Annotated in this window: 25 protein-coding genes; 18 read left to right on the top strand and 7 right to left on the bottom strand. The window is 57.9% G+C overall.

Annotated elements, in window-relative coordinates; all coding sequences use genetic code 11:
* The 8 genes from ACE039_RS18175 to ACE039_RS18140 form a co-directional block, all read left to right on the top strand.
* The coding region (locus tag ACE039_RS18175; protein WP_485822967.1) for an SDR family NAD(P)-dependent oxidoreductase at positions 1–5,252 on the top strand (5,252 nt) is incomplete at its 5' end.
* A gap of 20 nt (positions 5,253–5,272) precedes the next feature.
* Positions 5,273–6,604, top strand: coding sequence for an aminotransferase class I/II-fold pyridoxal phosphate-dependent enzyme (locus ACE039_RS18170; protein WP_105558208.1), 1,332 nt, complete (start codon positions 5,273–5,275; stop codon positions 6,602–6,604).
* 372 nt (positions 6,605–6,976) lie between these two features.
* Positions 6,977–8,119: a non-hydrolyzing UDP-N-acetylglucosamine 2-epimerase gene (gene wecB / locus ACE039_RS18165; RefSeq protein WP_105558209.1), complete on the top strand. Its 1,143-nt coding sequence runs from the start codon at positions 6,977–6,979 to the stop codon at positions 8,117–8,119.
* Positions 8,116–9,390: a UDP-N-acetyl-D-mannosamine dehydrogenase gene (gene wecC, locus ACE039_RS18160; protein WP_310028375.1), complete on the top strand. Its 1,275-nt coding sequence runs from the start codon at positions 8,116–8,118 to the stop codon at positions 9,388–9,390. The genes wecB and wecC overlap by 4 nt, the downstream gene beginning before the upstream one ends.
* Positions 9,391–9,521: 131 nt before the next feature.
* The gene (locus ACE039_RS18155) at positions 9,522–14,834 is read left to right on the top strand and encodes a glycosyltransferase family protein (protein WP_485822966.1); all 5,313 of its coding nucleotides are present in this window, start codon (positions 9,522–9,524) and stop codon (positions 14,832–14,834) included.
* 234 nt (positions 14,835–15,068) lie between these two features.
* Positions 15,069–16,169 (top strand): hypothetical protein, encoded by a 1,101-nt coding sequence (locus tag ACE039_RS18150; RefSeq protein WP_485822965.1) that lies wholly within the window; start codon positions 15,069–15,071, stop codon positions 16,167–16,169.
* Positions 16,170–16,380: 211 nt separating this feature from the next.
* Positions 16,381–17,649, top strand: coding sequence for a hypothetical protein (locus tag ACE039_RS18145; RefSeq protein ID WP_310028368.1), 1,269 nt, complete (start codon positions 16,381–16,383; stop codon positions 17,647–17,649).
* Positions 17,650–17,703: 54 nt separating this feature from the next.
* Complete coding sequence (locus ACE039_RS18140) at positions 17,704–19,440, top strand: hypothetical protein (protein WP_485811890.1); 1,737 nt, start codon at positions 17,704–17,706, stop codon at positions 19,438–19,440.
* 64 nt (positions 19,441–19,504) lie between these two features.
* Here the strand turns inward: ACE039_RS18140 and ACE039_RS18135 are convergent, their stop codons facing one another.
* The gene (locus ACE039_RS18135) at positions 19,505–20,551 is read right to left on the bottom strand and encodes a CgeB family protein (protein WP_485811889.1); all 1,047 of its coding nucleotides are present in this window, start codon (positions 20,549–20,551) and stop codon (positions 19,505–19,507) included.
* A 242-nt stretch (positions 20,552–20,793) separates the two neighbouring features.
* Here ACE039_RS18135 and ACE039_RS18130 point away from each other — a divergent pair, with 242 nt between their 5' ends.
* The 6 genes from ACE039_RS18130 to ACE039_RS18105 are packed head-to-tail and all read left to right on the top strand — an operon-like array spanning position 20,794 to position 27,752.
* Positions 20,794–21,573 (top strand): ABC transporter permease, encoded by a 780-nt coding sequence (locus ACE039_RS18130; protein ID WP_310028361.1) that lies wholly within the window; start codon positions 20,794–20,796, stop codon positions 21,571–21,573.
* A 7-nt stretch (positions 21,574–21,580) separates the two neighbouring features.
* A complete protein-coding gene (locus tag ACE039_RS18125; protein ID WP_310028358.1) occupies positions 21,581–22,234 on the top strand; it encodes an ABC transporter ATP-binding protein in 654 nt (217 codons plus the stop codon).
* A gap of 22 nt (positions 22,235–22,256) precedes the next feature.
* Positions 22,257–23,363 (top strand): KpsE/RkpR family capsule polysaccharide export protein, encoded by a 1,107-nt coding sequence (locus ACE039_RS18120; RefSeq protein ID WP_310028356.1) that lies wholly within the window; start codon positions 22,257–22,259, stop codon positions 23,361–23,363.
* A gap of 12 nt (positions 23,364–23,375) precedes the next feature.
* A complete protein-coding gene (locus ACE039_RS18115) occupies positions 23,376–24,512 on the top strand; it encodes a polysaccharide biosynthesis/export family protein (RefSeq protein WP_485811888.1) in 1,137 nt (378 codons plus the stop codon).
* Positions 24,496–26,526 (top strand): capsular polysaccharide biosynthesis protein, encoded by a 2,031-nt coding sequence (locus tag ACE039_RS18110; RefSeq protein ID WP_310028351.1) that lies wholly within the window; start codon positions 24,496–24,498, stop codon positions 26,524–26,526. The genes ACE039_RS18115 and ACE039_RS18110 overlap by 17 nt, the downstream gene beginning before the upstream one ends.
* The gene (locus ACE039_RS18105; protein WP_310028348.1) at positions 26,523–27,752 is read left to right on the top strand and encodes a capsule biosynthesis protein; all 1,230 of its coding nucleotides are present in this window, start codon (positions 26,523–26,525) and stop codon (positions 27,750–27,752) included. Before ACE039_RS18110 ends, ACE039_RS18105 begins: the two co-directional genes overlap by 4 nt.
* 21 nt (positions 27,753–27,773) lie before the next feature.
* Here the strand turns inward: ACE039_RS18105 and ACE039_RS18100 are convergent, their stop codons facing one another.
* Complete coding sequence (locus ACE039_RS18100) at positions 27,774–28,667, bottom strand: right-handed parallel beta-helix repeat-containing protein (RefSeq protein ID WP_485811887.1); 894 nt, start codon at positions 28,665–28,667, stop codon at positions 27,774–27,776.
* A gap of 987 nt (positions 28,668–29,654) precedes the next feature.
* Here ACE039_RS18100 and ACE039_RS18095 point away from each other — a divergent pair.
* The 4 genes from ACE039_RS18095 to ACE039_RS18080 all read left to right on the top strand — a co-directional run bounded on the left by ACE039_RS18095 (position 29,655) and on the right by ACE039_RS18080 (position 35,718).
* Complete coding sequence (locus ACE039_RS18095) at positions 29,655–31,178, top strand: Hint domain-containing protein (RefSeq protein WP_310028342.1); 1,524 nt, start codon at positions 29,655–29,657, stop codon at positions 31,176–31,178.
* The gene (locus ACE039_RS18090) at positions 31,175–32,347 is read left to right on the top strand and encodes a glycosyltransferase (RefSeq protein WP_310028340.1); all 1,173 of its coding nucleotides are present in this window, start codon (positions 31,175–31,177) and stop codon (positions 32,345–32,347) included. The genes ACE039_RS18095 and ACE039_RS18090 overlap by 4 nt, the downstream gene beginning before the upstream one ends.
* Positions 32,341–34,221: a glycosyltransferase gene (locus ACE039_RS18085; protein ID WP_310028337.1), complete on the top strand. Its 1,881-nt coding sequence runs from the start codon at positions 32,341–32,343 to the stop codon at positions 34,219–34,221. Before ACE039_RS18090 ends, ACE039_RS18085 begins: the two co-directional genes overlap by 7 nt.
* A gap of 66 nt (positions 34,222–34,287) precedes the next feature.
* Positions 34,288–35,718, top strand: coding sequence for a mannose-1-phosphate guanylyltransferase/mannose-6-phosphate isomerase (locus ACE039_RS18080; protein ID WP_310028333.1), 1,431 nt, complete (start codon positions 34,288–34,290; stop codon positions 35,716–35,718).
* Here ACE039_RS18080 and ACE039_RS18075 read toward each other — a convergent pair.
* The 5 genes from ACE039_RS18075 to recG all read right to left on the bottom strand — a co-directional run bounded on the left by ACE039_RS18075 (position 35,643) and on the right by recG (position 41,776).
* Positions 35,643–37,154 (bottom strand): LTA synthase family protein, encoded by a 1,512-nt coding sequence (locus ACE039_RS18075; RefSeq protein WP_485811884.1) that lies wholly within the window; start codon positions 37,152–37,154, stop codon positions 35,643–35,645. The two genes, ACE039_RS18080 and ACE039_RS18075, sit on opposite strands and share 76 nt — an antisense overlap.
* Positions 37,155–37,194: 40 nt before the next feature.
* Positions 37,195–37,992, bottom strand: coding sequence for an SDR family NAD(P)-dependent oxidoreductase (locus tag ACE039_RS18070; RefSeq protein ID WP_485811883.1), 798 nt, complete (start codon positions 37,990–37,992; stop codon positions 37,195–37,197).
* 107 nt (positions 37,993–38,099) lie between these two features.
* Positions 38,100–38,600: a Dps family protein gene (locus ACE039_RS18065; RefSeq protein WP_105558225.1), complete on the bottom strand. Its 501-nt coding sequence runs from the start codon at positions 38,598–38,600 to the stop codon at positions 38,100–38,102.
* Between the two features lie 151 nt (positions 38,601–38,751).
* The gene (locus tag ACE039_RS18060) at positions 38,752–39,702 is read right to left on the bottom strand and encodes a LysR substrate-binding domain-containing protein (protein ID WP_105558226.1); all 951 of its coding nucleotides are present in this window, start codon (positions 39,700–39,702) and stop codon (positions 38,752–38,754) included.
* A gap of 82 nt (positions 39,703–39,784) precedes the next feature.
* Positions 39,785–41,776, bottom strand: coding sequence for an ATP-dependent DNA helicase RecG (gene recG, locus ACE039_RS18055; protein WP_485823166.1), 1,992 nt, complete (start codon positions 41,774–41,776; stop codon positions 39,785–39,787).
* Positions 41,777–41,846 lie beyond the last annotated feature (70 nt).

The following is a 41,846-nucleotide window of genomic DNA, read 5'->3' as shown; positions in this document are numbered from 1 at the left end:
CCCCCGAAGGCAACAACATTTTTGTCGAGGTCGGCCCGCATCCGCTATTGCGCTCGTACCTGAACGACACGCTGAAAACGGCCGACATGCAGGGCCGCGTGCTCAGCACCGCCACACGCGGTGGCGACGATCCCGAGAAAATCTGGACCGCTGCCGGACAAGTCATTGCCAGCGGCGGCCAACTGGATCTGCAATCGCTCTTCCCGTGGGTCGGGTCGGCCGTCGAGCTACCGGCCTACCCGTGGCAGCGCGAGCGCCATTGGCATCCCACCACCGCCGAATCGCTTGGCCTGCTGTCTCGCCGTCATGTGCATCCGCTGTTGGGGTACCCCTTGCAGCAGCATGAGCACACCTGGCAGAACCAGCTTGATACGCAGTCCCATCCCGCGCTGGCCGACCACGTCGTCGGCGATGCCGTGGTCTTTCCGGGCACCGGTTTCGCCGAAATCGCGCTGGCAGCCGCGCTGCAGTGGCAGGAGGGCGACTACGCCGAACTGGAAGAACTGGAAATCCACGCCCCGTTACTGCTGAACGCGTCGCCCAGCAAATTGACGCGCTTCTTGCTGGATGACGCCGATGGCCGCTTCCGCATCAACGCCAAGGACAGCAACAGCACGGAACCGTGGGTCAAACACGCCAGCGGCCGCCTGCTGCGAGAAGCCGGTTCGGCCCGCCTCACGCAAGCCAAACTGGTCTTGCCGAATCGCACGCCCGACTTTACCGGCGACACCCATGAAGTCCTGACACGCGCCGTCGGCCTGGATTACGGGACCGCCTTCCGCGCCGTGTCGCACGGCTGGATGGAATCGGACAGCAGTGTCGTGGCCGTCCTTCAAGCTGATCCCGTCATCCAAAGCGAGCTGGCCGCCACGCACCTGCACCCCGCGCTGCTGGATTGCGCTTTCCAATTGATCATCCAATTGCTGCGCAATGATCGGGCCATGGGACAAGGCATTGCTTTCGTGCCCGCCAAGATCGGGCGCCTGACCCTGCGCGCGAAGGCGGGCCAGCCTGCCGCCGCGCGTGTGCGACTGGAACGCCGGGCGCCGCACTCGCTGACCGCCAGTTTCGAACTCTACAACGCCGCCGGCGAACAGATTGCCGTCGTCGAACAGGCGCGATTCCGCAGCATCCGGCTGCGCAAGCCGGCCGCGGACCATCTCAACTTCCTGGACATCGTCGCCACACCGCGCCCCTACGCGCCGTTTGGCCGCACTGCGTTGGACCACGAAGCGCTGCGCGCCGCAGTGGCCAGCGCGGTAGCCGAGTGCGTTGAAGACGGCGCGCACGCGCGCTACGCCGAAGAAGTCGACCCCCTCCTGGAAAGCCTGTGCTATGGCTTTTCGGTGGACGCGCTGCGCCAGCTTGCGCCCGACGGCCAGCTCGTGCCCTACGCATTGATCACCGAGCTGAGCCGCTATGCGCCGGACTCCGCGCTATTGCTGCAACACACCATTGCCCGCGTGACCGCCGCGGGCTACGCGGAAGCCACCCCTGCGGGCGTCCGCCTGCCCGCCTCCGACGACAACGACAGCGGCACCGCGGACATCTGGAACACACTGCTGCGCGAGTACCCGGACTATGCGCAGATCGTCCACGCAGTCGGCCGCGTCGGGCTGCATCTGGCCGCCCTGCTGCGAGGCGAAGCCACGCTGGACGCCGTCTGCCCGCGCGCGAGCACACCCGCCTCCATCGGCCGTAGCGCCCTGGGCGCCGCCAGCGGCCAGCGCCTGGGCACCGCATTGCGCGCCGTCCTGGCGCAGGCACAGTCCAATCGCCTTCCGGGCCAGCGCCTGGCCGTGATCGAAGTCGGCCAGGCCGCTCCCCTCTTTGCCTTCAGCTGCTGCGATGCGCTCGATTTCAACGTGGCGGACTACTGCTACGCGTCGAATAGTCCGGATGTGCTGGACCACGTCATCCACCAGCAAGCCGAGCGCTACCCCAACGCCCGAACCGAGCTTATCGGCGAAGGCGGCGTCGCCCCGACGGCCCAGTGCGACCTGGCGATCTTTCACTGCGAATTCGACACGCTGGAAGCCGCGCGCGCCGCATTGCGACATGCGCGCGCCAGCCTGCGGGCGGATGGCGTGCTGCTGGTTTGCGGCGCCCACCCCGCCGCCTGGGGGGACTTCGTTTTCGGCGGACGCCGTAACTGGTGGCAGACAAGCGAGGAAGGCGCGCAGTTGTCCACGCAACAACCCGCCGATTTCTGGCTGGACGAACTCCGTACGCTCGGCTTCCTGTGCGACAGTCCGCTTGAATTCTCCGCGTCGTTCACCAGCGGCGCCTATCTGCTGACGGCCCGGCTTGAAGGCGTTCAAGCGCCGACGGCCCTGGTCGACGCCGAAGCCGCGAACACGCCCGCAAACTGGCTGATCCTGGGGGATCGCAACCCCGAGCATGGCGCCGGCTTGGCGCAGTCGCTGGAAACCAGGCTCAAGGCCGCCGGCCACCACGTTCGCGTGGCCATTCAAGCCGCGCCTGAAGAACTGGACGACCTGTTGCGCAACGGCGCGACCGGCCCGGTCAACCACGTCATCCATCTGGACGGACTGGCCTGGACGGACGTCCATCAGTCGCCAGAAGAGCTGCTCGCCCTGCAGACTCGCCGCTGCGCGACCGCAGCCGCCGTCATTCAAGCTTGCGAACGCACGCAAACGGCCGCCACCGTGTGGCTGGTCACCGCGGATGCCGTGCAGTATCTGCGCCATGCGCCGCAAGCGCCCGCAGCCATGCACGCGTTGAATGACGCGGCGCTGTGGGGCTACGGCCGCACGCTGGCCAACGAAGCTTCCAATTACCGCATCCGCATGGTGGACCTGCCGTTGGCGCATGCCGGCGACCTGACCGACGCCCTGATTCGCGAATTGACCTGCGTGGACAGCGAAGACGAAGTCATCTTCGACGAAAGCGGCGCGCGCTACGCCCCGCGCCTGCGCCATACGCCACGTCCCGCGCAAGCCGCCGCCGACGATGCCGCATCGCACGCCGTGCGCCTGGACTTTGAATTTCCCGGCCAACTGCGCAACCTGCGATGGGAATCCTGCCCGGCGCCGGCACCGGCCGATGACGAACTTGAAGTTCGCATCGAAGCTACCGGCCTGAACTTCCGCGACGTCATGTACGCCTTGGGCCTGCTGTCCGACGAAGCCATCGAAAACGGCTTTGCCGGTCCGACGCTCGGCCTGGAGTTCTCGGGCACGGTCACTCGCGTCGGTTCGGACGTGGACGGCTACGCCGTGGGCGACGCCGTCGTCGGTTTCGGCCCGGCCAGCTTCGGCGACCGCGTGTTGACCAAGCCCAGCGCCATCTCTCACATTCCCGAAGGCTTCTCGTTCGAAGCCGCGGCAACCATCCCCAGCACGTTCTTCACGGTCTACTACGCCCTGCATCACCTGGCGCGCCTGGAAGAAGGCGAGAAGATCCTGATCCACGGCGCAGCCGGCGGCGTCGGCATCGCCGCCATTCAGTTCGCCCAATGGCTTGGCGCAGACATCTACGCGACTGCGGGCTCCGACGAAAAACGCGATCTGCTGCGCCTGCTGGGCGTGCGCCATATCTATGATTCGCGCTCGCTGTCGTACGCCGACGAAATCCTGGCCGACACCGGCGGGCGCGGCGTGGACGTCGTGCTGAACTCGCTGGCTGGCGAAGCCATCAACCGCAACCTGCGAGTGCTGAAGCCGTTTGGCCGGTTCCTGGAACTGGGCAAGCGCGACTTCTACGAGAACACCCGCATCGGCCTGCGCCCGTTCCGCAACAACATCAGCTACTTCGGCATCGACGCCGATCAGCTGATGAACGAGCGCCCGGACCTTACCCAACGTCTGTTCGGTCAGATGATGGCGCTGTTCCGCGAAGGCGCGCTGCACCCCTTGCCGTATTCCGTCTTTGACGCGAACGATATCGTCGACGCCTTCCGTTATATGCAGCAGGCGCGCCAGATCGGCAAAATCGTGGTCACGTACCGCAATGGCATCAGCGGCATCCATACCGCTACGCGGGACGCCACAGCCGGCCTGACGCTGCCGGCCGACGCCACCTATCTGGTCACCGGCGGACTGGGCGGATTCGGCCTGCGCACCGCGCAATGGCTGGCCGACAAGGGCGCCCGCAATCTGATTTTGATCAGCCGCAGCGGCCCCGTCAGCGAAGCCGCAAAAACCGCCCTGGCGGCGTTCGAAGCGCAAGGCGTGCGCGTCCACGCAGCCGCCTGCGACGTGACGGACCGCGACGCGCTGGCTCGCCTGCTCGACGAGACGGCCGGCACCATGCCTGCCCTCCGAGGCATCGTCCACGCGGCGGTCGTCATCGACGACGGCTTGGCGCGCAGCGCAACACCCGCGCAGATCGAGCGCACGCTCGCTGCCAAGGTACTGGGCGCCCAGCACCTGCATGAGCTGACCCGCGCCCTGCCCCTGGACCTGTTCATCTTCTATTCGTCGGCCACGACCCTGTTCGGCAACCCCGGACAGAGCAATTACGTCGCCGCCAACGGCTGGCTGGAACGCCTGGCCGCGCAACGCCGCGCGGAAGGCCTGCCGGCCACCTGCGTACGCTGGGGCGCCATCGACGACGTCGGTTTCCTGGCACGCAACCAGAAGATCAAGGACGCGCTGCAAGGCCGCATGGGCGGAGGCGCCCTGGCTTCGCAAGTTGCCCTGGATGCTCTGGAAGACATGCTGGTGGCCGGTGTGTCGGGCCTGGGCGTGCTGGAACTGGATTGGCGCGCGTTAAGCCGCTTCCTGCCCACCGCCAACCTGCCGAAGTTCTCGGAAATCGCCCGCCAGGCCGGTGACAACGGCGATGACGACAGCGGTGCGGACGACATCGCCCACCTGATCGCCACGCTGGACGATGCCGCGCTGCACGAGCGCTTCACCGACATGCTCAAAGCCGAGATCGGCGAAATCCTGCGCGTCTCTCCCGACAAGATCGAAGCCACGCGTTCGGTCTACGACATGGGCCTGGACTCGTTAATGGGCGTGGAACTGGTGGTGGCGCTGGAAAACCGTTTCGGCATCCGCTTGCCGGTGATGGCGCTGAATGAAAGCCCCACCCCTGCCAAGCTTGCCGAAAGACTGGTGCTGCTATTGCGCGACGAACACGACGATCAAGGCGACGCAGTGACCGCCAGCGTCCAGCACGTTGTCGCAAGCCACGCCGCCGAGGTCGGTTCCAGCTCCGTCTCGGATTTCGTCGACGAGATCAAGATGAACGGCAGCCTCCCCATGCAACGCATGATCCAGTAGGTCGGAATTAATTGAGCACCATGAAGAAACTGCCTGGCCTTACTGCAGGCATTAAAGACAAGTTGATCCAGCAGGCCCTGGAGCGCAAGCTGCGCCAAGCCGCCGCACCAGGCGGCCAGGCACCCGCGCGCCCGGCCGAGAAGAAGGCCGAAATCCCCGAGGAACACTACCGGTTCCACCTGCATCCCGGCTATCAGCAATTGCGCATCATCAACGATGGCGCAAAGCGTCTGGGCGTGAAGAACCCCTTCTTCAAGCTGCACGAAAGCACCGCCGGCGCCGACACGCGGATCGGCGGGCGCGAGTTCATCAACTACGCCAGCTACAACTACCTGAGCATGTCGGGCGATCCCGTGGTGATCGCGGCGGCAAAAGCCGCGATCGACCGATACGGGACCTCGGTGTCGGCCAGCCGAGTGGTTTCGGGCGAACGCCCGGTGCATCGCCAGCTAGAACAGGAAATCGCGGCGCTGTACGGCGTGGACGACGCGGTCACCTTCGTCAGCGGTCACGCGACGAACGTCTCGACCATCGGCTATCTGTTCGGCCCCCGCGACCTGGTCCTGCACGACGAACTGATCCACAACAGCGTCCTGCAAGGCATCCAACTGTCAGGCGCCCGCCGCTTGCCCTTTCCTCACAACGACTGGGAAGCGCTGGATACCATCCTGAACGAGCAACGCCACCAGTTCGAGCGCGTGCTGATCGTGCTGGAAGGCATCTACAGCATGGACGGCGACTATCCGGACCTGCCCCGGTTCATCGAGATCAAGCAACGCCATCGCGCTTTCCTGATGGTCGACGAAGCCCATTCCCTGGGCGTCATGGGCGCGCGCGGGTTTGGCATCCGCGAGCATTTCGGGGTGGCGGGCAGCGACGTCGACATCTGGATGGGAACCTTGAGCAAGACCCTGGCGGGCTGCGGCGGATACATCGCAGGTGAAACCGCCCTGATCGAACACCTCAAATTCCTGGCGCCAGGCTTTCTCTACAGCGTCGGCATGCCACCAGGCGTTGCCGCGGCCTCGTTGGCGGCGTTGCAGCGCATGAAGGAATTGCCGGAACGCGTTGCCGCGCTGCAAGCGCGAGGGCGGTATTTTCTGGAACAGGCAAAGATGGCCGGTATCGATACCGGGATGAGCGCGGGCTTGGCCGTGGTGCCCGCCATCGTCGGCAGCTCCCTGAAGGCCACGCGCCTTTCGGCCCGGCTGTTCGAGCTCGGCATCAGCGTCCAGCCCATTCTGTATCCGGCCGTCCCCGAGAAGTCGGCGCGCTTGCGCTTCTTTATTTCCTGTGAGCATACCGAGGAGCAGCTTCGGCATACGGCAACACTCTTGCGCGCCGAAATGTGATTCAACGCCTCTGGCGGCTAATAGGAGAGCCTTAAAAATTAACATGGAACACATATACTTTCATTTTCCACCGAATGGCGCTCCGTCGTCATATCAACTGCGCAATTGTCTAGATAGACTGGCCGGAATTCTGAAAGGTCGATGTATTCAGACGTTAGTTTTATTCGGAACTTTACGCATTAAGAAATAAATGTAGCGATTTGAAATATGTTGCCGTGCAGCAGCCCCGGCAATTGATTCATACTGCAGAGCTTTCTAGGGACTGAATAGCTTCGCCGTATCAGGATCGAAATATATACCCGCACGCCAGCTGTCCAGTCTTCAAGACGCTTAAAAGAAGCGTCTTCTATTTTTTCGGAGCCTCCGTCGTTCATGAAAGTTCTAACGGTATTCGGGACGCGGCCGGAAGCCATCAAGATGGCCCCCGTCGTCGCAGCGCTTAACGCCCATGCCACTATCGATTCGCGCGTATGCGTAACGGGCCAGCACCGGCACATGCTTGATCAGGTGCTGCAGCTGTTCAGCATCAAGCCCGACTACGACCTCGACATCATGCGTCCTGGCCAGGATCTGTATTCGATCACTGCCCGAGTCCTCGAGGGTATGCGCGACGTACTCCAGGATTTCCGTCCCGATTACGTGCTGGTACATGGCGACACCACCACCACCCTGTCGGCTTCGATGGCGGCGTTCTACGCCCGCATCCCGGTCGGCCACGTCGAGGCGGGGCTTCGTACGCACAATATCTATTCCCCCTGGCCCGAAGAGGCCAATCGCCAGATCACCGGCGTGCTCGCATCGCTGCACTTCGCGCCCACCGAGCAGTCTCGCCAAAATCTGCTGGACGAAAGCAAGCCCGAGGACGCCATCCTGGTGACGGGCAATACCGTCATCGATGCGCTCCTCACCGTGCAGTCCAAAGTCAAAGAGAACGAACAGCTGCGCAACGCGTTGCACGAGCAATACCCGTTCCTTATTGGCGACAAGCGTATGGTGCTGATTACCGGCCATCGCCGCGAGAACTTCGGCGGCGGCTTCGAAGCAATCTGCCAAGCCATCCAGCAGTTGTCGCTGCGCTACCCGGCAATGCAGTTCGTCTATCCGGTGCACCTGAATCCTAATGTCCGCGAACCGGTCAACCGCCTGCTGCGCGACTTGGACAATGTGCACTTGATCGAACCCCTGGAGTACGAGCCCTTCGTCTACTTCATGGGAAAGAGCTTCATCATCCTGACCGATTCCGGCGGCATCCAGGAAGAAGCGCCCTCCTTGGGCAAACCCGTGCTGGTCATGCGCGACAACACGGAACGGCCGGAAGCCGTAGCCGCCGGCACCGTCCGGATGGTGGGCACGGATCCGGCACGCATCGTCCAGGCCGTGAGTGAACTCGCCGACAACGATGCGGAATACCAAAAGATGGCCTACGCCCATAACCCCTATGGGGACGGGCAAGCCTCGCCTCGGATCGTCCAGGCGCTCCTGAACCACTTTCAAACCCAGCAAACCTCGAAATGACGCAGAACACCACTACCTCAACCGTTTCGGTCATCGGCCTCGGCTACATCGGATTGCCCACCGCGGCAATGCTCGCCTCCCGCCAGGTCAAGGTCGTCGGTGTCGACATCAACCAGCACGCGGTCGACACGATCAACCGCGGCGCCATCCACATTGTCGAACCCGGCCTCGAGAACATCGTGCAATCGGTGGTCAAGGAAGGTTGGCTGCGCGCGACCACCAAGCCGGAACCCGCTGATGCGTTCCTGATCGCCGTGCCCACCCCGTTCAAAGGCGACTACGAACCCGATCTGTCCTACATCCAGGCCGCCGTCGAAGCGATCGCACCAGTGCTGCGTCCGGGCAACGTGGTCATCCTGGAATCCACCTCGCCGGTGGGCACCACCGAGCAAATGGTGCAATGGCTGTCCGAACTGCGTCATGACCTGAAGCTGCCCTTGCAGGGCAGCGTCGACAGCGACATCTACGTGGCCTACTGCCCAGAGCGCGTGCTGCCCGGCCAGGTCGTGCGAGAGCTCGTGGAAAACGATCGAATCGTCGGCGGTATCAACCCAATCTCCGCGGAAAAAGCCAAGAGCGTCTACAAGCTGTTCGTCGAAGGTCAGTTGCTTGAAACCAATGCCCGCACCGCGGAGATGTCCAAGCTTACGGAAAACGCGTTCCGCGACGTGAATATCGCATTCGCGAACGAACTCTCGCTGATCTGCGACAAGCTCCAGATCAATGTGTGGGAACTGATTGGCCTGGCCAACCACCACCCGCGAGTCAATATCCTGCAGCCCGGCGCCGGCGTAGGCGGCCACTGCATCGCGGTGGACCCCTGGTTCATCGTGAACAAGACGCCCGAGCAGGCGCGCCTGACTCGTACTGCCCGCGAAGTCAACGACTCCAAGCCGCACTGGGTTTTCGGACAAATTGAAGCGGCCATCCACAAGGTCGAAGCTCACGGTACGCCGCAGGGCAAGGTCAAGGTCGCGCTGTTGGGCTTGGCATTCAAGCCCAATATCGATGACCTGCGTGAAAGCCCTGCCCTGCACATCGCCCAGGAAATCAGCGAGAAAATCGATTGCGAACTCTATTATGTAGAGCCGTATATCGAGGAGCTGCCCAAATCGTTCAAGCGCGGCACGCTTTCCTCGCTGGATCAAGTGCTGCGCGAAGCCGACGTGGTTGCGGTGCTGGTCAAGCACAGCCAGTTCACGGAAGCGCCTCTGACCGTCAAGCAAGGCGCGTTGATCGTGGACGCCGTGGGCCTACCTCGCACCCGTTAACACTGATAGCAATGCCTTAAAGGGGCGGCCAACATCGGTCTGGCCTGCCCCAAAAATAAGCATATAGGCGCTTGTTCTGGCGTTCGGGCCGGACCAAGTGTCCTTTTTTTTAAGAGAAGACGACAAGAGCTATGTCAGCCATGCTTACGATGCAGCAACGAGGATGGGAAGCTTACGCCGGGCAGTTGGGCGTTGACTTAATGCAGAAGACGCAAAAATGCTTGGACTGGGTGTCAAGCAAGATCGAAGGCGAGCAGGTGCTGGACGTCGACTGCGGTCAGGGCGCGATACTCATCCTGCTCGCTCGGGCTGGCAAGACAGTCATCGGTTTGACATCGGATTCGGTAACTATCGGCCAGGCCAGATCCTTCATTTCCCAAGAACCTGCGCAAGTCCAACGCGCCATCACGCTCAAGGAAGGCACGCTACTCGACATCGCGTCTCTGGTCGATCGTAGCTTCGACACCATCCTGCTGCCGCAAAGCGTGGCGCTATCGGAAAGGCCGGAAGATTTCATTGAGGTGGTGTACCGCAAACTCAAAGCAGGCGGAAGACTGATTTCCCTCTGGCCGTTCGGCCTACAAACGAATACCGACCCGAGCTATTTCTTGCGTGAACCCGCAAGGATCCAGGCTTGCCATTTCGAAACAGAAGAGATGCGTTTGTTCGGTGAGACCCTGGCGCTCGTAGGCAAGGCTCGTCCCAAAGTTCTGGAACGGCCGCCCGCCGCCAACCCATGGCCGGACGCGCTTGTCAAAGAAGCCGAAATCGCACTGAAACAGATGGAGCGATCGGTCAAGGGGGAACTCCGCGCGGCACACAATCAGTTGCAAGCGCTACGCAAGGAACTCGACACCGCGTCCGAACAACTTGCGGGGTTGGGCGTATTACGGGCAGAACACGAATCGCACGCCGCGACGCTCAAAGCGCAGTTGGAAGCCGTGCAGGGTGCCGAGCGCGACGCCATTTCAGCGGCACAGAGTGAGGCTTCCCGCCTTGCCGAAGCGCTCAAGGCGAGCCAGACGGCCGAAGCAAACGCAGCGCAAACCGTCGCGCACGTCCAAGCCCAGTCGCGTATTCTTGAACTGGAACAAGCGCAACAGATCGCAGTTCTGCGCCATGAAAAACTGCAGCGCGACATCGCTATGCAGGATCTCGAGCGCAGTGCTGCTGACGCCCAACGGGACGCCGAACTTCGAGTCGCTCAAGCGCGTGCCGATGTACTGGCAATCGAAAAAAGCCTAGAGGCTATGCAGGCAGCGAGAGACGCCGCCGTTCAACAACTGCAAGCCGACGGAGCTGCAGCACAAGCACATCGTGATCTGCTTGACCAACGTCTTGAAGAGACCCAAGCCGCATTGCACGAAAAGCAAGCAGAGGTGATCGCTGCCAAGCAGAAGCTTGAACAAATCGAGGTAGAAGCTGCTGGGAAAATCCAGCAACTGCAACAGGCGCAGCAGCAAACGTCCATGGAGCTGGAGAGCACAAGGGCGCAACTTGAACAAGCGCGGCGCGATGCCGCCCAGGAATTGGAATCGCTCCGCAGGCAAGAAGCGCAAACGGAACAGTTGATTGCCGGGCGTGAAGAGCATGTCCTTGCGTTGCAAGCTCAGATCGCTGAAAACCTGGCGGTCCAGGAAACACTGCGCAATGCAGCCTCCGCGCAAGGCGGGCAATTGAAAGCCCTCCGTGCCGAGATCGCGCAACATGAAACGCGCGTTCGGCAATTGAGTGGCGCCCAGAGCATCGCGGTGATGCAAGCCCGGGAGAGCCAGGCGCGCTTATCCAAAATGGAAACCGAGCTTGCCTCCACAACTGCCGAACTGAAAGAAGCGCGAATGAAAGGCCGCGAATTCCTGGCTCAATTTAGAGGCTCTCAAGCTCAGGAAAAGGAAGCCATCGAGAAAATCCGACATCTTGAGCGCCGTATCAGGAATCTGGAGCAAGCAAAGACGCAGGCGTTGCTACAAGTGGAGCAAACGCGCAAGACCCTGTCCTTCCAGCTAGGCTACGCGTTGCTGCACGCCTTCAAGTCCTGGTCATCATTCATCGGTCTGCCGGGTGAATTGATCCGTATACATAGAGACGGCAAAGAACGACGCAAGCGTAAGCTCATGAAGCAACAGTCGACCTCACGAACGTCGACTACAGCCAACTTCAGAACACGCGAGGAACCGAATGTCGCACCACGGGTCTCCTTTGTCCCTTCGACCTCTGCAATCCATTCCCAGAACCCGCAGCAGAAGCTGAAGATCGCCGGGATCATGGACGAATTCACCTTCCATTCCTATGCCCCGGAATGCGAAATGTTGCAATTGCGTCCCGAAGACTGGCGCACACAGGTCGATGAGTTTCAACCTGACTTGATATTCGTCGAATCCGCCTGGAAAGGTGTGGACGACAAATGGAAGGGAATCATCAGTAACTGCGCGGACGAGATCACCGCACTGCTTGCCCATTGCAGGGCCAAGGGAATTCCGTCGATCTTCTGGAACAAGGAAGACCCGGTTCACTTCAGTACGTTTATCGCTGTAGCGGCGCTCGTCGACCACGTATTCACGACCGACGTCGACTGCCTTCCAAAGTACAAAGCTGCTCTCGGCCATGATCGGGTCGCGCTACTGCCGTTCGCAGCGCAACCAAAAACGCACAATCCCATCGAGAAGTTCGACCGTAAGGACGCCTTTAACTTCGCTGGTTCCTACTATCTCCGTTACCCCGAACGGCAACGCGATTTTGCAGCTTTGATCGATACGGTTTCTTCATTGAAGCCTGTGGAGATCTACGACCGGAACCACGAAAAACCCCATCCTCACTACGAGTTTCCGGAAAAATACTCGTCCATGATTCTCGGGAGCCTGCCCTTTTCCGAAATTGACCGCGCCTACAAGGGATACCGCTATGGCGTGAACATGAATACCATCAAGCAATCTCAGACCATGTATGCGCGACGAGTTTTCGAGCTGCTGGCTTCCAACACGGTGGTGGTTAGCAATTTCTCGCGCGGCGTCCGGGTTATGTTCGGGGATCTGGTGGTCTGCTCCGACGATGCCAGCCAAATCAAAAAGAAACTGGAGCCGATATGCTCCAACGAGCTGGCCTATCGCAAGTTCCGACTTCAGGGTTTGCGCAAGGTGATGTCCCAACATACATATCGCCAGCGGCTACAGTACATCAGGGCCAAGCTGGCCAATGAACCGGTTCAGGAACAATTGCGCTCCGTGCTCGTGGTCGCACATGCCAAAGATGACCAGCAGCGTGCTCGAACGGTTGAATCATTTTTGCGGCAGGCTCATGCCGCCAAGACTCTATATCTGGTCGTGCCCTCCAACACGGCAGCCGACCTCGCTCAAACTGGCGTACGGGTATTTCGCAGCATGGACGAGATGATCGCTGCGGTCGAGATGACCAAAACGAGTTTCGACCTGATCGGAGGCATGACGTCCCAGGCTTATTATGGCGCGCACTACCTGACCGACCTCGCACTCGCCTACGAGTATTCAGATGCAATGGCCTATACAAAAATGGCGTATTACTCGCTGGAATCTTCAGGCGCGCTGCTTCTGAATGACGACGGAAAGCAATATAAAGTCAGCACCGGCGCCGCAATCGGCCGGTCATTATTCAAGACGGCAGATCTAGATTCCACGCAGCTTGCAAGCATTTGCGACTTGGGCTCCCCCCCCTTGCCGGTCGAGGCATTGGCTATCGACGAGTTCAATTATTGCGACATGCAGCTGCATACCGTCCTGCCAGCCGATGCACAGCAACAATGTTCGGATTCCGTCATTCAAGATAGCGGTGCGTCGTTCCACGCAGATCTAATCCCCATTGCCGAGAAGATCAAGAAGACGCTTAGCGCCGACCGTCCCACTGCGGACACCTTGCCCAAACTCTCGGGGAAGGAATTGCACGCGGTCCTTCCGGCTCCAGCGTCCAAGCAGATCCAGATAGGCTTAAAGGACAACAAGCTGACCATCCGCAGCACCATGCCTCCGGACAAATTCGCTTATATCTATGCGACGAAGATCTTCAGCCGCGAAGAGCTTAACCTAGTGTTAAACAGTCATTTCGAAGTAATGGCATCCAATCCCCAGGAGATTAAGTCGGTATTCGAATTCCAAGACGAATCTGGCAAGAAAATCGCACATCAGATGAATCCGATAGGCGGTGGCCATACGCTTGCCATTCCTACGAATTGCGCCAAGATCAGATTTGGACTTCGCATCCAAGGTAGCGGTAGTGCCACTATCGAAGCGATTGTGTTTGGCTCACACGGTGAACCACCAGCCACGCTAGTAAGCCGCTCACCCTATCTTGTGCTAACCAAGCAGTATCCTGCATATGACGATTTGTATCGCTATGGCTTTCTGCACAGTCGAGTTCGCTCGTATCGCGATGCCGGCCTTGACGTCGACGTATTCCGCTTAACCAACGTACAAGAGACACCTTATCGTGAATTCGAAGGCATCGACGTAGCAAGCGGGGATTTGCAACTGCTTGACCAGACGCTGGCAAGCGGGCAATACAAAAAGGTACTGGTGCATCTGCTTGACGAAAAAATGTGGTCAGTGCTCGAGAAGCATCTGGATAAGGTGAAAGTCGACATCTGGATTCACGGAGCAGAGATTCAAGTCTGGCAACGGCGCGAGTTCGAATTCGAAAGAATGTCGAAGGAGGAGATCGTCCGTCAAAAGAGGCTGAGCGACAAGCGAGTCAAATTCTGGAAAAAGGTGTTGCAGCCCAGACCGCATCCGAATGTACATCTAGTTTTTGTTTCCAAGTACTTTGCCGACGAAGTGGTGCACGACCTTGGAGCTACTCTCCATACCGGAACCTATTCCATCGTCCATAACTATATCGATTCGAATATTTTCCAGTACGAAGAAAAGGACAATAACCAGCGATTGAAGCTGTTGTCGATCCGGCCATATGCAAGCAGGAAATATGCCAATGATTTGACGATCGGCTGCATCCTGAAATTGTCAAACCGACCGTTTTTCAAGGATCTGGAGTTCAACCTATACGGGGATGGCGATCTGTTTGACAGCACTACTGCGCCTGTACGGGAATTCTTGAACGTTTCTTGCCATAAACGGTTCTTGAGCCAGCATGAAATCGCTGCCATCCATCGCGATCACGGCATATTCCTCACGCCAACGCGGATGGACGCCCAAGGAGTATCTCGCGACGAAGCCATGTCTTCAGGGCTTGTTCCCATTACCAATGCCGTCGCCGCCATTCCGGAATTCGTGGATGACGATTGCGGGTATGCCGTTCCAGCAGAGGACATTGATGCCATGGCGGCTGCTGTGGAGGCGATGTATATGAACCCCTCCGAATTTCAACGAAAATCCCGCAATGCTGCCAGCCGTGTGCGGGGTCAATGTGGATTTAATGAAACGATCGAAAAGGAACTGGTCCGCATAAAAGAGATAAATTAGGACAGGTATAGGTCGCTCTAACGTGTGCAATCGAACTCGTTTCGAGTTGCACCGTTATAGGGTGCAAGCTATTGCAGCAACTGGCGGTATCCCGTCACGTGCCTCTGTGGCAATTACTTAGGAGCACCTTCCTTGCATAGCAAGAGAGTTCGTGCCAGCGCTGGCATGATTCCGAAAAGCTGGCAGCCTAGGGCGTATCGACTACGTACACTGATTGCTGCGGGTTCGGAGTGCGTGAACATTCGTGCGCCTACCGCCTCTTTCAAAGCTGTGCTGGCCATCGTCATGATGCTCCTGATGGGGGCAGGCGCGATCGCCGCCGGAACAGACAAGCCGCGACACGGGATTTCTCCGACCGTCAATAGCGGCCGCACTCCGATTGCGCCAATGTTTCTTGACTACACCAATTGGCATTACCCACGCTATCAATACAAAATTGTTCCCAAAGATCCTCAGGTGTTGACGCGTGATGGTCTGCATACCATCCCGCTCGCCGCGGGCGCCCTCCCCCTCGATATGCTGACGCTCGGGTTCGAATCGCGGCATCAGCAAACGCGAGTCTTCCTCGTTTCCTTTGGTGGAGCAGTAAGCAATCGTGCCATCAGCGGTTCCATGCCCCCATATTTTTCCGGTACGGCTTTAGCGAAGTCTCTCAACCTCCCTATTCTCTCCTTTTCGGACCCTACACTGGCGTTGGACAGTGCACTGGCATTAGGGTGGTATGCCGGGAATCATCTGGCGCCAGATCTTTATTCGACGATTGCCGAACTTATCGACCAAATTTCAAGGAAAGAGAATTTAGAGCCAATTCTCGTCGGAGGCAGTGGAGGCGGATTTGCCGCGATGCAAGTTCTGACGCGACTTGACGCAAAAGCGGTAGCGGTCGTGTGGAACCCTCAGACTTCCATCGGATCCTATTATATAGGTCCAGCACTTAAATATATGCGAATCGCCTTTCCCGATATCGTCATAAGCGATGATGTCACGCGCGACACAATCGCATTTCAACGGTTCGTCGACGCGAATTTCGATATAAACACCTTCCGCATCCCAGATGCCGACCGCATAAGAAAAGATCATCAGCTTGTATATCTACAGAATAACAGCGACGTTCATCATTTAACGCGACACGCTGATCCGTGGGTGACGCGAAGCAGGCTCATGCAAGCGGTCAAGAATATATACGAAAACAAGACTCAGAACATACTGTACTACAGAGGGAACTGGGGGCAAGGCCACGTCGCGCCTGCCATCGCCATGCAAAAGGGTCTCATTGAAAGCTGGATTAAAGCCGGAATTCCAGCCGTCCAGGCGTATCTCCGGGACCAGCAATAGGAAAGATAGGCGCATCATCCCGCGCAGTTGCCACCCCTCCCAATGCTCGCCTCCCTACACCGCGCCAGCCGCTAGACTTCGCGCCAAGACAAAATGCCGACGTTTTAGTATGATGCCGGTATTGACGCGGACTCCGATCGAATCGTCGAGTATGCAACTGCCGAACGATTACTGATAGTGCCATATCACACCATATAAATACCAATAGACAATGACATTAGATTTGGACTATGACCGCTGGAATATGGAGCGTTTTGAATACTCCGACAAGTGTTTCAGTGTGAACTCTTCAGCGCCGGCGGACGGCGTTCATTCGTTCCGTATTTCTGCAGAAGGGCCGACGCTAGATTTCCTGGCAAAAGGATTCCGAGATGAGGACCGAAAATCCCGGGCCTTTCTCGTAGTATTCAGCGGTGCGGTGTCCGAGCAGGCTCGGGACACGGCAAGCGCACCTTTCTTTTCAGGAATTGGCTTGGCCGGCACAACCCGCCTCCCCCTCCTATCGGTATCCGATCCCACGCTTGCCCTCAATCGGGATCTGACGTTGGCTTGGTACGCCGGGAATTCCAGCACGCCAGACTTACTCGATATTGTCGCTAGGAACATAGATCAGGTGGCGACGGCCACAGGCTTGCTGCCAGTACTCGTCGGCGGGAGCGGCGGGGGATTCGCCGCACTGAATATTATCGCTCGCCTGCAAAGTCAGGCGACGGCGGTAGTATGGAATCCGCAAACGTCCATCGGCGCATACTACGCAGCTGCCGGCCATAAATACCTTGAAACAGCATATCCGGAACTTTCTATCCCCGCTGATGCCGCCAATTCCCAAGCGCAGCTACAGGATTTTCTCGATCAAAACATCGAGACAGGCCTGCATCGCCTCCCTCAGATCAACACCATTGATCCTCGGCATAGTATTATTTTTCTGCAAAACAGAAGCGATGTGTTTCACATGTCGAAACATGCGGGTCCGTGGCTGAATAATATCAAGTTTCGGGCGATCGGCCCCAATACATTCCAAAGCCCACAGGGTAATATTCAACTTTTCATCGGCGATTGGGGAAAAGGCCACGCGGTTCCTCCTTCGGTATTTTTGCGAAAATTGGTTTCCCGCATTAACGCCGATACGCCCCTTACCTACATTGGTCGCCGCTATTTATCGCAATCAGAGTATTCGTCTGCAGCGGCATTCCGATGGCTTGCGATCCGCCCACCGACGCAAAATGATATTGCCATAGACTCTCGAATAGAAGGCGATAATATTCACCTCGCGCTGAATATCTCTGCGGAATTAGGCGCGGTTTCTGACTTTGAGTATGCGTGCTATCTTTATAGCGGCGCTCAGCGTGTTGCTCAGCAATGGTATCGACCGAATCCGCATGCCACATTCAAGGCGGTGCAGACAAAAGAAGCCTTAACTGCAAAACTGTATTTGAGGGACCAACTGGGAACGGTCAAGGCCATTACGAAAGCTCTATGAAACGATGGCGGGACCGCAAAACAAAACGAAATCGAATCCTTATGAAAGTCTCTGATGAATAATAGAACGGACGCGTATGTGCTCGAATTGGCGTGGAAGGAGCCGGAACTGGCTAGCGACAACGTCATTTTTTTCGACGGAATCGGTTTCGGGAGTTCAACGACTCTGCGTGATAAAAGGGAAAGCTCGATACCAGTCCATGATTTCGACATGGACATGCAAGGGGAATGGTTAGCGGTAAGCCGGGATAGAAAATCTATTGCGGTCCGCACCGACCATTTCGGATTCTTTCACCTGTTCTATACGACCCCTGAACTAAACGGTGCAGGAATCGCCGCGGCTAGCCCATCGTTCGAAGCACTGTTGACTTATTTGCGCGACCGCAACTGCAAGCCATGTCCCGATATTTCCTATGCCCTTCCGTTGATGGCATCAACCAGCGCGTTCTTCAATCAAGGATATAGCACTCGCACATCGTGCATCCAAGTGAAGCGTTTGTTACCAGGCGAGGTTATTCGCATCACCGCACAGGGCATCTCGGTAACCTCAAGTGAAATATGGGACCAAACGCCCGCTGCCGATTATCATGACCTAATTGACATTGGCATTTCAAAACTGAGAACGCAGCTCGAGAGCCTCAACACCAATGGAATCGAGAAAAAAGAGCTTTACTTGTCTGGTGGCAAAGACTCCCGAGCATGCCTCGCGCTTCTTCTCGCGAGACGGAATCGAGACTTCACATGCACGACCCACGGGCCGGAGGGAAAATTAGGTCTCGTCTCGGATGTGCTCAGGCGCGACTTCGCAATAGCCACCGAGCTTGTCTCGCACTACAACCTCCGTTGGACTGAACCCATGGAAAGGCATGTGGAACCGAAGACGTTCTCTGAATGCCTTTTTGATTATCGTCGATATCGGTCCAATAAGTATTATTCATTCAAACCGCAAAATTTCGAAACTCGCAACAATAGTGGCATGTATATGGAGATACATGGTGGCGGCGGCGAGGCACTTCGAGGTTATTGGGCCAAGCACTTCCGCAGCCTTCCTGTAAGCGGTAAATTCAAGGTCACCCGAGGAAATGTATGGCACGATGCATCGCACATCTTTCGATCGCTGGTGCAACGGCAATCGATACCGGAAGAACTCTATTCACAGTCCCTTCAAGATTTTGTGAATGATATTCGTGCGATACCCGGAAAAAACATTTACGAAGTTCTGGATAATCACTATATCCTACATCGCAATAGGTACCATTTTGGCAATTTACGGCACGCGTATTCCGTTGGCAAATTGCTATATTATCCCCTTGCGCAAAAGGAATTTTTGCTCGCAGCTCAGCAATTGCCTCATGCCGTGCGCTCGCAGGGCAAGCTGCTTCATGACATCATTCAACAGAGCACGCCCAGCGCCCATTTATTTGCATATGAATCGGGTTTCTTCGACTGCGCCCCTCCCCCATTGACCCATATGCCAGTTACGGCATTGGCACAACAGGATGTCATCAAAGAGTTTCGGGAGATCCAAGAGGCCAACGCACTAAGGGCAGGCAAACTGTATGCCTCCGGCAGGAATTACGACATTCAAGCCGCGATGCGAAATCTGGCAAGCAAGAACATCGAGAAAATCATGGATGGCTCTAAGGAGTTGCGCGGCATTTACGAAGGCCAACAGGTCGGCCGCGAGTCGAAGACTTTGGCAAATACCGCGAGAAATCACTATGCTGCTCGGCTTGACGGCATCGCGCAAGTCTTCGAGCCTCAGCAATCCTATACGTTAGTATCCATTTGATCTAGAGGGACATCCGAGTTCAACCTAACTTTCCAGCACCAGCCGTTTCGTGAAATGCTGGAAATCAGAAAAGGCTGGCCTGTTCGATTTGTTGAAGTCGGCAACTCCATGTGTGGTTTTTGGCAACTACCTGCGCACCTGCGTGAGCTCGGTCGACAGCCGATCGATATCGCTCACCCGACCAATGGATTATCTCCTCAACTTCTTCCAGATTACCGACAATCTCGCAGAAATCCGAAAAAAGTGCCGACGCGGCCTGCGATGGGGAAGAAACGGCTACGCCTCCCACCGCGAGAATCTCTATCAACCGTCTAGAGTACATCGTAGGTGACTGCTCTATAGTATTCACATTCAAATTGAACTGATATCGACGGTAAAGGTCAGCGGTCTGCTCATACGGAACACGATTGCGCACACGTACCCCGGGAACCTCAGGATAACGATAATGCTTCGCTTTACGTCCAGAATTGCGATCGTATATATCCAGCCCCCCGGGTGCGAAAGCCTGGAAGAGCATATCTTGCCACTGTCGGCGACGCGGATGAACATGCTTGCCGTAGCTCCCAACAAAACAGCTGCTGCCCTTTTTTGATACTTCCTGAGTTTTCAAATAGTGAAACCTTGGCTGAACGGGGAACATAAGACATTCGATAATCGAAGCGCGGGGTACATCTTCTCGATATTTCTCGATGCAGTTCGAATCTACCGTATATATATTATCGAATAGCGCTGCTGTGTCAATAAACCGAGAGTAATGAACATTATCCTCTTTATTCCAAAATACCGCAGGCACCCCACATTCCTTCGCTGCAGCAAGAACGCGGACCAGAGCCGCATTGGTTCGCTCGGGATGCTCCGGATAGGCAGCCAGCTTGTATCTCCATGAGTCGCGATACCCTTGCCAAGCCGACTCGACGAACAGCAAATCGGGCTTCCAGTCTCGTAACACGGAAACGTAATTCTGTGGTGTGACGTTTCGAACTAGGCACTCTGCTTGCAGCGAAGCCTGAGTCAACGCATCGGAAATCAAGGCGATTTTCAACGAAACGTACGGGCCCTGCCTTGAGCGGAAGGGGAAAAATCTGGAAAAATATTCCTTCAAGACTAGCATTTAAAAATATCCGCAATCAAGTTTTTCGATGTCGGCAGAATCTGCCCACGAGTTCGACGCGCACCTCGGCGCCAGAGAACCCAAATAATCTGTGCAAATAGTTGCAACTTTGGATGGAAATCCCGCAGCTTGAAAGAAACTGAATCTTTCAAACAACTTAGCAACATCTTTGTCCGGGTGATCGGACCCCGATCGAGCCGAGTATTGTACAATCTGGCGCGCCTCACAGCAATCTAACAACCATGCACACGCGTTCACCCCTTCAAATCAGTCGGTCCGTAGTTTTTGCCTTGATACTGCGCGAAATGCGGAGCCGTTTCGGGAGAATTCGGCTTGGCGCTGTGTGGACCATTCTTGAGCCGTTGAGCCACATGATAGCGCTCGGCATCATCATGAAATTGCGCGCCACCCCGACTGGAAGCTATGAGTTTCTGGTTTTCCTATTGATGGGCTTAGCTCCATTTCTGCTATTCAAGAACATAGTGCTAAAGCTGATGGGCAGCGTTGATGCCAATAAAGCACTCTTCTCTTACAAGCAAATACAGCCAGCCGACGCTTTTTTTGCGAGAACAATTGTTGAATTTTGCATTTCCGCGATCACTTTTCTTCTTATATATGCCGGGTTGACTTGGTATGGTTACTCAACCGCCATTGCGGATCCAATATTATGGGTAGCGGTGCTTTTTTTGGGAATCGCGTTTTCATTTGCCCTAGGAATACTCTTCGCTATTATCGCGGAAGCCGTACCTGAATTGAAAGTAATACTTGGCCTGCTATTCCTCCCGCTATACCTTCTATCGGGCGTGATCTTTCCCATATCAAGAATGCCTCATTCCATTGTGGAGTATCTACTATGGAATCCCTACCTGCATGTTCTTGACCTGATTCGCGGAGCGACCTTCGCCCATTATCGGATATATCCTGGAGTGTCGCTGGAATATGTTGCGAAATGCGCGATCGTTATTTCGTTCATCGCATATGCGGCCTATCGCGTGCGGAAATTTCGCTTGATGTCCCTCTGAGAAATTTATGTTCGAAGTATATAACGTTACAAAATCATACATTACGCCACGAGGCCGACGTTACGTTTTTCGCGACATTAGCTTCTCGGTTCCTCCAGGCAAGAACATTGGACTGATCGGAAGGAACGGCTCTGGGAAGTCTACCTTGATGCGTCTTCTAGGCGGCGCCGATAAACCCGATCGCGGCAGAATTGTCACCGATCGCAGCGTTTCGTGGCCAGTAGGTCTAAGCGGCGGATTCCAGGGCAGCATGAGCGGCCGCGACAATGTGAAATTCGTTTGCCGCGTCTATGGCGCTGTCGGCGAACGGATGAAGAGCATCATTAATTACGTCGCTTCCTTTGCAGATCTGGGGAAGTGGTTTGACGAGCCAGTACGATCATACTCTTCAGGCATGCGTTCACGCCTTGCATTCGGCTTAAGCATGGCGTTTGACTTCGACTATTACCTGATCGACGAAATCATGTCAGTGGGTGACGCGCATTTCAAAAGAAAGTCCAATCAAGAATTCGGTAGAAAGCTGAAAACGTCCAACATAATTCTGGTAAGCCACTCAATGGAAGATATTCGCCGCTTGTGCAATTTCGTCCTATACGTAGAAAATGGCGAAATCCGTCCTTTCGAAGACGTCGAAGCCGGAATTTCCGCCTATCAAGCATAATAAATCGCCGCAGGAAAATTCCGTGATAAATTTCGACAAGCTGAAGAAAGTTCCCCTTTTTATTTATATGGTTGTGTTACCCATGGTTCTCATGGGCTTGTACTACGCCTTTTTTTCCATTGACCGATATGTCAGCACAGCAAAAATGGTTGTGCGACAGCCGCATGAGTCAGCCAGCTCGGCCGTTCCCAGCCTCGCATTGCTGATGGGCAGCACGAACCCCACGTCCCGTGAAGAGACCCTATTCGTCCAGGACTTCATCCAGTCCATTGATATGATGAACAACTTGCGTGGCAAGTTGAAATGGGTCGATGTCTACGCGGATCAACTTAGAGACCCAATGTTCTATCTGAACAAAAAGGCCCCTTCGGAAGATCTCCTCAAGTTCTATCGACGAATCGTAGAAACACATTTCGACGACTTTACCGGCTTATTGGAAGTGGAGGTCCAGACCCCGGATGCAGCGCTGTCGCAAGCCATGCTCGAGGAGATATTGGTTGAAAGCGAACGGTTCGTGAATGAAATCTCGCACAAGATTGCGAGGGATCATCTTAGTTTTGCCGAACGAGAGTTAGCGAACGCTCGTCGCAACTACATAGAGAAGCGCGATTTATTGATCGCTTTTCAAAGTAGTAATAATCTTCTCGACGCCAAATCTTCCGCGGAATCGAGGGGCGCGACAATCGCGGGCCTTGAAGACCTGCTTACCAAAGAGCGCGCAAATTTGAAAGCGTTGCGTTCGGCATTGGACGGCGATAGTCCGCAGGTGCGGCAACAGCAGACCAGAATTCGCGCAATCGAACAACAATTGGCTGCCGACAAGAAAGAGTTGATCTCCGCCGTGGGTGGTGAGCAGCTTAACGTTATTGCCGCAAAATTTCAGAACTTGACTGTCGATGCAGGCATTGCGGAAGAGAGCTATAAGTTGGCCGTCGCAGCCTTGGAGAATGCGCGGATCGAAGCTTCCAAGAAGATCCGGAGCCTGGTCACCATCGTGCGACCGGCCGTGGCAGAGAAGGCAATCTACCCCGAACGTTTTTACAATCTTGCCACCCTTTTCATTCTTCTTGTCCTGCTATACGGCGTCGCGCGTTTCGTGATTGCCACGATCGAAGATCACCGCGACTAAATGGCCAAACTCATGATTGCTGCCTCCGACTTTAAGGTTTCTTGCCCCGCCCAGGTCTTTAGCTTTTCGGTATGCCACCATCGGCTGATGCGCGTGGCCATCGCGACCGCTTTGGCCGCCGCGCTGAGCGGCTGCGGCATTCTCTCCGGTGCCGGCCCGTACCGCACCTCGATCGCCATGGACGAGAACGCTACTGACCCGCGCTATGACGTTATCGATATCGAAGCCAAGACGATCGGACCCTATATGCGCCCGCCAGCGCCTGAACTGGTATCCGACGTCTCAATGCTCCCGGTCAGCAACGTGATTCTTATCCCTGGCGACGTCATATCGCTAATGATTTCAGACAGTGGCCAAGAGGGAAGCACCCTTTTTTCACCGCTTAGCGCGGGAGGGACGACGTTCCCCAAGCTGCGGCTAGATTCCGCCGGCAAGATATCCCTGCCCTATGCGGGCGAGATGAAAGTATCCGGCATGACCCTGCCCCAAGTGGAGCGTGCTGTTCACCAACGACTCAAAGGAAAGGCCGTCGATCCGCAAGTACACGCAGAGTTGGTCGGCGACTTGTCCGGCTCCGTCCTGGTCGCGGGCGGGGTAAAAGCTCCTGGCCGCTTTTCCGCCCTGCAAGGTCCGCTGACTTTGCTGGACGCGATAAATCAGGCAGGCGGACCGGTTCTTGAACCCCATCTGGTAAACGTAGTGGTTCGGACTGGAAGTAAGGTGTACACGTATCGATACGACGACTTGCTGCAAGGCAAGAATCAACCCGTACCGCCCCGCTCCGAAATTGTCCTCGAACGGGCGCGACAACGCTTCGTCGCCATGGGGTCCGTGAAAACGCCGGGCCTGCACGACTTGCCTGCCGCCAATCCCAGCCTCTTGGAGACATTGGGAGCGGTAGGCGGCCTCGACGAAGCCAAAGCTGACCCGACGGGCGTATTTGTATTCCGTCTCGTCGATACGGATCCGTCGAATCCTCATGCCCTCGTCTTCCGACTGAATATGCGTAACCCGGAAGCTATCTTTCTGGCGAAGCAGTTCCTTGTGCATCCTGAAGACGCGATATACGTCACGAACGCAGCGGTGTATGAATGGCAGAAGATCGTGGCACCAATTGTGCAGACGATCTTGCTTGGACAACGTTTCTAACCCGACCATGGCCGGCAAATTCGCCGCTGTTCACTGGCTGGACTGGGGTGTATGGAGTCAACGGCATTTGTCGCATAGGCTTGGCATGCGCCTGTCGATCGCGACCCGTTGGACAAAATGCAGTTCTGTCATTGCATACGTAGGCTGGGGCCTTAAGCGTAGCGGCCAGCGCGCCCGCCTTCTTGCCGCCCGCCGCGGGCGCGCTTGCTGGTTGCTCGAAGATGGTTTCCTGCGGTCGTTGGAGGGAAGCGAGGGTGCGTCTTGCTCACTGGTCGTCGATGACCTCGGCATCTATTACGACGCGTCTAGCCCATCACGCCTCGAGGTGTTGATCTCGACGCCGATAGATGCCGAACAACGTGAGCGGGCTCGGCGGCTGGTAGCCACCTGGAGGGACGAGCGCCTATCCAAATACAATGCCGGCCGTGACCCGCTCCCCGAGATGCTGCCGAGACCATACGTATTGATCGTGGACCAGACTGCTGGGGACGCGGCCATTGCTGCGGGCAATGCCACACCAGCAAGCTTTCAGAGCATGCTCGCCGATGCAGCGTCCGCATATCCAGATTGCACGCTCGTGGTCAGGATTCACCCTGAAGTCGTTTCCGGGCACAAGAAGGGCCATTTTGACGTCGCAGCTCTCCAAGTAAACCCGCGCGTGCGCATCATTGCGGACGGCTCGCACCCAGCACTGTGGATCAAGCATGCCCGCGCCGTCTATACCGTTACGTCACAGCTTGGCTTCGAGGCCTTGTTATGGTCAATACCGGTATACGTGTACGGTATGCCGTTTTATGCCGGATGGGGCCTCACTCACGATATCTTGCCGGCCCCCAATCGCCGGCGAGCGTCCTCGCTGGAACAGTTGGTACATGCGAGCCTTGTCTCCTATCCGCGCTATTTCGACCCGGAAACAGGCCGGCCCTGTCAAGTAGAGGAACTGATGGCATGGATGGCCCTTCAGCGTCGGCAACGCCAGCGATTTCCCTCTCACGTGTCTGCCTACGGCTTCTCAAAATGGAAGCAGCCGTTCGTGCGAGATTTTCTTTCCGGTAGTATTCCGCAGTTCCTGCCGAATCTCCCAAGCCCGCCCCCTCGCGACCAAATTCTCGTGACCTGGGGCCATAAGTATGCCGAGGAACTCGAAAAGAACGGCTACAAAAGGAACGTATTGCGCATCGAAGATGGCTTCCTCAGATCCGTTGGACTGGGCGCCGACCTTATCCGCCCAATATCCTGGGTCGTGGACCCCGATGGAATCCACTATGACGCGCGCTTCCCGTCTGGGCTAGAGAACATGCTAAACAGTGCATCGTTCCCCGCCGCCCTTCGCGAACGCGCCGAAGCGCTACGCTCCCGCATCGTGAGCGCTGGGGTCACTAAGTACAACCTGCAATTGCCTCGACGCTGGCAGCGTCCTGTTGAAACGCGCTCGGTGACGCTCGTTATAGGCCAAGTCGAAACTGATGCCGCCATCCGCTACGGCACCGCGAACATACAGCGCAACATCGATCTCCTCAAGGCTGTACGTCACGCGCGGCCCAATACCTACATTCTCTATAAACCCCATCCCGACGTGATGGCCGGATTACGCCGAAAAGGCGAAGGCGAGTCAGATGCGTTGCAATGGTGTGACGAAGTCGTCGGAGATGTACCCTTCGAATTCCTGCTCGATCACGTTGATGAGGTCCACGTATTGACCTCCCTAGCTGGTTTCGAGGCATTGCTCCGACAAGTGCCAGTAGTGACATGGGGCATGCCGTTCTACGCCGGTTGGGGGCTCACGCAGGACTGCGGCATGACACCAGCGGTAAAGGCTCGGAGGACACGCCGCCTGCAACTGGACGAACTCGTCGCGGGTACGCTGATTCTTTACCCCACCTATGTCAGTCGGCGCACCCGACATTTCTGTACACCGGAAACGGCGGTACAAGAACTACTGGATTGGCGCAACGAACCCGCCTCCTCATCCCCAATACGTCGTGTCATCGCCCGCCTGACACGCAAGCCATGAGAAAACGCTTCCTATTTTTGCAAGGACCCTGCTCGCCATTTTTCGGCAAGCTTGGTCATGCTTTGCGCGACGCCGGCCACGACGTTCAACGAGTAAATTTCAACGCAGGCGACTCCTGGTACTGGAATTGCGGCAAGGCCTTTTACTATCGATCATCTGCTGACAAGCTGGAGTCGTGGTATGCGAACCTCATGGACAGTGAAGGGCATACCGATATCGTTCTGTTCGGTGACCAGCGACCAGTGCATCAACCGGCCATCCGCCTAGCCAAACAGCGGGGAATCCGGGTACATGTATTTGAGGAAGGCTACTTTCGCCCCTATTGGGTAACCCTTGAGCGAGGGGGGGTAAATGCACACTCCCAATTGCCACGGGATCCCGCTTGGTACCGGCGAATTGGGCCACGCATACCAGATTATGGCAATGGCTTGGCTTTCCCACCATCGTTCGCATCGCGTGCTTGGCATGACGTTGTATATCACGTAGCCGGCATTCGAAATCCGTTAACCTATCCCGGCTACCGAACGCATGCTCCCCTGCGGGCGCATGTCGAATACGCGTCCTACCTGAAGCGCGCGGCCACACTCGGGGGTGTGAAACGCGGCAACCTGGCCGCTATCCAGTCGCTCATTTATAGCCGGACGCCCTTCTGGCTCATACCTTTGCAGCTGGGGAGCGATGCCCAGATCCGACATCACTCCACTTTTGAGAGCATGCGGCACGTGCTAGAGGTAACGCTGGATTCGTTTGCACGAATGTGCCGACCGGACGCGGTACTGGTGATCAAGAATCATCCACTGGACACGGGACAGGACGACCATGCCGGCACTATCGCTGAGATCTGCGAGCGAGTGAGCCTTAAACCCGGACGAGTGCAATATCTGGAAACGGGCCCGCTGCCTGCATTGCTCAACCACGCGCGGGGAGTCGTTACGGTAAACAGCACAGTCGGTGGTTCTGCTCTAGTGCACGGGCGTCCCCTCAAAGCACTAGGCAACGCCATCTACGACATGCCCGGACTCACGTTTCAGGGAGAGCTAGATGCCTTCTGGCGCTACTCCAAGCAACCCAACCAGCGCCTCTTCAGATGGTTCCGCAACACCGTCATACACTGCACACAGGTAAACGGCGGCCTGTATAGCAACGAGAGCATCAACCTAACCATTGCCAATGCGCTGCCGCGCTTAACTGCGGATCATAGCCCCTTGGACACATTGCTTGCATGAGGCCGAACGGCTTCCCTCTGGTTACTTGGCACATGTGGCCTTGCCTTCCGCTCTGTCAGCATAGTCGGCGACATTCTTTCCTTCTATGCGATTGTTCTTGAGCTCTAGCTCTGCCGACTCGCACTCGTTGCGGCTCACACGACGCTGGACACAAGCCCGAACATTCTGGTTGCAATACCATTGCGAGATCGCATGTATCTCCCCAGGTTTCGTATTATCGGAGGGAGAGCCGAAAATATTTCCACTCACTTCAGTTCGATCGGACTTATCCCGAATTCGAATGGGATCTCCCGAGAAATTATCAAAACGATTGCCGATTATTTTGTTATCTTGAGACATATTAGCAATATAAATGGCATGCAATTGACCGCGCCCGAATTTTTTCGACCCGGTTTGATTTCCAAATAGATTGACGATATTCTGAAATTTGTTCCCTTCAATTTTCCCATGCCCTACGCCTTGCAATCGTACGGCGGCTGTACAGTTTCCTCTTGGACGCTTGTTGACTTTGACGGGATCGAATTTGCTACCAATATTCTCAAAGCGACTCTCTGTTACGACGACGTCCCGCCCACCAGGCCGTCGGACATCGTCCGCCCAGGCTTTCAGGCTTATTCCTTCGCAATAGTTGCGAATAGTCAAACCACTGAACGATAGTTTCATCGATACAGGAGGGGCATCATTCGTGGGTATTGGTGCCAGCCCCTGGAAGAAGACCGACTGCTGCCCCCCTTGTCCGTCAAATATCACGGCTCCCTTGCGCGAGCTTGGCTGAAATCGCGTCCACACTCCGGGGAAAGTACGCCATTCAACTCCTTGTCCGCGGTATATCCCTGGAGCGAATAAAACACGCACTTCGTCGTAGCCCTGAGCATTTTCAGCCACGATATCCTGCACACGTGCCAAGGAAGCCACGGGAGCCTCCGCTCTCATGCCGTTGGCTGTATCCACCCCGGAAGGAGAGACATACACGTCGAGAGTCTTGGCGTACGCGTTCGCGGCACAACCACAGAATCCGAATAAAAATACTGCGATCCCAAGTGCCAAGGGCCTGAAGGGACGTACAGGTTGTGTCTGAACTGCGGATTCCACTTGATTTCCCCCTAGAATGCGCTGCGCGCCTAAGCACCTCGACAACACTCAATGGCTCAGGCCATCAGCTTTTCAAGTGTACTAGGCGACATCTACGTTCTTATGAACGATGCTACGAAACCTGCATTACTAAACACGTATCCTCTATGAAGGACCGCAGTAAATCATAAGAATAGCAACAACTATTTCACGGTTTCTGACAGAAAAAAAGGCAGTCAGCACAAGGAGTCGAACCAAAACTCACCTTCCAAGTCCTACCGAAAAGCTCGATAGAGAGATAGCATCGTCGCTTGACCACAGTCATCGATGATCAAAGCCGCGCACGATATATTCGGACGGACCTATATGTATCAACGTATTGCCACGATGTTTGCCTGCGGGCGATAAACAGATCTTTTCCACCTTGTCAAGTATCGGCAGCACGGATCGATGCAGAACGATTGGCAGGGAACCGGACGCCAAGGTAAGGCCTATGCCGGGCGATTGATATACGTTGCCATTCCCCTGCACTATTACGTCCGCCCTTGTTCCTTCCTGCCTTAAGGAGAGTCAACACGCGGTGGCTGTCGGGCATTCGAATAATCTAAGCTCTGGTACGCCAGACACGGTCCTGTGTTGACGTCGCCGCGCATCTATCCTCTCAGGCGGTTTTAGGGCATGATGCAGCCAAAAATTCTCCGAATTTATCTGCGGCGCATACTGGCAAATTATTGCTATTTGCATACAAAATAGTCATATTGTTACGCATGTAGATCGAAATACTGCTTTGCAGTATCAGAGCCTTCGATATCCGATACAAAGAGAGAGCGCGTGTCAGACGGAATTCTTAAGCTCGACGCTAATGAAGCAAAGGTCATTACCGCCGAGTCGCAATGGGGCGATGATCCGGTCCTGACGATTCAAGTAAAAGAGAATAGCCATCTGACAGTTGACGGCTGTCGTCATACCATGGACGTTACCTATACCGGCGCTGCAGGTGGCCGCGTGACGATCACCGCCACCAACGGTGCCGATTTAAGCCTGAAAAATTGGCATACAGGTCTACCAGCGGCCTGTGCAGTCCGGATCGAACTGAATGCTGGCGCATGCGTCAATGTCGATCAGCGTGTATTGCACGTGCTTACTCCGTCCAACATCGCGGTCGTATTCCAAGGCGGCGACGCAAATTGTCTTTCTGCCACTTGGGGCGCCATGGCGTCAAACTCGGCCCCCCTCCGCATCGAGAACATAGCAACGGGCGATGTTCTAGCATTGGCTTGGACCACATGCAGCGGCGTAGTAGTTGAGGCCGACGAGATACGACCGACCGCCATAGCCGGCACGTTCCGACTGATCTCAGGCCAAGCGTGCGGCGCGAGTGGTCCGACGATAGAACTTCCGAATGCCGGTTCAGCATCATACGAGTGGATTCAGCAAGTCGACTGCACGCCCCTACCTGTTGGAGTGCTGGTCGCCGCAAGTGGGAATGAGACTACTGAAGTTGGCGAGCAATGCACACGAACACTATTTGTGCGCGGCCGAATCTCACATCGCATGCGAGCACGCTTGTCGCCCGTAATAGTGCAACCGGACGCGTTGGGACCGGGCGTGCCCCACCGTAGAGTCGCACTGGCTCCTGGGCAAGCTGTGGATTGGATGGGCACGCCAATGTTCGCCCATCAATTAGTCAACGGCCGCCTTATCACACAGGACGACGACTGGCTGCATCTGTGCTATACCGTCCCGTCTCCGAGGCATAACGAACATATCCTCGACATTGCTGGCATGCTATTGCTACCAACTCGACACCCCCCATTTTCGGTAGCGACAGGAAGCGAAATAGAGACTTGCAGGCAAAGGCTATTGACCTATACAGCCCACGCTTCGGGCGCATTCATTAGCACGGACCCGTCCCTGAGGCTTGAGCTGGGTGGCCAGAGCATTTCGGGAAGCGAAGACTCCGTCCGTTCCGGATACTGGAATTTCACATTACCGGAGACGTTGCAGACTGGTAGCTTGCGCATCATGTCCCGCAGCGGGATCGCCAGGGAAACTTCGACGCTCGCGTTGGACGACTGCCGCATGCTTGGCATAGCAATCGCGTCAATCACCGTAAGGATGCCAGACGGCCGGATCCGGGGCACGATAAGCTTAGACGATCCCGCATGGTCTGGCCTGCATGAACCGACCGTAAGGCGCGGACAACACATGTACTGGACCAATGGCATGGCCGAACTGCCGGCGAGCAGCCATGGCCTTTGCGGCGGTGAAATACTGGAAGTGCATGTGGCCGCGACGGGACGCTATTGGGTGGAAGATATGGGGCCCACGGCCGAAGAAAAGGCTAGCCGATGAGAATAGATGACCTTGCAAGCGGTGCCCAGAACTGGCCGAACGCTTTTATTTCTACGATATTGTCCGGCGCGCCCGGCCCCCAGGGCGTGCCCTACTTGCTTATGTATTACCCGGTGGCCCAGGTAAATCCGTTCCAACAACTGCTATACGCCTCGGCGGAGAAGTCAGGATTATCCGTGCTCCCCGTCCTACGGCTGGAGAGTCTAGACGACGTGGCCTGGAGCGGCCACGGGATCATTCACCTGCATTGGCTGGCAGGCATTCTGCAGAAGGCCACAAGCGCAGAGGAAGCCGATCAACTGGTGGCCGCCTATGCCCGCAGGCTGGCTCAATGCCGTGAACGCGGCCTGCGGATAGTCTGGACGGTTCACAACATCTTGCCGCACCGCATGGCCTGGCCGAAAGCCGAACGCGAAATGCGACAGATCACCGCGGACGCGGCTGACCTGATTCACGTCATGAACCAGGATACCGAAAGACTAACAGCGCCCCATTTCAAGATGGACCCGCGCAAAGTAGTGCATGTCCCGCATCCCAGCTACGGAGACTGGTACGCGAATATCGTATCGCCGATGCTAGCTAGGCAGGATCTCGGCTTGACTTCGGATGCTTTTATTTTCTTGAGCTTCGGCTCGATTCAACCATACAAAGGGCTGCATGAACTTGTCGATGCTTTCGATGAAGTGCGTACCCAAGAGCCCGGCAAGCTATGCATCCTGATGATCGTCGGCCAGGTGGATGATGAGCCTTACTATGCCTCACTGCGCAGCAAAGTCGGCGACCGCCCGGACATACGTCTTATCCCAGGCAACGTACGCGACCAGCGCGTACAGTATTACTTCAATGCGGCCAATGTCATTGTCGCCCCCTACCTTGCCACCCTGAACTCGGGCGTGGCACTACTGGCCGCTACATTCAACCGCATGGTAGTGGCGCCTGCTGAAGGTGGGATGGCCGAAGTATTCGCAGCCGACCCCACATTGCTGTACTCGCGCCATCCCGAAGACAACCTGACTAGGGCGCTGCGCAGGGCGTTGCATCATCGGCCTGCCGACGACCTGTTCGACGACATGCGGTCAAAGCATGATCCGATGCTGTTGTCGCAGCGGTTTTGCGAAGCGTTACGCCAGCTCATGGACAACCATAAGAACGAGTGGCGCACATGCTGATCTCGTCTTCCACTCCGGTTGGTGCGCCTCGTTCCCCCCATGCTTCCCGCAGGAAGGCGCTGAAAACGTTGACCATACCTATCGAAACCGACGCACAGGGATGGATATTGCGCGCACATGCTCGGGGCTCGCTGCAACAGAGCATCTTGCGCGGCACGGTCCTCGCGTTTCAATTCTATGGGGTGGACAACAAAGTGCTTGATGCGCCCGATTGCGGGCACACTTATTCCGCTGCACTCGAATCCCGCTTCCATTACATACCGGTAGGCGGGCCCAACGAAAAGGCGCTGGCTCTACGCCCGCTGTTGCCTCCGCGCGGGGCAATCAGGCTAGAAGCGCAGTTGCTGCGCTGGCAAGGTACAGACAATATCGAGCTGGACTGCACCCTATCTGCGGACCCACACGAATACACGCTGAATGACCTACCCAAGCTTGAAGCACACCAGGCTGAAGGCCTTGAGCGGATTGCGTGGCGCTGGCTGGACATCCATCGCACCGAGCGTCAGTACCTGCTGGAAGTTCAGGCACTGGCCTGGCGCACCGGCGCTACTGCCCTGCTCGCCAAGGCATGCCGGTTGCTCGAGACCGCACCGGAAGTCCGCGGCTATATGCGCCTGCAATCCAAGTATGCGCTGGCTGCGATCGAAGAAATTTCGGATTGGCTACCCTTGCCCCCAAACCTGCCGCGGTCGTCCGTCACGGGCTTGGCCCACAACATCGTGCATTTATCGCCAGCGCCGGATAGCCGCTTATTAGCGTTGGCACGTTTGCAATTTGAACAAGGGTTGAAACCACTAGTGCTGGTCCCGGTGGAATACACGCAGCAAGCGCAGCCTGCCGCCCTGCATTCGCACAGCATTGTTGATGGAGTCGACATCGTCGAATTGAATGCACTGGCGCCAGCAGCATGGCAAACGGTCAATCGTCCCGACCTTCTGCGTTTCGACGTGCTGCTGTCATCGCCGTGGCTGCACAACAAACGAAGCGGCCTTATTCATGCCCATGTAGGCCGATCGGGGTACGATTTGGCATTGCGGGCGTTAGCGCTCAGTCACCATCATCGTCTGCCGGTGGTGATGCAGTGGCATAACCGGCACGCCCCCTTTCCACACCCGGACCCACTGTCCCCACCGCCGACCAGTGCCTGGGCTGATCTGGCCTACAAGCAGCAAATGCGATGCGCTCGCCGTGCAGATGCCCTTCTGGTTGCCGACAATTGGCAGGCAGCATTGTTAGAACAGGCGGGCATCCCAAGAGACAGAATTTTTGTCTTGCCACCTTGCTCCGCCAAAGCCCCCCCCGCAGACAAGCGGAACAAGGGGCAATGGACGGTGTTGCTGGATGTGCATGACGTGGCGCCCGAACGCATCACCATGCTGACGGAAGCACTGCCGCAGGCAATCAAACTTGATGGCCTGCGGCTCCGCATAAAGGGTGACAACGCCGCGGTCGCGCAAATCTCGGCCAAGCTGATGGAGGCCGAACTCGGCGAGCATCTGCATACCACCAGGCAGACCGGGGATGCCGACAAACACGCTATCGACGTGACGATACTTCTTCGCTTACAGCCCTGTGCAGGCCGCCATCATTGGCTTTCGGGGCTTGGCCGCATTGCAGGGCAAGGCACGCTGATGCTTGCGGAGCATACGCAGCAAAGCGAATGTCTGGTGTCCCAGGCGGGCTTGGGCCTGACATTCGATATCGCCTCGCCGGCGTCGATGGCCAGTGCCTTAGCGTCTTTGGCGCCTTCGTCCGCGCTGGGCGTCCGGTTACGCGAGCAATTGCGAATCAGCCTGAACAACTACGACAGTTCGGCGGAAACTGCCCTGACCGTTGAAGCGGCATACCGTTATGCCCTGTGTGCGCCAGGTTGAGGAACCGTCCCGCCGCCCAGCAACCGGGAACGCGGAACCGAGATTTACCAGGAACTATTTCCAGCCATGCTAATTCCAGTCATTCTGTCCGGCGGCGCGGGCAAGCGGCTCTGGCCAATTTCCCGGATATACCATCCGAAGCCCTTTATCGACTTGGATGGAGAGAGCCTTTTGCAGAAGGCGCTGGCGCGCGCCCAGGCGCTGCCCGGCGTGCAGGAGATCCTCACGGTCACGACGCGCGATCTCTACTTCAAGACCGTAGACGCCTATCGGACGGTACATCACCCCGCCGTGTCGCTGGGCTTTGTCCTGGAACCCGAAGGCCGCAATACCGCGCCAGCGGTGGCCGCAGCCACGCTCGCGTGTGCTGAACGGCATCCCGATGCCACCCTGCTATTCCTGACCGCGGACCATCTTATCAACGATATGGACGCTTTTGCAGAGGCGGTGCGCGAGGCTTGCGAGCTTGCGGCGCGGCAACGTATCGTCACCTTCGGGCTGAAGCCGGACCGGCCCGAGACCGGCTATGGCTATATCGAGGCCGAACCCGACAATCGCGTACGCCGCTTTGTCGAGAAGCCAGATCTGGAGACCGCACAGCGGTACTTGGCGGACCGGCGGTTCCTCTGGAATTCGGGAATGATCTGCGCAACCGCCGGTGTCTTGCTGCAAGAGTTGCGCCAATATCTTCCTGCGGTGCTGCAAACGGTGAACCAAGGGCTGGCCAGCGCCGTTCGCCTGTCTGGCGCCGGCCATTACCAGGTGGAGCTGCCGTCGGATGCCTACAAGGACATCACGCCGATTTCCATCGATTACGCCCTGCTGGAAAAAACTGACAAGGCTGCGGTGGTTCCGTGCGCCTTGGACTGGACCGACGTAGGCAGCTGGGATGCGCTTGCCAAACAGCAAGCGCCGGACAGCAACGGCAACCGCGTGCAGGGAGAAGTGATTTTGCACGAAGTGCGCGACTGCTATATCCACGCCGAAAACCGGCTTGTGGCTGCGGCCGGCATCCAGGGTCTGATCGTTGTGGACACCCCCGACGCGCTACTTATCCTGGACGCCGCACATCCCGAGTTCATGGAACAGATCGTGGCCAGCCTGACTGCCCAAGGCCATGAGACCCGCCTCTATCACCGGACAGTCCATCGTCCTTGGGGCACCTATACAGTGTTGGAAACCGGAGCCAACTTCAAGATCAAGCGGCTGCGGGTCAAGCCCGGCGGCTCATTATCCTTGCAGATGCATCATCACCGCAGCGAGCATTGGATCGTGGTGGACGGCACGGCCCATGTCGTCAATGGCGACCAAAAGTTGGTATTCCACCGCAATCAGTCTACCTATATACCGGCTGGTTGCCTGCATCGGCTCAGCAATCAGGAAAAACACGATCTGATCCTCATAGAGGTCCAAAGCGGCGACTATTTGGAAGAGGATGACATTGTGCGCTTCGACGACGCCGTACCCGGCGACGACGCGCCCAACCGCTCGCAGTAGGCCAACCATGCATCCACCAGCTCATGCAGGAAAGCGACACGCGGTATACCCTCTGCGACGTCGCGGTTGCCCCAGATCAGATACGGTGTAGTACCGGCCGGTTCGCCCAGCGCAGCGTAGACGTCGGCCATGATTGGCACATGGTCGCCAAACACGCATAGACTGGCGGGCCTGGGATGGGCCCGCAGACCTTCAGCCAGCATGCCGAACATGGCGTCCGCATTGCGCAGATGGCGCACGTAGGCGACCAAGTCATCGCAACGTGCTGGCAAGGGCGACACGCTTGTCGCGGCGTGGTCTTGCGGGCCCACCTCTTCCCAATGCAAGGGACCGTGGTTCTCCATCGTGATCAGGTGTAGATAGATGGGCCGAGCATCCTGTCCGCGCAGGATTTCCAGCGCGCGGTTGGCCAGCGCGACGTCGCCAACGTAGGGGCCTTGCCTGTCTTCCTCACGGAACCGCTCCAAGTCCAGGAATTCGTCGAATCCCAAGGCAGGAATGACCTTCTTACGCCGGTAGAAGTCCGCGTGGTAGGGATGAATGCAAACGGTGCGGTAACCCTGTGTTTTCAGGTGCAGAGCCAAGGACTGTACGCCCGAGGCAGCCAGCCTGCGATAAGGGTTGAATCGGTGCACGCCCAATGCCTCGCCGCGGTGCCCAGACAGGAACTCGAACTCGCTGCGTACGGTATTCGCGCCCCACGCTGGCACGCGTAGCTGTCCATGCAGGCCTGATTCGCCGCACAGGCGATCAAAATTCGTCAACAAGCCGGGACGCAGCGTCGGGTAATAAGGGCGGGGGTCAAAAAAAGATTCGCTCTGGACGGAGATCAAGTCGGGCTTGGATGCGACGTTATCAAACACTGGCCATGACTGCCGCGCCAGCACGGGTATGCGGCTTTCCGCAAGGCCATACCTCCAGAGGCATGCAAAGAGGCCGAATCGCCTTAGGTCCGCATTTGCGTTGAACGACATAACGGCGGCGCGGCCTACCCAGCACATGGCAACGCCGCACAGGACCATCGTCAACAACAGGGCCGCATAGGCGAAAACAGACATCGCGGCGTACAGACTAGGCTCATACCGAAATGCCGCGACGCATATCAATATATAGCCGACCAACGGCAACACCACTGCCCAGACGCCGATGAACGGCAGATACAGCCGCGGGTGCTTGATCGCGTCCAGGAAGTACTCGAAATCGGGGTACACGAAAGGCTCGCGCAGTGCGCCGTGCTTCGCGTTGCTTACGACCACGACCACCATTTCGAGCGCAAGCACGTTGCCGGCCGCGAAGTACGGGCGCCTCATCAGCAGCAGCTCGGCCGCGAATGCCAGCGTCCACACGCCGGCATGGACGGCGAAAGCCGCGCACGGCCTGCCGACGATGAGCGGCCGCGGCCGGAGCATCTGTTCGATGCAGAACGACAGGAACAATCCGCCCAGAAATGCGGGCAGCAACGAAGATAGCAATGCGTCAACCACGGTATCCCAGGCGCGTCAGGATCCAGCCGGACACCGATGGGTGTATGACAGACAACAGGAAACACCCCATATTCAAGGGAAAGGGGAAGGAAATCCGCGGCCGATCCTGCGCCAATCCCTTCCGGATCACGCGCGCGGCCTTGTCGGCCTGCCAGAGAAAGGGCTTGGGGCCTGGCATATCCCTGCACATCTGGGATTCCACATACCCGGGCATGACCACGTTCACGCGTATGCCTTTGGGCCGGAGAAAGTCGCGCATGGCCTCGCCGTACGCCTTGACCGCGGCCTTGCTAGCGCTGTAGCTCGGCGTATCCGGCAAGCCGCGCCAGGCTGCCAGGGAACTGATCAGGGCTATTTGTCCGAAGCCGCGAGTTTGCATCGACGACGCGCTGGCGTGCGCGGTCGCCATGGCCGCGACCACATTGACGTCGAGCAGCCGCTGCATGTCGGGCCAGGCCTCGCCGGCGGCGTCGGGGCCCGTGCTGATGTTGACGCCGGCGTTGGCGATCACGAGGTCCGGCATTTCAGATGCCCCGACCTCTTCGAGCCACTGCCGCAAAGCGGCGGTATCGCGAACGTCCAGTTCCTTGGTCACGACGCGCGCGCCGGCGGCGCGGCAGCGGTCGGCCAGGTCCGCCAGCAACTCGCCGTTGCGTCCATGCAGCAACAGCGTCTGCGAACCGGCCCGGGCGTACTCCAGCGCCAGGGCCGCGCCGATTCCTCCGGTGGACCCGGTAATGAGCACGCAATGCGGCACATCTGATGCTCGAACACGGTTCAAGACTGGCATGACTGATAAGAGTTGTAGAAAAATACGTAAGAACGCAAACAAGCCGAGTGCCCTACGCGCTTGCGGCGGGCACTCGGCCAGGGAAAAACACGTCTGTGGCGGCGTTGTTATTGCAGCAGGCTGCGCAACATCCAGGCGTTCTTTTCATGCACGTCCAGGCGTTGCGTCAACAGGTCGGCCGTGGGCTGATCGTTCGCGGCATCGGCCTTTTCGAAGGCGGAGCGGGCCGTCTTGGCAACGGACTCGTTGCCGCTGACCAGCAGGCGGACCATTTCCAGCGCTTCCGGCACCGACTCGGGTTCAGCGATGGACGACAGCTTGGAATATTCGCGGTAGGTGCCCGGCGCATAGTGGCCCAGGGCGCGGATGCGTTCGGCGATGCTGTCCAGCGCGGTCCACTCTTCCGTGTACTGGGTCATGAACATCTGGTGCAGCGTGTTGAACATGGGCCCCGTGACGTTCCAATGGAAGTTGTGCGTCATCAGGTACAGCGTGTACGAGTCGGCCAGCAGCTTGGACAGCTCACCGGCGACGGCGGCGCGGTCCTTGTCCGAAATGCCGATGTTGATGCGCGGAACGCTCGGGGTCTTCTTGGTGGACTTGGCCATTGCTAGCTCCTGTTGGATAAGTACGAAGGAAGAATACCACTGCAAACGCTACGGATTGACGCGGCGCAGGGAGGAAAAAAAGCGGTTGCGCCACGAAAGTTTGACGCGGCTCAAACCGTCTTCGCGTGGCGCCGTGCATGGCGCCAAAATATCAATCCTGGACGGCTGCCGCCTCGTCGACCAGCATTTTCACGCCGGGCAGTTCGCATTCATAGACGGCTTGCGCTAACGCTTCGATCGCCGCCAGGCGGGGAAAGCTGCGGCGCCAGGCCAGGACCACGCGGCGCTCGGGCACGTGGCCATCGAACGGCAGGTAGGTCAGCAGGCTGTTGCTGGGTGGGTGTTCGGGCACGGCCGTGACGGGCAGCACGGTGACGCCGATGCCCGCCGCCACCATGTGGCGGATCGTTTCCAGCGAAGATCCTTCGAAGGTGCGCTGGATGCCGTCGCTGGCCGCCGAGAACCGGGACAACTCGGGGCAGACTTCCAACACCTGGTCGCGGAAACAGTGGCCGCTGCCCAGGAGCAGCATGGTTTGCTGTTTCAGGTCCTGGGCATCGATGGACTTGCGCTGGGCAAGTTCATGGTCGTTGGGCACCGCGACGATGAACGGTTCGTCGTAGAGGGGCTGCATGACCAGGCCCGCCTCGGGCAGCGGCAAGGCCATGATGGCGCAATCGATTTCGCCTTGGCGCAGCAGTTCCACCAGTCGAACAGTGAAGTTTTCCTGCAGCAGCAGCGGCATCTGCGGCGTGCGGCCGATCTGCACTGGCACGAGCTTGGGCAGCAGGTAGGGGCCGATCGTGTGGATGACGCCGACGCGCAAGGGCCCGGCCAACGGGTCGTGGCCTTGACGCGCGATTTCCTTGATGCTGGCGCTTTCTTCAAGCACTTTCTGCGCTTGCGCGACGATGCGCTGGCCGATCGGCGTCACGCCGACCTCGGCGCCGCCGCGTTCGAACAGCGTCACGCCCAGCTCGTCTTCCAGCTTGCGTATCGCCACGGACAGCGTCGGCTGGCTGACGAAACAGGCCTCGGCCGCCCGGCCGAAATGCCGTTCGCGCGCGACAGCGACGATGTACTTGAGTTCGGTGAGAGTCATGGTGGACTACGCCCCCGGGGGTTGCGCGCAAGCCTCGCGGCTGGCGCTTGAGTGATTCAGGTTAAGGATGGGCGGCACGGCATCACGTCCGCAGGAAGTCTTCGCGGCCGCGCATCCAGCGCGCCAGGTGCGCCTCGACAGCGGCGGGATGTTCGGCGCGCAGCCAACTCGCGGCATCGCGGGCGTCTTCGGCAATCGCGGCATCGGTTTCCAGGTCGGCAAAGCGCAGCAGCGCCATGCCGGACTGACGCGTGCCCAGGAACTCGCCCGGACCGCGTTGTTCGAGGTCGCGTCGGGCGATTTCGAACCCGTCGGACGTTTCGAACATGGCGCGCAGGCGTTCACGCGCGATTTGGGACAGCGGCGTCTGATACAGCAGCACGCAAACGGATTCGGCGGTGCCCCGCCCTACCCGGCCGCGCAACTGATGCAGTTGGGCAAGGCCAAAGCGTTCGGCGTGTTCGATGACCATCAGGGACGCATTCGGCACATCGACACCAACTTCAATAACCGTCGTGGCCACCAGCAAATCGACCTCACCGTCACGGAACGCCTGCATGACGGCGGCTTTTTCTGCCTGGGGCAAACGGCCGTGCACCAGACCGATGCGCAGGTCGGGAAGGTCGACGCGCATGCCTTCATAGGTATCGACCGCGGTCTGCAACTCCAGCGCTTCGCTTTCCTCGACCAGCGGACAGACCCAATATGCCTGCTGCCCCCCACGCGCGGCTTGCGCGACGTGCGCGATGACTTCTTCTCGCCGCGCGTCGGAAACCAGCTTGGTCAGCACCGGCGTGCGCCCGGGCGGCAGTTCGTCGATGACGGACACGTCCAGGTCGGCGAAGAACGTCATGGCCAGCGTGCGGGGAATAGGCGTGGCGCTCATGTTCAGCTGATGCGGCACGAAGCGCCCGCGTGCGGTTTCGCCCTTCTTGGTCAGCGCCAGGCGCTGCCCCACCCCGAAACGATGCTGCTCGTCGACGATCGACAGTCCCAATCTATGGAATTCGACATGATCCTGGATCAGGGCCTGCGTGCCGACCACCAGTTGCACGCTGCCGTCCGCCGCGGCGGCAGCGGCTTCACGGCGCGCCTTGGCCGTCAGGCTGCCGCTAAGCCATGCCACGTTGACACCCAACGGCTGCAGCCATGACACCAGTTTGTGAAAATGCTGTTCGGCCAGGATTTCGGTAGGCGCCATCAACGCGACCTGGGTACCGCCTGCGATGGCCTGCGCCGCTGCAATCGCCGCGACGACGGTCTTGCCGCTGCCAACGTCGCCCTGCAGCAGGCGATGCATTGGGTACGGTTTGGCGAGATCGGCCGAGATTTCCCGCACCACCCGTTCTTGCGCGCCAGTCAGTTTGAACGGCAGGTTGGCGTACAGCTTGGCAACCAGCCCGCCGGGCTCGGTACGGACCGGCAGCGCCTCTGATTCCTTGACGCGGCGCGCGGCGCGGGCGGCGGCCAGCGACAACTGCTGAGCCAACAGTTCGTCGAACTTGATGCGGCGCCAGGCGGGATGGACGCGGTCCAGCAAGGCCTGTTCAGATTCGCCTTGGGCCGGCGTATGCAATGCGCGGATGGCGGGCTCGAAAGGTGGCAGGTCGTAACGCTGGCGAGCTTCGTCGGGCAACGTGTCGGAAAGGTCGGCGCGGTCCAGCGCCTGCGCGATGGCGCGGCGCAGGGTCAGTTGCGGCAACCCTTCCGTGGTGGGGTACACCGGTGTCAAGGCGGTAGGCAGCGGTGCGTCCGCATTGGTCATGCGGGGATGCACCATCTGACGGCCGAAGAGCCCGCCCCGGACTTCGCCCCGGGCGCGCAGGCGTTTGCCCACGGTGACCTGCTTCTGCTGGCTGGGATAGAAGTTCAGCCAGCGCAATTGGAGTTCGCCGGTTTCGTCCGCCAGCGTGGCGGTGAGTTGGCGCCGGGGCCGGTACAGCACCTCGGATTTAGTGATTTCACCTTCGACCTGGCCCGAAAAACCGGGGCGCAGGGAACTGATTGGAATGACGCGGGTTTCGTCTTCGTAGCGCAGCGGCAGGTGCAGCACGAAGTCCTCGGGCAGCACCAGACCCAGGTTACGGAGCTTGCGCTCTGTATCCGTCAGCGGTTTCCCCGCGCCTTTGTTATCGGCGCCGGGT

The sequence above is a fragment of the Achromobacter maghribensis genome (assembly GCF_057334215.1).
The sequence above is the reverse complement of the archived record's forward strand: the minus strand, read 5'-3'. Positions and strand labels throughout refer to the sequence as shown.

Bases quoted from the DNA above. Each gene is read 5' to 3' on its own strand.
- ACE039_RS18170 (WP_105558208.1), top strand. From the start codon at position 5,273: ATGAAGAAACTGCCTGGCCTTACTGCAGGCATTAAAGACAAGTTGATC.
- wecB (WP_105558209.1), top strand. From the start codon at position 6,977: ATGAAAGTTCTAACGGTATTCGGGACGCGGCCGGAAGCCATCAAGATG.
- wecC (WP_310028375.1), top strand. From the start codon at position 8,116: ATGACGCAGAACACCACTACCTCAACCGTTTCGGTCATCGGCCTCGGC.
- ACE039_RS18155 (WP_485822966.1), top strand. From the start codon at position 9,522: ATGTCAGCCATGCTTACGATGCAGCAACGAGGATGGGAAGCTTACGCC.
- ACE039_RS18145 (WP_310028368.1), top strand. From the start codon at position 16,381: ATGACATTAGATTTGGACTATGACCGCTGGAATATGGAGCGTTTTGAA.
- ACE039_RS18140 (WP_485811890.1), top strand. From the start codon at position 17,704: ATGAATAATAGAACGGACGCGTATGTGCTCGAATTGGCGTGGAAGGAG.
- ACE039_RS18135 (WP_485811889.1), bottom strand. From the start codon at position 20,551: ATGCTAGTCTTGAAGGAATATTTTTCCAGATTTTTCCCCTTCCGCTCA.
- ACE039_RS18130 (WP_310028361.1), top strand. From the start codon at position 20,794: ATGCACACGCGTTCACCCCTTCAAATCAGTCGGTCCGTAGTTTTTGCC.
- ACE039_RS18125 (WP_310028358.1), top strand. From the start codon at position 21,581: ATGTTCGAAGTATATAACGTTACAAAATCATACATTACGCCACGAGGC.
- ACE039_RS18115 (WP_485811888.1), top strand. From the start codon at position 23,376: ATGATTGCTGCCTCCGACTTTAAGGTTTCTTGCCCCGCCCAGGTCTTT.
- ACE039_RS18105 (WP_310028348.1), top strand. From the start codon at position 26,523: ATGAGAAAACGCTTCCTATTTTTGCAAGGACCCTGCTCGCCATTTTTC.
- ACE039_RS18090 (WP_310028340.1), top strand. From the start codon at position 31,175: ATGAGAATAGATGACCTTGCAAGCGGTGCCCAGAACTGGCCGAACGCT.
- ACE039_RS18085 (WP_310028337.1), top strand. From the start codon at position 32,341: ATGCTGATCTCGTCTTCCACTCCGGTTGGTGCGCCTCGTTCCCCCCAT.
- ACE039_RS18080 (WP_310028333.1), top strand. From the start codon at position 34,288: ATGCTAATTCCAGTCATTCTGTCCGGCGGCGCGGGCAAGCGGCTCTGG.
- ACE039_RS18070 (WP_485811883.1), bottom strand. From the start codon at position 37,992: ATGCCAGTCTTGAACCGTGTTCGAGCATCAGATGTGCCGCATTGCGTG.
- ACE039_RS18065 (WP_105558225.1), bottom strand. From the start codon at position 38,600: ATGGCCAAGTCCACCAAGAAGACCCCGAGCGTTCCGCGCATCAACATC.
- ACE039_RS18060 (WP_105558226.1), bottom strand. From the start codon at position 39,702: ATGACTCTCACCGAACTCAAGTACATCGTCGCTGTCGCGCGCGAACGG.